Here is a 49,840-nt window from a genome sequence, read left to right as displayed (position 1 = left end):
TTCTTTCCCCATTTACTGTTTTTTCTCTAATTATACACAAAAGTACCCTATAGGTAGACTTTTTTTAAAGTGTCTACTCTATAGGGTACATTTTAATGATGCATTGCGCTCTAGCTTTTACCGAAAATAATCAATGTGTTTTCTTTTATTCTCTTCAGTTAAAAACTTAAAAAATGGCTGTAGATCCATTTTAACCTGTTTTTTCACCGTCTTAATATAGTGATTTTTTTCTTCTTCTTCAATTATCTCACTTTTATCAATACGTTCAACCATGTAGTTTTTACCTACTTGGTGAATTTGTTTTTTTAGAAATCGCGATTCTTTAAAAAGCGCCACACCAGCCGCAGCGATTAGAGCATAGACACTTGGAATCATCATCGTCTCCACGTTTAAACTATTGTCAAATAAGTACATTCCCATACTTAATAAGCCAATCAGCATCAATGGAAAGCCGAACATATAATAGGCAGACACCTTTTTCATTAAAGGACGTATCTTAGCTGATATCACATCCATCTCTTGTTTAATAAAAGGTGGTAATTGCTCAAATTGGGCAGGGTTCATAGAAAGCTCCTTTCTGCTCATGTTGCTATATCAATATATATGATACTGTCATTATATAGTTAACCACTTTTATGGTCAATGAAAAAGCTATTTTTCATTATACAATAAAACGAGGTTACTATGCACGACATCCGTGACAGTAAACCTCGCTGATTGATTCGTTATTAAGAGAAGTATTTACGCGTTTATTTTTCACGTGAACATCTCTTCACATCAAAGAATTTTAGCAAGAAAATCTTGTGCGCGTTCAGATACTGGCTTATCAAAAAAAGCATTGGGTTCCCCAGTCTCAACTAGTCTTCCTTCATCGAGAAACAAAACTTGATCAGCAACTTCTCGCGCAAATCCCATTTCGTGTGTGACAACTAGCATCGTCATGCCTGTATGTGCAAGGTCTTTCATAACATCAAGTACCTCTTTGACCATTTCAGGATCAAGAGCAGATGTTGGCTCGTCAAATAACATTAAGTCTGGTTCCATCGCCAACGCACGAGCTATCGCAACACGTTGCTTTTGACCACCAGATAAGCTATTTGGATAGGCTTTTTCTTTATCTGCTAACCCAACACGGTCTAGTAATTTTCTGCCTTTATCTTCGGCGTCAGCTTTTTTTATTTGCTTCACTTTGATTGGGGCGTATGTTAAATTGTCTAAAACGGTCAAATGCGGAAATAGATGAAAATGTTGAAAAACCATACCAATTTTTTCACGCGCTTTAGTCACATTTACTTTTGGTGCTGTTAGATCTTGTCCAGCTACAAAAATCTTACCTTCAGTCGGTTTTTCTAATAAATTAATGCAGCGTAAAAAAGTTGATTTACCTGACCCAGAGGGGCCAATGATCGAAACAACTTCCCCCGCGTTTATTTCAACTGAGATATCTTTTAAAACTTGATTATCTCCAAACGTCTTCGATAGTTTCTGTACCTTAATCACCAACATTCAACCTCCGTTCTACCCATCTTCCAATTAACGTTAAAACCATAACCATTGACCAGTATAGCACACCTACAAATAATAACGGTTCAAAATTCCTAAATAACTCAGCACCTACGACTTGGGAGCGGCGCATTAAATCTAAATAACCAATCGTCGAAACGATCGCTGATTCTTTGGTTAAAGTAATAAATTCATTCATTAAAGCTGGTAAAATATTCTTTAGTGCTTGTGGTAGAATAATATCAATCATCATCTGTCGATACGGAACACCCAAGGCATGTGCGGCTTCCGTTTGTCCACGATCGACCGCTTGAATACCCGCACGGATAATCTCTGACACATAGGCTGATGAATTCAAACCAAAAGCCATTACCGCAGATAGAAACGGTGATATGTCGTAGGCGGTTAATTGTGGTATCGCAAAGTAGATAATCATCAACTGTAAAATCAGTGGTGTCCCGCGAAAGATAGATGTATAAGCATCTGCAAACCACCTTAACGGTTTAATATTACCAATCTTAAACAAAGCTAAAACGGTTCCGATTAAGAAACCGACTAATATTGACACTAATACAAATTGCAAAGTAACCCATATTCCTTCTATCATAAAAGGAATATAAGGCACGATTTGGGTAAAATCCAAATTCATGCCTTACACCTCATTTCTCTATAAATATTTATCATATGAAAAGCTATTTTTGAAAAGACCGTTGCATTTAGATTACTTTAGTCTTGTTGAGTTAACCATTCTTTTTGTAGGTCCTCAAGCCATCCTGACTCCATTGCTTGTTCTAGAACGTTATTAACATCCTCTACAAGTTCACTACCTTTAGGAAAAGCAACTGCCATACCTGGTGAGGCAGTGGTTGGATCATCAAACCCTGTTAAATCCTGTGCATCAATAAACCCTAGCGCAACTTCTTTATCTAAATAAGCAACATCAATTCGATTAGATAAAAGTTCTTGAATTAACGCTTGTGCTTCGTCTAATGTATGAATCTCAAAATCATAGTCTTCTTGTAAGAGTTCCGCACCTTCTTGTTGGATTGTCCCTAATTGGACGCCGACTGTCTTACCTTCAAGATCTTCAATTGAAGTTACATCAGAATCTTGTTGTGTGACAAACATTTCTCCAGAACGATTATATTCAATAGAAAAGTCAACATTCTCACGACGACTATCTGTTGCTGACATACCTGATAAAACCATATCCGCTCGACCAGCTTGTAATGCACCAATTAAGCCATCAAAGTTCATATCTCGAATCTCTAAATCATATCCTAATTCATCTGCAATATGTTCAGCTAAATCAATGTCGAAGCCAACGATTTCACCTTCAGTATTTCGCGTTTCAAATGGTGGGAAATCAGCAGAAGTCGCCATAATAAGCGTATCACGTTCTTCTAAATCTCCTAACGCTTCTTCATCACCTGTATCTTGTTCTACATCAGGTAATTCATCATTTGATCCACAAGCCATTAAAGCGATCGATAAGATAGCTAACATTACTATAAACCATTGTCTCTTATTTTTCATATTGTTTACTCCCCTTCTTTTTCATTACACGATGTATATTTATACATGATTATGAATTTTAACAAATAATTAGTCATTTGGGAAGGATTAAATAATAAAAATAATATTATTTTTTTCACATTAGGAAAACAACAAATTTTAAAGTTCCAATTATACTAAAAACAAACGGATTAACTAAAAAATGAGGGGATGCGTGTATTACGAATCTGCAACAAATTCTGCTTTAATCTGCTCTAACAATTGGCTATCCATTAAAACGTCATAACCCGTCATAGCTAATGATAACGCACCGTTTACTAATGTCTTTTGTCCGTGCTCGGTCATCGTATGATCAGCGAACGCTTTTGTGTGTGCAACAAGACTTGAATCATTCATCCCAATATAAGGATGAATTGCCGGTGCTACATGACTAACATTTCCCATATCAATCGATCCTAAACTTGATTTAGCAGAAAATACGTTTTCTTCACCGATTGCTGTTAAATTTTTTTGATAGGCGGCCGATAAGGCTTCGTTAGTGATCATATCGTCATAGCTCAATTCATAGTTTCTCGTCGTTAACTTAGCACCTGTCATATCTGCTGCCGAAGCGGCAATACGCTTTACTTTTTCGACAACTTGATTTAAATTTGAGCGTTTTTTTGCTCGAACATAGAATTGCGCAACAGCATAATCAGGTACAACATTAGCCGCCACACCTCCTTCTTTAATGATACCATGAATCCGTACGTCTGACGTGACATGTTGTCGTAATGCATTAATACCATTAAAGAGTTGAATCACACTATCAAGCGCATTAATACCTTGCTCTGGCGCTGCAGCCGCATGGCTTGTTTTACCATGGTAACTAAACTCTAGTGCATCCATAGCTAACGACGTGCCACTAACCGTCGATTCTCCTGCTGGATGCACCATCATGGCCACATCTAATTCATCGAAGAGACCGGCTTCAGCCATCGGCACTTTTGCTCCATTTGTTTCTTCGGCAGGCGTACCAAACACAATAACTTTTCCACCTGTTTGCTCAAGCACCTTACTTAACAAGATACCTGCACCAATGCCCATTGTTGCAATCAGATTATGCCCGCAGCCATGACCAACACCGGGTAAAGCATCATATTCAGCCATATAACCGATGGTAGCGCCTGGCTTACCACTATCATAAACAGCACGAAAAGCCGTCGGACGATCAACAATACCTGTCTCCACTTCAAAATGATGTTGGGTTAAATAGTTTACAAGTAACTTAGCTGATTGATATTCCTGGTCACCTAATTCAGGATTTTCATATAAATAACGACTGATTTCCTTTAAATCAGATTCAATTTCATTTAACGCCTTTGTTAATTGTTCCTTCATTACTTTTCCCTCTCCTTATTCCATCGTGCCCCTACTGGATCAGGACATCGCTTATTAGCTAATCTAGCTCGAAATGCTATAAAACAACCACAATAGCCACAAGTCGTTTCATATTGCAGGTGGGGACACTTTTGACAAATGGCAAGTCGTTTATCAAATACAAAGTCATCCACAAGATGCTCTTCTAATAATAACTGCTCCGCAACCAGTGTTTCAACATCTTCTTTCGACTGTCTAACTGAGCTTGAACAACCTTTACATGTCACATCATCACCTACTTTGACGATAATAGATTCCCCATCTATCTTAGCAAATTTCTTTGAATTAGAATAGTTTGCAATCCAAAAACATTTTTAAAAACGAGCTTAGGTTCATTATTCTTGCCTTGAGATTTTGGCTTCATCGCTTGCTGGTTCTCCAGTAAAATTATATATGTTTCTAACAAAAAAAGACCGATTTGATCTAAGAAAACAGACCAAATCAGTTAGCTCAAATCATGTTCAAATTTTTATCCTTCCCTATATTAAATAATCACATCCTAATCAATGTTTTTCTTTCTCACATTGACAAGGTTGCACGTGACAATGGCTTTTTAGTGGGCAATCACCACAACTGGGGGTTTTTGTTTTTTTAATTAACTTGCGAATTAGCCATAAAGCATAGCAGCTAATCAAAATGACAATAAGTACCTCCATCATGTCTGGTCACCCGATAGATATAGTGATGTTCCCCATTTCTTAAAAGTAATCTTACAAGTCATTAACCAAGCACCTCCAAGTAACGCCCCCAATAAAATAAATTGATTAATAGAAGGAGGCCAACTTGTTTGTGATAGAATGAATGCCAGAAAACTTAATGCCACACCACAAGCGGTAATTGGCAGGCCAATAAAGATTGGACAAGCTTCGAGAAGGTTGAATCGAGCTAGACGAACAGCACCACTTGCTATATAACTTATGATTCCAATTAAACCTAATAAATTAGCATTAGTAAAATAGAGTTCAAAAATTAACAAGCACGGTGCAACACCAAATGTAACAAGATCCCCTAAGGAATCCAGCTGCTTTCCAAAAGCCGAACTAACTGCCCACTTTCTAGCTAAAAAACCATCACCATAATCACACACACTAGCTAAGAAAATACAAAAAACAGCTAACAACCAGGCGTCTACTAACACAAAAGAAATAGCCACAACTCCCAATGTTAGGTTACATAGTGTGAGGAAATTCGGGATTTTTTGTTTAAATACCATTTAACCATCCTCCTTCCAAGTAGATACAACAAACTGATCACGAGTTGAAGCCAGTACGTGATAAACCGAAATAACAAGGCAATAGCGATTGAAATCGTATAGCTTATCTCAAAAGATCGAAGTAATAGAACGAGCGTCGATTCAAAAGAACCCATACCACCAGGCAATAACGGCAACATACCTACCGCATAACTGATGAATGTTACCCCTATAACGACACTTATCGATAATTTGATTTGGTAGATGTCTAATAAAAGAGATAGTTTGTAAGGAAATATAAACCATATCGCAACGGATAGTAGTACTTGTTCAATCATAAAGTATGGATGAGCAATAAGTCTGCGAAAATGTTGACACAATTGATCAATAAAAGGTTTTATTTTATTTTTGATTTTTTTGATAATTATTACCATAGCGACTAGAACGAACAACAGTCCTGTGAAATAAAGGAGGCCGTTATGATTCGTCACAGAAGATAAAATATCTATATTGACAGTAAAACAACTGTAAGCAGCAATAAATCCAAAAACAGTCATACTAATAGATTTTTGGATAAGTACGAGACTTGTCGCCTTTTCTTTTGTGATCGTCGTATTTTTGTTCAGCCAAACTACTTTTGTTAATTCACTTCCTGCTTTCATTGAAGGTGTTAAAAAATCAACACAATTCCCTAACATATTAACAGTTAAAAGCTGCCATTGACTTATTTTTAGTTCTATTTGCTTTGATAGCCTAGCCCATTGAATATGAATAAGGAACATTGTTAAAAATTGCAAACCGATAAGCTGAAGCCATTGCTGAACAGACAAAAGATCCAAGGGAACTTGTAAGTCTTGCTTTTTTATAACTAGCCAAAAAGCACTGATTATGATTAACAGAAAAAATAGTTTTTTAACGATGATCATAACATGGGTACCTCAAAGGGTACATGCTGTTTTTGATTGTCTCTTACGTATGATAAATTAGCTGTTCGAATAATGATTCGTGTTTGTTCACAGGCTGTTTTACTTATCCCTGCTATGACTTCTTCCTGTGGCTCAACCTGTCTTGCAACATGAATAACCGAATACGGTCGATAGCAAAACGTCTCTCCATTCGTATGAATAAATTGGATTGAATCTTCGATACCTAGTCTCTTAACGAATGACTGAGCTAAGCGAATCATCAGTGAATCATGATCAACCACCGTCACTTTCGTGTTGGTTTGTTGTGCGATTAAAATAGCAGTACAAGGAATCGCCCCGCCACCAACACATAATACGTGATCTTTTTCACATATGCTTGCATAGTTAATTTCACGCATTACTTTTCGATAATAATATACTTTAAAAATAAACCAACCAATCCCTGTTTTTGCTGTTAAATACTCTATTTTTTTAGTTAAATAACATCGCATCTTAACGTCCTTCTTTCCCTTTATGGCAACCATTGACCTATTTGATGAACTAATCCGCCAATAAAGATAGCGAATAGTGTTGTACCGATTAATAGATAACTTGCAATTTTAAGTCGAAATTCCTTTACGATGACAATAAATACAGATAGACAAGGAATGTAAAATAATGCAACGACAGCACCTGTTATCAATTGTAATGTTGTTAGTTGCATATCGAGTAAAGGCATGACCGCAAGCTCCCTACGAATAATACCTAATATAAGTGTTAAACTTGCTTCCTTTGGTAAGCCAAGCCAATGAACAATGACAGGCTCTAAAGCATGACCTAGCCAATTAATTAAACCCGTTTCGACAATTAGAGCAGCTAATAAAATGCCCAGCATCATCGGGATCTCTGCTTCGACTAAAAAATGTTTTAATCGAAAAGCTATTTTTTTGAAAATGGCAGAACGATCAGGTAGTAATAACGGCGGAACTTCTATAATAACAGGCTCTTTATCACCAGGAATAATGTGGTTAAGCAGGCTTCCAGCTATGCAAATAACTAGAATCGATAAACCAAAAACAAACCCCAAAGCCAACATCGATTGATCACCTAACAATGCAATAAAAGCCCCTGTTTGAGCAGTACAAGGTACACCGATAGAAATTAATGATGTCACAATAAGCCTTTGCTTATAACTCGTTGCTGCCCTTGTTCCTAAAATCGCAGGAACCGCACAACCATAACCCATAATAAATGGCACAATATTCTGACCAGGTAAACCGATTTTATTTAATATACCTTCGACTAAAATCGCAAGCCGAGGTAAATAACCACTATCTTCAAGAAATGACAATACGAAATAAAACAATAAAACATATGGGAAAATGAGTGCAAATGGCCATTCTATCCCTTTTACTAATATGCCAAATTCCCCAACTAACAAGCGATGAATAACACCTTGATCTACAACTAAATCCACTATGTTCGTTATAAATGGTATAATCCAGTCATTGATGATAGGGAGTAATATTAATGTCCTTAACCCCTTGCCACCACCAACTACTATAGCAAGTGCAATCAACAAAATAAAAACAGCAATAATAAGTCCAGGAAAGGGTTTTATTAATAAATCTCCAACCCGATCTAAATAAGCCGGTGTATGGGGCGTATAGTTCTCCACCTCTTGAATCATGTCATCAATCGTTTGATCAGATTGATCTCCTAGTTTTTTATCTTTCTGGCTGGTCTCATAACTTAGATGGGGGATCGTTTTTTTGATTTCTTCAATACCTATGTTCTTTGTGGCAACGGTTGGAATGACTGGTGCCCCTAATAAGCGACTTAATTTCTCTTCTTCAATTGTTATCCCTTGACGTTTGGCGACATCTACTAAATTAAGTAGATAAATAATAGGTTTTTGATACTTTTGAATATCAAATGCTAGCTGAAGGTCTCGAGATAAATGCGATGCATCAAGTACACAAATGATTAAACCATCATTAGTTAAAGCGCGAGCCGTTACAGATTCCGCTTCTGAATTCGCATCAAGTGAATATATACCTGGCAGATCAATAACTTGCCAAGTTTCTGCTCCCAAGCGTAATTTGCCAGACATAATATCGATCGTTGTACCACTATAATTAGCAGAAATGACATGATGGCCTGTTAGCTTAGAGAAAACAACACTTTTTCCTACATTAGGACTACCTACTAAATATATAGTATGGCTTAGCCCTTCTATAACGGTATTATTATGGTTATGACAAACCAAAGCTGACCACTTCCTCCACCATAATTTGCTTTGCAATATCATAACCAATCGCCACTTTACGGCGATTGATTTGTAATAAAACAGGACCTTTAAAGGGTTGTTTTGCCAAGACTTTTATAATTGAACCAGAGGTAATGCTAAAAATACCTAAAGTTTGATCATAGGGTAGATTAATAATTCTAAAGCTTTTACCCCGTTTACAATTTAGTAATTTCACACGTCTAACTCCTTTCTAGATTATCTGTTTTGATAATGATAATGATTATCAATATCGATTATAGCAGAATAAACTCGAAATTGTGTGAACATTTAGTGAATAAATTCACAAATGATCCTATCTTAATAACGTAAAACGAACCTTCAATTAGTGGACGTTTTTCAAATGGTTATCTGTGATAAAAAAACAAGTACGTTTCCCTGTAGAATTAAAACCCATCCAGGAGGGAAACGCACTTGAATGTTTGTGAAAACGGAATAAAGTTGGCGGCAAAAACGCTCACCAACAACATTTCCTACGTTTAGCCACCCCCTAAAAAATGTATTATTTTCATTTATGACTAAGCACAAAGGGAGATAATTTTAGATCCAACATCTTAAAAATAGGCATATCAATAGAACCTAGTAAAACCCTTTTAGAAATTTATCTAGGTGTGCATAATTAAGGTGTATTGATTAGCTTTGTGGCAAGTTACCATAATCATATTGTTGTGAACTAGAGAATGAATACCTTTAAATATCTTCTTCATGCAGGCGACCACCGCAAGCTTCTCACGTTCGACAAAGAACGATAAAAAAGCCCCCATCAGGCGTGTAGAAAGACAACATGTCTACACGCTACTTGATTGGAGGCAACTTCATTAACTCAAGCTTTCTCTTATATTAACCCAACCATTTTTAATCCATGCAGCAGACCATCTTCTGAAACATCTTTAGTAACATGCTTGGCAACTGCCTTAATTTCTTCTTCACCATTCCCCATTGCTACACTATTAACTACTGTTTGTAACATTTCCAAATCATTCAAACCATCACCAAATGCATAGACGTTCTCATCTGCTATTTGCAACGCCTTAACAGCATGTTCAATTCCTTTTGCCTTTGACCCACCTTTAGGCAGAATATCAACAGACAATGGATGCCAACGAACAAATTCAAAAGTCGGGTATTTTTCTTGATAAGCCTTCTCTTCACCTTCCGCACAGAAAAACAACGATTGATACAGTGCGCGATCTTTATAATAATAAGGATCGTGAGTAGGAAAATAATCAATCTTTAACGATTCAATACTCTCATTAATATAGGCATGATCTGGTACATTCGCTTTCATATCTTGCTCATCCATAAAAACAATGGGATGATTATTTTTTAATCCTTCTGCAGTCAATGCTAATAATGCCTTCTGATCTAGAGGATTGGTGAAGACAACTTCATCCTCAACGACCACGTAAGAACCGTTATAACTCACAAATGTATGAATATCTAATTCTTGTCTCAATGACTCGTACATAAATGGTGCTCTACCAGTGGCGATGGCAACAATGTGACCAGCCTCTTTCACTTGTTTGACCGCCTGTTTTGTCGAGCTTGGTAATTTTTTATCATGATCAAGTAAGGTTCCATCAATGTCAAAAAAAACAATGGATTGTTGACTCACAAGCTTTGCCCCCTTTTATATCTTTATGTCTCTGCTAGTATAGCACAATTCATACCTTTATGTTTTTTAACAAAATAAATTTTAACACTTCTTAACACAAATAAGCCTGCTTTTTAGTTGTGCTAGCGATAATAAAGATAGAAAGGGGGTGATTACATGAACAGCTTTGAAACGATAAATTCTCGACTTCAACTCATTTTTGAAGTGAATACGAGCGAGCCTACAAATGGAGATAGCATGACAAAAACAAAGTCGTTTAATAATGTGAGTCCAGATGCGACAAACGAACAATTATTAGGCATTGCTCACGCCTTTGCTTCTTTACAATCACACACATTAGAGGCAGTACGTCGTAATGATGTTGTTTTACTATCTGACTAGTGCGCTAGTCAATCAATGAAAGGAGGTGTTAATTTTGCAAACGTTAGAGCTTAAATTTTTGAATCAAGAGAACCGTGTCACAACCTTTACACTTGAAGATCCAATTGACCCAATTGATCCTGAGCAAGTTAGACAGGTAATGGATCAAATTTTAGCATCAGATGTTTTCTTTACCACTGGTGGCGCTTTAAAAGAAAAATATAGCGCACGCATTGTCGAACGCTATGTTGAAGATATCGAATGGTAATGAGTCAAGGATAGGACATAAAACGAACCTTCAATCAGCAGGTGGAGGACCTACAGGATGTAGGTTATGCAGACGTGGGCCTACAGGATGTAGGTCATGCAGACGTTGCCACAGGACGTGGCGACCTTAGTCTGTAATCCTTCTTAAAGACGTGGCGGTCTTAGTCTGTCATCCTTCTTAAAGATGTGGTGGTTTTAGTCTACGATCTTACCCACCCACTAATGGTTCGTTGAGTGAATCAAGACATTAGCGGCCGTATCACCCACCTCAATCGATTTGCTCTACTATTCTATTTTGAGAGAGGTGGTTTACGAACGGTTATCTTTGAAGCAGGAGTGAATCCGAACAAACTAGGCAAAATACAGAGACGCCTCTAAAATCAAGGTTGCTTTTCTCGATGCACGGGGACTGACGATGTCCACCGTATCCTTTAGGACCAACAGGCGCTGAATTGCGGACATAACGTAACGACTTTAATCTGATATCCCCCTGTGTGTGTAACAAAACTGCACACAGGGGGTATGTCTAACTGAGCAATGGTCTGTAAGTTTGGTCCTTTACCCAGTAAGAAGACAATACCTTTTCGAAGATGCCTCCTTTGTGTTTGTGATTGAAAGCAAAAGCTTATATGTACGCAAATATTCAAATTGCAGCTTTCTAATTAATCTTTAGTCCCTCTTATTCTGAATGAAAGGAGCAAAACAATGGCAGAACAATGGTTAACTTTATTAACAGAACTTGGCTTTCCGATTGCTGTCACCTTCTATTTATTACATCGCATTGAAACAAAGCTGAATACTTTAATTGAATCAATCGTTGCCCTACCAGATCAGTTGAAGTAACCGAATAAAACGAAACTTGCATCAGCCCCCCCCACTGATTGTTAGCTGAGTGAATCAGGACATTAGCGACCGTTAGCGCCCACCCATTATAGAATGACCTCTGCTCTCTATTTTGAGTGGGCGGTTTACGAACAGTTATCTGTAATACATTAAGTTTTCACTTTATTGAGAAATTAACTACACCTCAAAATGGAAAGCAGACTGGGTCAAAAATAAAAGAATTAAGAGCAAATGCGAATGATTCGTTTATTTAATGAATGGATCCCGACCTCTACCTTTAAAAAAATTATGAACATCAATTAACTGTCTGAATTATCAATTTTTTATTGCCGGACAAAGAAAAGCAAGCTATAATGTACGGTAACATGAAGATAAGATCATAAACAATGGGGGGATCGTGACAAATGCCAATTAACATACCGAAAGCATTACCTGCACGTTCCATATTAGAGAAAGAAAACATTTTTTTAATGGAAGCAGAACGGGCCACTACTCAAGACATTCGACCTTTGAAAATATTGGTACTCAATTTAATGCCTGAAAAAGAGCGAACAGAAACACAAATTTTACGTTTATTAAGTAACTCACCACTGCAAGTACACGTCGATTTTATTCACACGGAAAGTTATCAATCTAAAAATGTACCCAAATCCCATTTAGAACAATTCTACCTTACTTTTTCTGATGTGAAACATGACCGCTATGATGGGATGATTGTAACCGGAGCACCTGTCGAAAAGTTTGATTTTGAACACGTCGATTATTGGGAAGAATTAACTGAAATTATGGACTGGTCAATGGAACATGTTACCTCGACTATTCACATTTGTTGGGGAGCACAAGCTGCCTTGTATCATCATTATGGAATTAGAAAATCGACACGTGCCAATAAAATAAGCGGTATTTTTACACATCAATTAATTGACCCCACTCACAAACTGGTCCGAGGAATTGATGATGAATTTATCGCGCCACATTCTCGTCACACCGATATAGATTATCAAGCGATTGAATCTGAGCCAGATCTGCTCATCCTTGATCACTCTGAACAAGCGGGACCATTTTTGATTGTTTCTCGAGATGAAAAGCATGTTATGATTACGGGACATATTGAATATGATGCAGATACATTGGCGCAAGAATATCAACGTGACTTAACCAAAGGACATGATATTCATATGCCTACCGACTATTTCCCGGAAGATGACAGCAGTAAAACTCCAAAAAATCGTTGGCGATCAGAAGGCTATTTACTTTTTTCTAATTGGCTAAACTACTTTGTATATCAGGAAACACCCTTTAAATGGACAAAGACATAAAAAACAGGATGTATTTCCTCCTCAATACATCCTTTATCCCCTCCTATTTCATCTTATTCAATGAAAATACCCTCTTTCTTTTTATATCTAACCAAAGCTCAGTCTATATTGAACCTTCAATCAGTGGGGTTGATTTACGGACGATTATCTGTGATAAAACGTTCATAAAATTGTTCGTTTTTTCACATTGATGTTATTCACTGTTTACTATAAACTGATAGAAGCGTTATTATCATTATTTAACTAATAGACTAGCAAAATGGATTGAGGATAAAGAATGCGAGGTTACTATGATTGAAGTTCAAAATCTTTCCGTAAAGTACCAACAAAATACGATCCTAAATAATATTGACTTAACCGTCAAGCCAAAAGAGACATTGGCGATCATTGGTCCTTCGGGATGTGGCAAAAGTACATTATTGTATTGTTTAGCCGGGTTACTAAAGCCTTATCAAGGTAACATACATATTAAAGGAGAAATAATTAATAAACCAAGAAAAGAAACAGGTGTGATCTTGCAAGAATATGGATTATTCCCTTGGAAAACCGTTTATCAAAATGCAGCCCTAGGCTTAACTTTGCGTCACGAGAATAAAAGTAAGATAAAAGAACGTGTAAATGATGTATTAGAGCAGTTACATATTAAAGAGCAGTGTCATCGCTATCCGATTCAGCTGAGTGGGGGACAACAGCAACGCGTAGCCATTGCACGTGCATTAGCGACAAATCCCGATCTCTTACTTATGGATGAACCGTTCTCTTCACTAGATACGATTGTAAGAGAAGAATTACAGGGTGTTATTCTAGACCTTTATCAGAAGCGTTCACTTTCTGTTATCTTCGTCACACATAATATTGAAGAAGCGGTATTTCTAGGAAAACGTATTATGATAATGACACCAAAGTCTGGTAGGATTAAATCTATTCTTGAAAATCCTTGTTTTGGTGATCACCATATTAGAAACGAAGTCGCCTTTCATCAAATGTGTGTCCGGGTTCGTGAGGAATTGGAGGCAGAGCAACATGATCAATCAACTTGTTAATAAATACCGCACTTTATATGCGATGCTAATGGTATGTTTGATTTGGTTATTGCTACACTATCTCCTTCAAATCGCCATCATTCCCAACCCGATTGAAGCATTGCTTACTTTCTTTAAATTATTGAGTGGTGAGTTAATGATTCATTTAGGCGCCAGTTTGTTGCGTATTCTGATATCGATCTTTATCTCAATTAGTATCGGTGTGAGCATTGGACTCTGGTTAGGTTTACATTATCGTTATGATCAATTTTTTGGCCCTGTTATTTATCTGTTATTTCCTGTTCCTAAAATAGCCTTTTTACCTGTGCTTATGATTTTATTTGGCCTAGGAAATAGCTCAAAAATAATACTGGTAACCATTATCATTGTCTTTCAAATTCTTGTTACCATTCGGGACAGTGTGAAAGGACTAAGTTACCATCTCTTTCTATCTATTCAATCTTTAGGCGCCAACAAATGGCAAATCTATCGACACCTCGTTTTACCTGCCATTTTACCGAAACTTTATACAGCGTTACGAATTAGTGTCGGAACAAGTATTTCAGTATTGTTCTTTGCTGAAAATTATGCAACCACTTATGGTATCGGCTATTTTATTATGGATGCATGGGTCCGAATTAATTATTTGCAAATGTATGCAGGTATTATCGCTATTAGTTTATTAGGTCTTTTTATCTTTAAAGCAATTGATTTCCTTGAAAACCGCACGTGTCAATGGGCGATACTTGAAAAAGGTAAAAATAATTCTTACTTTTAATGGTGTAACTTGATCGCATTCGGCTTTTTATCCGAAGTAATAGAAAAGCTTTTCACCTTGAAATGAATCAGATGAAAAGCTTTATATTATTTCACTCGATAAACTCTCGCTTCATATGGCCTTAACTTAATCATGCATTGCTCTGGATCGTGGACTTGATAATTTGCTAACACTAATGATTCAATTGTCAATTGTCTAGTTAAATCGAGAACCGTCATTTTGTCAAACATATTAACAATGACCGCATATTTTATTCCTTGATAACTTCTTGTATAAGCATAAACGTAATCATGATCTGCTGCAATTAAATCATAAGTTCCATATATTAAAGCTTCTGTTGATTTTCTCAGCTCAATCATTTGACGGTAATAATGATAAATAGAGTCTGGATCATTAATACTTTGCTCGACATTAATATCTGGATAATTAGGGTTAACCTTTAACCAAGGTGTCCCTGTTGTAAAGCCAGCCTCAGGTTCACTCGTCCACTGCATAGGTGTTCTAGAATTATCACGCCCATTTTTCCAGATTATTTGCATCACTTCTTCATGAGATTTACCTGCTTCTATTTCATGTTTATACAAATTTTTAATCGCGACATCATTATAATCATCGATCGAATCAAACTTTACATTGGTCATCCCAATCTCTTGGCCTTGATAAATAAATGGTGTCCCTTGCATGAAAAAGTAAAGTGTTGCTAATGCTTTAGCAGATGTCTTTCTAAGCTGGTTATCATTGCCCCAAGTCGAAACAGACCGTGCTTGATCATGATTCTCAAAAAATAAAGCATTCCAACCTTTATTTTCCAAACCCTTCTGCCATTTTGTTAATGCTTCTTTCAATGCAGGTAAATCAACACCACCATCAACACTCTTCCCCCATAAGCCTAAATGATCAAATTGGAAAATCATATTAAAATAACCGTTCGTTTCTCCGACCCATTGTTCTGCATCTTCAACTCTAACACCATTTGCTTCACCAACGGTCATAACATCATAGTTTTTAATGGTACGATCAACAAATTCAGACAATAAATTGTCGATACCTGGACGGTTCATATGTCCAGCAAAAGACGCCACATACTCCTTATTATTAGGGTTAGGCAAGTCTGGAAAACCTTCAACTTTTTTAATATGTGAAATAGCATCCACCCTAAAACCATCAATCCCTTTATCTAACCACCAATTTACCATTTGATATAATTGCTCTCTCACTTCTTTATTTTCCCAATTTAGGTCTGGTTGTTTTTTTGAAAAAACGTGCAAATAATATTCACCTGTTTTCTCATCATATTGCCAAGCTGAACCGCTAAAAATGGATTCCCAATTATTCGGTTCTTTTCCGGCTTTCCCGGGATGCCAAATATAATAATCTCGATAGCGATTATCCTTTGAAGAACGCGATTCGATAAACCAAGGATGTTCATCAGATGTATGATTTATAACAAGATCCATAATCAGTTTCATCCCTCGTTTATGCGTTTCTGCTAATAAAAGATCAAAATCATCCATTGTACCGAAGTCTGCCATGATTGCTTGATAATCACTAATATCATAACCATTATCGTCATTAGGTGATTGATAAATAGGACTAACCCAAAGGACATCAACACCTAATCCTTGTAAATAGTCTAATTTATCAATTATGCCCTGAAGATCACCAATTCCATCTCCATTTGAATCTTTAAAGCTACGCGGATAAATTTGATAAGCTACTGCCTCTTTCCACCATTTTCTGCTATTCATGCTTGTTTCCCCCAATTTCTTAATTCTCTATTAAATATGCAATCGCTTGGTAAGGTTTAAAAATTAAGCGATTATCTTTTTGCAAAGGATCATCTGCAAGGTTTCTAATTAATATATTTGCCTTCTGTAAATCAAATGACCTTGGTAGTTCAAACGTTATGTTCTGGTTAGAAAAATCACATACAACAATTAAGGTTTGGTTAGCTAGCGTTCGTTAGCTAATAAAAGATCGTAACTTGCTCAACAGTAATATTAGGCATTTCACCAACGGTTATCGTGTCGTAATTTTTTAATACATGATTATGCATTTCTTGTAAGTAATCATGTATTTTAGGCTCATTAAAATAATAAGGAGCTCCATCGCCAAACCCTGTCGGTAGTGTCTCACCATCCGGGTAGAAATCATATTAATAACATCCATTCGGAACCCAGCTACACCTTTTTCTAACCAAATAATATCAATCCCTAAATCCTTCAGATGATAGCTTTTCTGTAATACCATTTATATCACCAATACCATCTCCATCACTATCTTTAAAACTTCTCGGATAGACCTGATAAACAACACCATTTCTCCACCAATTAGCCAATGCCATCCCTTCCTTTCTATTATCTATAAAGATCTACTAAATGATTGATATACAGTAAAAACGATTGCATAATATAAAGCAAACCTTTAATCAGTAGTGGTTTCGTCTTTCTCACACTGATGGTTAGTTGAGTGAATCAGGACATTAGCGTCCGTTAGCCCCCACCTATATAGATGAGCTCTGCTCTCTATTTGAAGTGGGTGGTTTACGGACAGTTATCTGTGATTAATCTTAATTAATAAACAATCAAAATATGGCTACCATCAGTATAGTTAAGCGATTTCATTTTGCATAAAAAAATAAGCGATACAACGAAAGCAATCGATTGCACTTATTCAATCAAAGAATAGCACAGCTTTACACGCGACGCAACCATTTTTATGTAGATTTACTCCTTCACTTGTGATTAGGTTGCTGATTATTAGGGAATAGTGTAAAAAACAAAAAACGATTTTAAATGGGAGGATATATATGAAAGAACATATATATGACGTGATTGGCATAGGGCTTGGACCTTATAATATCGGACTAGCTGCTCTAATAGAAGAGCAAGCAGATATTGAGGGGATCTTCTTTGAACAAACGCCTCGATTCAAATGGCACCCGGGCATGTTGATTGATGGTACAGACCTGCAAGTTTCGTTTCTAGCTGATCTCGTTACTTTTGCTAATCCTAGAAGTCAATTTACATATCTAAATTATTTACACGATAAACAACGCTTATTTACTTTCTTTTTTTACCATAACTTTGAAATACCTCGTCAAGAATATGATGCTTATATTAAATGGGTGGTCGAACAACTTCAGGATTGTCATTTTGGCTCCCGTGTTATTGACGTCAAGCTAGAAGATCAGCTTTATCATGTTTATGTCAAACATAACCAAAACAATATTGCTTGTTATAAGGGCAAGCATATTGTACTCGGTACAGGGTCAAAACCAAATACCGTATTTGATTTAACTGAATTTCCGAATGAAGATATCCACCATTCAAGCCAATACCTTTTCCACAAAGATCAAACGCTGAAGGGAAAGGTGATAACGCTTATTGGTTCAGGTCAAAGTGCCTCAGAGATTTTTTTAGATTTACTCAAATATCAAAAACAATTTGACTTCAAAATTCATTGGTATACAAGGAGTCCTGGTTATTTCCAACTTGATCATTCAAAACTTGGACAAGAAATTTTTTCTCCAGATTATGTTGATTACTTTCATCAATTAAATTTGGCATCACGTCTAAATGGACTAGAAAAATTAAAACCACTACGAAACGGTGTACAACAACAAACCCTTCACCAAATTTATCATGAACTTTATCACCGAACAATAGATGGTGAAGATCGTTCAATTAAGTTACAGCCTTTGACAGCAATTAAAGCCATTAGAGCTATGGAAGGAAAATATGAAGTGACTTATGAGCAATGGCAACAATCGCAATCCTTTAAGGAATTAACAGACAAACTCATTTTGGCAACTGGCTATCAGCCCAACATTCCCGACTGGTTTTACAATCGCTTTGCCGATAAAATGGTTTGGGAAGATGATAAACATGTTAAGGTAACTAGTGATTATCAGCTTATTTTTAAAGACCAGCAAAACAATCGATTTTTCATACAAACCGGCCTTGAACATTCACATGGTAGTAGTGCAACAAACCTGGGCTTAACTGTTGATCGTAATGTTCAAATTATAAATACAGTTGCTGGTAGAGAAGTCTATCAAAGACAAACTGGTGGTATTTTTACTTCATTTCATTGAAACAATAGGAAAGGATCCAATGCGAATAATCAAGAACATCAATGATTCCGTATAAAACGAAACTTCCATCAGTGGACGGAGGGCTACAGGATGTAGGTCATGCAGACGTTGCCACAGGACGTGGCGATCTTAGCCTGTAGTCCTTTTTAAAAATGTGGCGGTCTTAGTCTGTCATCCTTCTTAAAGATGTGGCGATTTTAGTCTACGATCTTCTTCATCCACTGATGGAAGTTGAGTGAATCAGGACATATCGCCCACCTCAATTGATTTGCTCTACTCGCTATTTTGAGGGGGATTTTACGGACGGTTATCTGGGATAAATCATTTCCCTTTTTTAATCGACCTTTTTCATTTGCTTACTTCTAAGTTGACCACAGGCTGCATCAATATCAGAACCTTGCTCGACCCTAACACCACAATTAATCCCTGCATTTAATAATGTTTCATAGAATGAAACGATGGCATCCTTTTCACTTCGCTCATATTGGTTATGCTCTTCTACAGGATTGTAAGGAATTAAATTCACATATGCCAAATGGCGCTTGTTTCTCAATAATTTAGCTAGCTGAACCGCTTCTTGTTTATGATCATTAACATCTTTTAATAAGATGTATTCAAAGGTAATACGACGGTTTGTTGTTTCTAAATAATAGTCAATCGCTTCCATTAACTTGTCAATTGGGAAAGCTTTATTAATTTTCATAATTTTTGTGCGTAATTCGTCATTCGGTGCATGTAAAGAAACAGCCAAATTAACTTGTAATTGTTCATCCGCGAAGTCACGAATTTTATGAGCTAATCCACTTGTCGACACGGTAATATGACGTGCGCCGATGGACAGTCCCTTTTGATCATTCACAATACGTAAAAACGCCATCGTATGATCATAGTTGTCAAATGGTTCGCCTATCCCCATCACTACAATATGACTCACTCGCTCATTTTTTCCTTGTTGATCTAAATGATGTTGAACTTTCATAATCTGTTCGGTGATTTCACCACTGGTTAAATCACGATTCTTCTTTAACAGTCCACTGGCACAAAATGTACAACCAATATTACAGCCAACTTGTGTGGTGACACAGACTGATAAGCCATATGAAAACCGCATTAAAACCGTTTCAATTAAATTGCCATCAGAAAGTTTAAATAAGAATTTAATCGTACCATCTTTAGATTCTTGCTTAATTGTTTCTTCAAGTGTTTCAATGGTAAAATGATCATCAAGTAGTTGCCTTGTTTCTTTATTTAAATTGGTCATTTGGTTAAAGTCCCGCACACGCTTCACATATAGCCAGTCCCAAACCTGCTTGGCGCGAAATTTTTTAAGTCCACGACTAAGGAACCAATCGGTTAATTCTAATTGCGTTAATCCATAAATCGATTGCTTAAGTACCATAACATAACTCCTCACTTTTTCATACAACATTGATACTGTTACTATACTATCTTTATTTGTAATGAGAAGCAATAGCTATCCTTCAATAATTAAATCAAAATGAATATGTTTAATTTTAAAGAAATAAACCCATTTTAACCGGTAAGGGGTTGCATTAAAAAAACTAACCTGTTATAATGGTTTTAGCTATTTTGTTCGACAAAACACTTCAAGTAACTAGCAACGTGAAAGTTTTCGTTTTGATGCTTGAGCAAGAATAGTAATACATTGTGTGGTACGCCCACACTAGGAGGAAAAGTAATATGGCACAAGGAACAGTAAAATGGTTTAACGCAGACAAAGGTTTTGGATTTATCGAAGTTGAAGGACAAGACGATGTATTCGTACACTTCTCAGCTATCCAAGGCGACGGCTTTAAAACACTTGAAGAAGGTCAAAGCGTAACGTTCGACATCGAAGAAGGTAACCGCGGACCACAAGCAGCTAACGTTGAAAAAAACTAATAAACGCTGATAACAAAGAGAACGATTAACATCGTTCTCTTTTTCTATTTATTAACTTTAATACATGGAATGATCACTGTGTTTTAGGCTAGTCGATAGAGAATATAATATGAATGAGCAAAGTTGCAGAATTACATCTACTTAATTATCTTCAAAGGGATAACGCAGTCCCCATTGATCACGCACTTGATCCATTAGCTGTAAAATCGCAAATGATTCATCAAGTGGCATCAGATCACTTTCTAGCTTCCCCTCCTGTAGCAAGCGCCCAACCTCCTCAGCCTCAAATTGATAGCCTGAAACGGTTCTGTCATCCTGAAATGTTTTTACTGTGCCTTCTCCATGTAAAGTTGCTTTTTTCGCATTTAAGAAACTAGGTATTTGAATATAGCCATGTGTTCCATGGATGGTAGCTTCATTTGTCAAGCCTAATCGAATCGCACCATTTAAGCTTGCCACTTTTCCTTCAGGATAGGACAAGAGAATTGAAAAATGTTCATCTACACCGGTTTCACCAATATCGGCAGTGCTCATAATCTTTTCAGGATGAGGCCCAAGCACCATTGAAGCAAAGGATATTGGATAGATACCAGTATCAAGTAGGGCACCGCCTCCTAACTTCGGATTTAGTAAACGCCATTCTGGATCCCACAGAGTTTTAAAGCCAAAGTCAGCTTTAACTAAGCGCACATCACCAATTTCACCTGTTTCAATCCAAGCTCGAACTTTTCTTATAACTGGCAAAAAACGGGTCCACATGCCTTCCATTAGAAATAGATGGTTAGTGCGAGCAAACTGAATTAATTCTTCTAACTCCCTCGCATTTACCGTAAATGGCTTTTCGCATAAGACGGCCTTACCAGCACGCAAGCATGTTAAAACATTTTCTTTATGAAAAGGATGAGGTGTAGCTACATAAATGACATCCACATTAGGATCTTCTGCCAATGCTTCATATGAGCTATGCGCTTTTGGAATATCAAATTTTTTAGCGAATTTTTCAGCTGAAGCTAATGTCCTCGAGCCAACTGCATAGGCCTCTCCATTCTTAGCATGAGCCAAGTCTTTAGCAAATGATTCAGCTATGCCCCCTGTTGCCAAAATACCCCACTTTAATTTTCTTCCCATCAAATCTCTCCTTTTTTGTTTGCGTTTACATCTAATTACACTTTACTATTACCTTTCTAAAAAAGCATCTAAAAATATCGCAACCACTTTTTCATATAAAAGCCAACAGTCATTCAAACTGTTGGCACGCTCATACAATCAGCATTTATAACTTTGACTACAAATCACATGCATTTTTCTTAAAAAAATGTTCAAATTATTTTAACGGTAACCATTTTAAGACTTCTTGGATATGGTAATCCCAATATCCCCATTCATGTGTGCCCGGATCAAATACCGTTTTAATATTTACAGATAATTGATCAGTCAATTCCTTAAATGCTAAGTTTTCTTCAAATAAAAAGTCTTCCGTGCCGCAAGCTTGATAAAGCTCTGGTTTCGGTCCCGTCATTTGATTCAGCTCGCGTACCAAATGAAAAATATCATGCATCGTTCCATGAATATCTTCGCCCCCGAATACATTATACAAAGTCTGGGCCATCGGATCGTTATTGGCACTATTTTGAGGGTGTTTCGCCAAATCAAGCACACCAGAAAGTGACGCGGCAGCTGCAAACTGCTCCGGCTTATTTAATGCCCATTTAAAAGCACCATATCCACCCATCGATAATCCAGCAACAAAGTTATCTTCTCTGCGATCAGACAATGGGAAAAAAGAGCGAGCCACTTGCGGTAACTCTTCCGTTAGAAATGTCCAATATTTTTTTCCGTAAACCATATCTGTATAAAAACTATGATCAACATCTGGCATCACAACCGCAAGTCCTAATTCAGCCACATAGCGTTCAATTGATGTCCGGCGAGACCAGATCGAATGATCATCACTAAAACCATGTAATAAGTATAAAGTTGGGTGCAAGGTATTCGCACGCTTATGATTTTGCATTCCAAATTGTGTATGTGTTTGTTCAGGTAAAAAGACTGTCATTGACGTGTTTAATGTTAACGCTTCCGAGAAAAAATCACATGTTATTTTGGCCATTTTGTATCCTCCATTCATTTTATCCTCTTTATCTATCACTAAGATATGTAAACGATTAGTCATCAATCACTTATTTCATGGTCAACATTATCAGTTACCTCTTCTGTAGGTTCTGATTCCTCATCTTTTTCTTCATCATCTTCTTGATCACTTTTATTATTACCACTGTCTGATTCTGGCTTATCTAATTGATCATCATCTCCATGATCGTCTTGTTCGGTGAGCTTATTACCGTTGCTCCTATCATCTTCTTTCAATATCTGATTGTTGTTAGGAGAGTCGTCACGTTGACTTATTACTGGTGCGGTTTGCGTTTGTGCTGCATCTAGTTCTACATCTGTTTCTTCCTCAACTTCTAAGACGTGTAAACCTTCTTCTTCTTCGATTCCATCATCTTCTTCATTTACAAACAGATCATCAGCAACATATTTATCAAGGGCGTTGCGGCTTACTGATTTTGAAGTATTCACTGCTAGCATATGTCCTTGAATGTTACCTTCAGCCCTTGATGTTTGTTTTCCACTCTGATTGCTTAACATAAGTGGCACCATTATACCCACGAAAAGCATCATAGCAAGGGTAACAGTGATTATTTGCTGTTTCTTCATTTGCACACCTCGTTCATTTTCAGTTACTACTACTTTAGCATACTAACTAGCCCTTTTGGAGGTATTTCTCAATTTTAATAGAAAAGTACTCCCTAGCAAAGAGAGTACTCTTCTTCATTCTACAATAAAGCTAAGATCGCGATAATCACAATAATTGGTGTGAATATCAAGAACCAAAAGAAGAGTAATGCTAAAGCAGCAACAATAGCCATTTCTCTCCCTCCCCTCAGAGGTATTATGAAGCCTCACATCAATAATCTATGTTAGTAAGAAAATCTGGTCTAGTTGATTTCCATAGTTTCTTACAAAACCAATGATTGTCTCTCATTAAAGCGTTGAAGTTTATAATAACGGGATATTTGACTGATACGAAAAACGAACCGAACCATATAGTAGCAGTAAAGGTGAAGAAAGGAGTGTGTCATATTGAAGGAGTCTGTTTTAGCCTTTGAACGAGATGAATCGGGGAAATTTAGAAGCGTCAAAAATAAAAAAAAACCAGCTCCACGTGCTGAAGTTTGGGTCGACCAATTATTCAATGAGTGGAAGCAAAGAGGGATTAACAGAGACTCTGTCCATCTTTTAGAAGGGATAGCTGTGGTTGTTAAAAACCCTAAATATCGTAGCCAACTCATCGACGTTTTCCAAAAGATTAAGTGTGCATTGCCATCATTACCTGATAACTGGTCAAAGTTATTTTTAACTCAGGGGGTGAAGTCATTGACAGAGGAAAACAATAATCATCAATTTAATAACATCTTCAACCAACTAAAAGAAAATCCGGAGCTTTTAGAAGAATCAATGGATTTATTTAAAAATCTTGTGAAAGATGATCAATTTAGTGACGTATTAAAACAGTTACTTAATGATCGCAAATAACATAGCGCCCCCCGAAGCATCCATACCAACTTTGGGGGATAGCTACTTATAAAATGATATTAACTAATAACCATATAAAAAGAAAACTTAATAGCATGGTCACATTTGAGGTCGTTCCAATAAATCGCTTATCATACCCAAATTCAACGCCATAAGGGATTAACGAAAGAGGGATAGGTAGCACGGCACCTATTAACAAAGTTGCTCTAATCATCTCTGCAACGGGTAACCAGAAATAGAGCGATAGACCAGCTAGTAAACCAAAACCATATCTAACCATAATAAATTTGTTAATCAAGCGAAAATATTGTCGATTAAAATTAAAATTAACATAAATACCAAGTAAGAGTAATGATAAAGGCATATTAGCAGACGAAATAATATCAGCCGTCTCAATCAATAGACTTGGTAATTGAATAGAAAGGATATTAAGTATAAATATAGCTAAATAAGTCATTAACGGTATTGAATTTGACAACTTTTTCAGGGCAATTCCTATCGTTAATCGGTTTTGATCATCTGAATAATAACTCCCTAATAAATAAGCTAAACCAAAGACAATAAAAGCATTCCCTACATCAAACATGCCAAAATGACGTATCCCCTCTGCACCCCATATCCCTTCAACAAGCGGGTATGCAAATAAGCCAACATTATAACCCGGTATCATCATCACGAGCATGCCTTTAATAGATTTCGATTCTTTGCCAAAAAAAATAATCCCTAATAGGGTTAATACAAAACCAAATATGAGTCCAGTGATAATAATAATGACCAAAGATAATTCAAATATTAAATCATGAAACGAAACAATGATTAATGCGGGTAAAGTCAAATTAAAGATTAAGCGTGATATTGCTTCACCATCCGATGGTTTAAGCCAACCCATACGCTTTAAAAAGTAACCTAGCGTAATGATAATAATGGAAAAAATAAATTGTTGATTGAATCCAGACAAGCATGCCATCCCCTTCATTCTATAGTTTGTTTATCACAGATAACCATTCTTAAAACACCCACCTCAAAATAGAGAGCAGAGACCATCCATTTAGCCAGACTTGGCTTGTCTGCGCTTATGCTTCCACATAATATAGCGATAGCGAATCGTACAGCCAATACAATACCCCATTAAAGCTACACCAGCTGCTCCAATAACCATGATGCCAAATATATAGCCAATCATATTTAAATCAAGCCAAAAGCCTAATAGGCTTAAACCCAGACAAACTGTGGCAATGGATTGATTAAATAATTGTTGCGCTTTATCTTCTAGTCGATAAGCAGTTGCGTCTTTACTCAATAACGGCTGCGTTAATCGAATAAGTGGATTTTGTTTAATAAATAATGTAATCACACCAATTAAAAATGGTAATAATAAAATATAAGGCGTTGTCAACAATCCTAAAAGCGTTGTTATTACTAAAAAAGCTTGATTAACCTGTACGAGTGGTTTAGGAATCATGAAAACTTCACTTCCCTTCTTTTTTATATTATACATAAACCGAGTCTCTGTATTAAAAAATTTGCTTTGTTTTTTCTCCAAATGGCTGAACGAATGTCTAAATCGCTTGTGCGCACGTCGTACATTAACCATAGGAATTCTTAACATAAAAACAATACTTCATTTATTGCTGATATGGAAAATCTCAGTTATGCTGTATGAGGGGCAACCTAATTTATGAAAGTAATCAAGTATGAGATAGGAGCGTTTTTTATGATTAAAATGATAGCAACAGATTTAGACGGTACTTTACTTTCTTCAGTTGGTGAGGTAAGTGAGCAAAATGCACAAGCTATAAAAGCAGCACAGAAAGCTGGCATAGAAGTGGTAATAGCTACAGGACGGTCTTATTACTCAGCATACCGCCCCATTAACAAAGCTGGGTTAAAATGTCCGATCATTTGTTTGAATGGTGCCAATATCTATACAGTAGATGGTCAAATGACCCGCAATATAAAAATGGAGAAAGCAGTGACGCAAAAAATATTACATACAGTTAAAAAAGAAAATGCTTACTTTGAGCTATATACAAATAAAGGGGTCTATTCCATGGATCGCTCTAACTTTATGGATGTATTAGTTAATATTATGCTTTCTGCACATCCAGAAGCTACCGAAGAAGAAATTAAAAAAAGAGCCGAACAACGTTTCCAGGAAGAAAATTTTATATTTACAAAAGACTTTCAAACAGTGCTCGATGATGAAGAAGTTGATATTTACAAGGCATTAGCTTTCTCCCTAGAAGCTGATGGTCTTGAGCGGATAAAAGCCCCATTTCTTAAAAGTAATGATGTGACCGTAACGTCTTCTGGTTTTGATAACGCTGAATTTAATCATCCTAACGCCCAAAAAGGCATCGCCTTAACGCTACTTGCTGAAGATCGGGGGCTTGAGCTAAGTGAAGTGATGGCGATCGGGGACAATTATAACGATGTATCAATGTTAGAAATCGTTGGTCGCAGTGTCGCGATGGGCAATGCTGAGGCTGGTGTTAAAAAAAGGTGTCATTACACAACGACAAGTAACGACCAAGATGGTGTAGCTAAAGCGATTAAAGAAATATTATAATTGATTGTGTAAATCCTTTAGATGGTGAACGCTAAAGGTGTATAAATAGCTTTTCTATATATCTCTTTCACCAAGCGTAAACCACTTTCTTTACAACAGACTTTTAATTCATCAAAAGAAGGCTTTTGCCCTAACATGATTTCATAACAGGCATATGCTAAAGTAAATCGAGGTTAAGGTGGTGAAAAGATATGTATGGATGCGGATGTAGCTATCCACAGCCTACTCCTGGCTTTGGTGGCGGATTTGCTTTGATTGTCGTACTTTTTATCTTACTCATAATTGTTGGCGCATCATTCTATTAAAAGCGTAAACTGGTCAGTGCAACTGACCAGTTTTATTTATATATTAGAAAAAGTATAAGGGTTTAGCAAGGAAATGGGAGGCACCGGAATAATAATTTCAAAGTAGCAAATATTAGATGAGCCCATTCCTTTTAAGTGGCAAACAATGCATTTTCGATTATATAAAAGAGAGAATTTTCTGTTTTTTTCTTCAAATGAGTAAAATGAATCGCTTTTTTTATGTTTTTTTGCTATTATGAAAAAAAGAGAGAGATTGACATGGAAGGGGATAACCTCATGTATAGTGTATTAATTGTTGATGACTCTTCTTTCATGCGCACATGGTTGAAGCGACTCATTCAACAAAATGGTTATCTAGTAGCTGCTGAAGCTGAGAATGGTTATGAAGCGATTTTAGAATATCGTAAAATCAGCCCCGATATTGTTTTATTGGATATTCATATGCCAGAACTTATGGGTGTCGAGGTTTTAAGACGTATATTAGCGATTGATCCACAAGCTAATGTAATCATGTGTTCTGCCACCGGAACTACTTTTCTAATAGAAGAGTGTTTACAGATCGGTGCTAAAGATTTCGTAAAAAAACCTCATTTTGAAAACTTACTTACGATTATGGAAACTACACTAAATACATAAAACCCGGTTAAATAACCGGGTTTTATGGTATTATCCTAAGTATGCTTCTAACATCCACATGTTCTTTTCAATTTCGGTTTTATAACCGATAAACATGTCCTCAGTAATATCATCCCCTGCCTCACCTGCAAGCTTAATGCCTTCTGCAAGATCTTTAACAAGGATGCCAAAATCTTCAAGTACACTTTTCACCATATCCGCTTGCTTCACTTCTTTAGTATAAGGTGTTTCAGAAATAGAGGAATTATCAATAAATTCTTGCAATGTTGAGAACGGCTCTCCCCCAATGGTTAATAGTCGTTCTGCAAATTCATCAAAGTGTTCATTAATTTCATCATACAACTCCTCAAACTTCTCATGAAGGATAAAGAAATTTGGTCCCTTTACAAACCAATGGTGTTGGTGTAGTTTGGTGAATAGTACACCATGTGTAGCGACTAATTTGCTTAAATGGTCTTGTAATGCTTTGTTTGCTGTCATTTTAAAACCTCCGTAAATTGTAATTAATTTTTTCTTTATACGCTATTTCTTGTTCCCTTTATTGAACAAAATTAAACATTATTTCAAATTAACCTAGATATGCTGAAATGCTGATGCAACTTTGTAAAAAGCTTACCGTATGTAGCAATTAATTCATTCAGTTGATTTTGTAGTAATTGTTTGTTGTTCATCATTCCTCCTTTATCATTATTTATCTTTATTATTAATTTATAATAATTATAATATAACAAAAAATATAAGTCAACTACATAACAATATATTTTTTCATTCTCTACTAAAAAGGTTATATATAGCCATTTTCATATATTTTCGGATGAATACAATCCTCTTAGAAATAAAACGAATCTTCGTTCAGTTAGTGTTTGACGTACACTTATCTCTGTAAATCACTATCTTTTCTTAGTATATACATTATAATTATTATTATCAAATAGTTTAAGGGAAGCCTTCATGCTTGAAACAGCAATTTCCTTTGCCAAGGTCTCAATGACGTATTTTTTAGTCAAACTGAAAACACTGCATGTGATCAACTTTTCTTTTGAAGAATACGTACCCGATTGAGGTAAATTTGTTCATGAGTAGCGGGAAATGACTCGCGCTTGCCTTTCACTCCATTTCACGTAGTGCTTGTACCATTTGATCATAATTTAAAGCACCGAACACCCTTTGCTGAATGATACCATTTGAATCAATCATAAAAGTAGTAGGAACAGGTCGAATCGCATAAAGAGACGACACTTCGCCTTCTTTATCTAGAGGAATATTAAAATTCAAACCATAATCCTGAACAAACGATTCAACATCATTTTCACTTGATTCAGTTGGCGTAAGATTAACAGCTAGGATTTCCACCTCGTGACTTTGATAAAATTTTTCCATATCAGGCATTTCAGCACGACAAGGTGGGCACCATGTTGCCCAAAAGTTTAACATCACAGCTTTTCCTTGATAATCAGCAAGCGTAATTGTTTCTCCGGTTAAAGTCTCTAATTCAAACGGTGGTGCTTGGTCACCAATATTTATACCGACACTGCCACCCTCTTCCTCTTCCAATTGCTGAATTTCTGTGCCTTTGGTAACTGAAAATGAGTCTGTAGATACAGGATCGTCAGTATCTGTGATATAATCATATACTGCCCAGCCAAACATAATCAAAATAGCAGCTAATAATAGTATTTTCTTCAAATTTTGTCCTCCCTTAACCTAAATTAGAAAACCATGTATCTTGTATCATACGCAAAATATAATTTGAGAAACGGGCTAACTGACCGGTAAATAATAATAAACCAAAAATAATGATTAGTCCTCCACCTAATTTCATTATCTGTTCACTATACTTCACGATCGATTTTACATAACCCAAAAAAAAGGTTAAAAATAAAAAAGGCAGTGCAAAACCTATGAGATATACACTTGTGTACAGTGCACCTTGCGCTGGACTTGTTGTCGCTAAAATTAAAATCGAGGCAAAAATTGGCCCAATACAAGGTGTCCAACCTGCTGAGAAGCCAACACCTACCAAAAAACTACCAAACATACCGACTGGCTTCGTTTTAATTTGAAATCGCTTTGTTTTCATCAATGTCGAAAAACGAAACCATCCCCCAACGACTAAGCCAATAATCATTAAAGAAAGCCCTGCTATTCGCTGAATCAAAACTGCTGACGCCCCTGTTAATAGCTGCTGTAGCCACTCTCCAAACACCGTAGCCCCCAAACCTAAGCTGAAAAAGATCATCGATACGCCTAGCAGAAAAGAAATGGCATGAATGAACAGTCTCACTTTAAGTTTAAGATTACTCTTTCCCTGCAAATCTTTAACGCTTACACCTGTAATATATGATAGATATCCAGGAAAAATAGGAAGTGTACACGGTGATAAAAAAGATAACACACCTGCACTAAAAGCTAACCAAATCGTGATATCTGCTGCACTTTCCATAAAACACCTTAACCTTTCAATATTTTTTCCTTGCTTCGGCTTTTATAGGCATTATATAAGTGAAGGAATCCAATTATACCTATAATAAAATAGTATTGATACGAAAGATAAAAACCAAACAATTGAACCTGACTAGATAAACTTAAGACAACATGTCCTAATCCCCATGTCCCAACAATTAATGGATTGAGTATATGATAATAATTTCTATCTTGATAGAAAATAATTATAAGTAAGGTAACAAAGTGAAAGGTTAATTGATATATAGAGACTTCTCTATCTAATAATATTAACAAACTAAATAGATAGACAAAGTTGGCTGAAAAAAATAAGCGTATAAACCCTTCAATAACAAGATCAAATGAAAATAAATCAACTCGAATTTTTCTGTATGCATATAATCCACTTATTAAAGTAGCCAAATAGAATCCATTAGCATTACTAGGGTGGGCAAGTACAGCTAACGGATCCGATAAAAATAATTCGATATGTAGGAGCGCTTTTGCAGCAATTAAAATTAAAATAAAGAAGCTGATTAAGTCAACAAACAAATACAGATATACTCGCCTTAATGCTTTAGATAATGTCGTTGTGAGCAAGAAAAAGACAAGTCCAATAGCAAGGCTTATAATTAAAAAAATATCCGAACTTCTTATGACAAATGGTCCTAGTAAAATCGCTTGTTGCACATTAACACATCCTTAGTTTCAATTATCCCCTATTATCACCCTTTTATCGTTTACTCTTGTGGAACCCCCGGCATAGCCTGGGGTTTTCAAAGACCATAAAAACACCTCCGCAGTTAGATTTTTGATCTAACTGCGGGGTGCACATCAATCCGTAGGTGTTTTTGTTCTTCATCCATTGATTGCAGGTTCGTTGAGTGAATCAGGACATTAGCATCCATTAATAGACATACCCCCGCTTTCTATTTTGAGGGGGTTTTACGGACGGTTATCTTTGATAAAGCAATCCTAACAACAATCTTGCTCAACTAACTTACAACTCACCATTGTTATTTCTGACATATTGCAATACCCAACGGATAATAAGATTGAGTCGCAAAACTTTCAGGCGCGATTAGTGCACCTTTTTGCACAAAATAGGAGACAGATTGATAATCATAACAATCAAACAGTTGATGAAACTCTTCTGGTGTAATTTGATGGACATGAAACGGAGAACCGCATGGCTTTCCCCTTCCCATCCCAAAAGGTGTTGAGATAATCAGTTTTCCGCCTGGTTTTAATAATTTAAACACATTATCTAAATACCCTTGCTCGTCTTCTATATGTTCATACGTTTCAAAACTAACGATCGTATCAAATTGACCAAATTGATCAATAAGTGTTGGATCAGTCACATCAGCCTGATGAAATGAAGATTTAGGGTGATAATACGTTTTCTTTGCATAGTCTATGGCTGATTGGTCAATATCAATGCCAATAATTGCATCTATTTGTTGCTTTTTCTTTTTCGCAATAATATGTGTACCAAAGCCCGAACCACTAGCAAAATCAAGCACAACACCAGCCTCAATAAAATTAAGAGCAAAGTGATAACGTGCGATATGTTCAATTAATAATTCATTGGTTATTTTCATTTGCTCTGGAATAACACGCTCTCCAGTGTCTTCTAACATTTTTATTCACCGCTTTAATTTTTTTATCCTACAAAAGTATAACTTATTTATTGTATAATTGAAAATGTCAAAAAAACAAGAAAGGTTGATAATCATGTCAAATGTACAACAACACCCCGATTATCATGATGAGCACAAACGACTTCTCTATACGATTGATTATATTGATTCCATCCTTTCGATTGCTAATGATCAACAGCAACAATATCAAATCAATATGAAAGAAGCCTTCATTAACTTAGACTACTTAGATAGTAGTTTAAGCTATATAAATATATTAACGAATGCTCGATTGCTTGATATGATCAAAAATGACTTGAGTAGCTTAATAAAGATTAAAGATAAGCCTTATTTTGGTCGGATAGACTTTGTTCGAGATCAATCAAATACTACACAAACCTATTACATTGGAAAAGTCTCCTTATATCGAAAAGATACGCAAGAACCGATCATTGTAGATTGGAGATCACCAGTTGCTAACCTTTACTATGATGGAAGGTTAGGTAAAGTATCCTACTCCACAGGTCAAACTACTTATGAGGGAAATTTAACTAAAAAAAGACAATATATTATCGATCATGGTAAATTAGATGAGATCCGAGATATTGATATGACAACGCGAGATGAACTGTTACAAAAATCTTTAGCTGAAACATCTGATCAGCGATTAAATGAAATTGTTGCTACTATTCAAGCTGAACAAAACAATGTTATTCGCGCTAATTTGGAAAAACCAATGATTGTTCAAGGAGTGGCCGGCAGTGGTAAAACAACTATAGCTTTACATCGCCTATCTTTTTACATCTATCAGTATGCTGAACAATTCGATCCGAAACAATTAATGATTTTAGCACCGAGTAAAATGTTCATCGATTACATCAGTGATAGCTTACCTGAACTAGGTGTTGATCGAATTGATCAATCAACATTTATTGACTATTCATTAGCATGCCTTAATAAGAAGATCAAGATGACCAATCCAAACCAACAATTGCAAACACTTATTACGGGTAAGCAAGATCAACAAGAGCAACTCTATTTTGTTTCAAAATTTAAAGGGTCACTCGAATTCGAAAAAATTATTATGCGCTATCTTAAGTATATTCGCAACCATTTTCTCCCTAACGAATCATTTAAGTTAGCTGGATTTACCATTATGTCTTCTAAAAAGATGTTAAAATTATTCATCCAAGATTACCGTTACCTTCCCTTTCAAAAAAGAAAAGAAAAAGTAACACAATTGTTGCGTAAACTATTTAAGAATAAGAAAAAAGAACTACTCAATCATATTGAAGAGCAATTTGAAGATAACTATGATAAGCTTACATTCAAAATTAAAGATCCAGTACTTCGGCAACAAAAAGTAAGCGCGTTACTTGCTAATAAAGAAGCGCTTATTAAACAAATGGAGCAATCGACCATCTCCGAAGTAACAAAATTCATGAAGAAAGCACCTAAAAAAACAGTTTTAGATTATTACCAAGCATTATTTAGTGATCGAGATTTTTTCAAAACATTTGTAGAAGATGAATTAACTGAGCAACAATTAGACTGGTTATTTAAACATGCAGAAGAAACGTTTTTAAAAAAGAACTATCAAATCGAAGATCTCGCCCCTTTGTTAACGATGCAAGTGCAAATTGAAGGTATTGATCCAACTTTGAAAAAGAAGTATGTCGTTATTGATGAAGGTCAAGATTACAGTCTTTTTCAAATCCGATCACTCGTTCGTGTTACGGGTACGCGCCTGTTTACCATTCTTGGTGATTTAGCCCAAGGCATCCATAGTTATCGCGGTATTGATGATTGGCAATCCATCATTCAACATGCATTACCTAAAGCTAATTACTTAACTTTACAAAAAAGCTATCGTACGACGATTGAAATCATGCAATTAGCTAATCAAATGATCTCACATAGTCAGCGGTCGTTCCCACTGGCTGACCCTGTCATCAGATACGGTGGTTTACCTGAATTTCACATAATTAAAGATAACAAACAGTTGATCAAACAGATCTTAGCAACACTAGAACTAAACAAACAACGGAACTTAATAAAAACAGCGATTATTTGTAAATCTTTGTTAACTTGTGAAAAAATATTAAACCAACTGAACAAGGTAAATGTAAACTGCCAGTTGCTATCAGATAATGATCATATCACAAGTGATATCGTCGTTGTTCCTGTTCACCTCGCCAAAGGATTAGAGTTTGATGCAGTAATACTAGCTGAACTAGACGATTGTTATACAAATACAAATCAAGATCAAAAACTTCTTTACGTTGCGATAACACGAGCTATGCATAAACTAGACTTTATAGCAAGTGAACTTCAAACCTTTCAGCTATATGATGAAGGGATTGGAACCTATTTTACTTTAAAGTAATAAAATGATTTAAGCATCAAATTTAATTGATATTAAGAATCGTGCTAATTAGTAAGGTGCTATCATAATCTTTTTTGACAGCACCTTTTTTATTGCGTGTTTTGTTATTTCACTTGGTCAAGAACACCGGTCAATGCCCGCTCAACGTCTTCAGCCAACCGTTCTAATTGAGGATCTCCAATCATTTGTGCTTGAGCGGTTGGTCTTGGCATACCGACCTTTGTTACGCCTTTAACCTGGTAGATTACCAACTTGCATGGTAAGAAATAAAGGGCGAGCGGATTATCATCAATTAATCTCTTGGCTTGCTTCGGGTTACACACTTCCAAAATAAGTCCTTCCTCGTCATGATCAATCTCCTTTTTAACTAAAGTTGCTTTCAAATCCAATTCCCATAACACGCCGAAATTAATCGTTGGCAACGCATTCGATAAGTCTTGATATATTTGTTCAACTGTCTTTTTCGATGTTACAGTATAATCATACATCTTATTACACCCTTTCTTTTTCAATCCCCATTTTTATTCAACCGGTCCGTTCCACATCAACATACCACCTTCAACATTTGTTGCATCATAACCGTGTTCATTTAAGAAAGCTACAGCATTCAAGCTTCTAGCACCTGATCTGCAAACAACATAATAATGTTGCTCTTTATTTAGTGTATTAACCTGTTGAGGCAGCTGACCAAGTGGTATATTAATTGCACCAGGAATGGTTCCCTCTGCCACCTCAAACGGTTCTCGCACATCAATAACATGTAAAAGGTTATTTGATAAGATCACTTTTTCTAATTCTATTCCATTGGTTACTTTCATTATAATTGACTCCTTTTTTATATGATAATAGTGAGCGAAATTAACTACTCCCACCACTTTCAACATAGCAGGTTAGTTGAAAAGGGCGGCTTATTTCAGTGAGAAGTTAAAACTTTATCACAGATAACCATCCGTAAAACACCCACCTCAAAAAAGAGAACAGAGGTAAATCTATTAAGGTGGATGATAACAGAAGCTACACTCATCTAACCATCAGTGGGTGAATAAGATCGTAGACTAAAATCGCCACATTTTTAAAAAGGACTACAGACTAAGATCGCCACGTCCTGTGGCAACGTCTGCATGACCTACATCCTGTAGCCCTCCGCTCACTGATTGACAGTTCGTCTATACGGTTCATTTTATACCCTTGCAGGTATTTAAGTCAACTTATTTGTTTACAAACTCGAATTGTTTTAATTCTTTATGAGATGTTTTTGATTGGGATTTATTATGGAGAAGAAAACCAGAAGAACATTTTACTGTGATAAACGTATAGCTTAGATTTGCTTTTCTCTTAAGAACATGCTTAAATAGCTCTTATTCGAAAGGAGAAGATACGATGACATCATTTATTACTTTAGATACCATTAAAGCGGTTGATCAGTTTATTAATGGTGAACGATTAACTTTTCTTTATCTTTCTAAATCAAATTGTAGTGTATGTATAAGTCTGTTGCCTCAAATCGAAAATGTGTTGCAACGTTATCCAATGATTAAATCGGCATATATCAACATTGAACAGATGCCTCAACTCGCAAGTCGTTTTCAAATATTCACCGTCCCCGTGTTATTATTGTTTATTGACGGAAAAGAATATTTACGCAAAGCACGTATTGTTGGAGTTGATGCATTTAATGATAAAATTAAACGCATAGTGAAACACTTCCCTCAATGACCTAAAGTGAGCTAAATAAACATTTTTCTACGTATTAAGATGCTTATAAAAATAGTTGTACACACACGATTAAGGAATGTCAATTAAATCATGGGGAGATACCATACCTAGTAGCCTTTGATCTGCTTTTCCCTCTTCCGTAATAAGTAAAGCATCTAACCGTTGATGCTTTTTTATGTTATCTATAAATATCGCTTCTGCTTGATAGATATCCATTGTTTTTGGAACAAAACGATAATGACTAACCTTCTTCACATCTTTGGCAATTTCCATTATCTTCGTAGTCGGCCATTGTCCGGCATCACCATTCATCTGTTGAGCAATCCAATGCAAAAGTGTCTTATCTGTCAATAAGCCGATAAATTGGTTGTTTTGATAAACTGGAAACTGAGAATACTCAGTCTCTTTAACCATAGCAAGCACCTCACTTAGTTCTAAATCAGCTTGTACAACTTTTAACGCTTTTTCAAATGTTGGAATAATTTGTTTTGGTGCTGTAATTTGTTCAGCAATCCATTCAATCGCTTGAACCGTATCGATATACGGATCAGCAATAGCATAATTAACTTCTGTACGCTCATGTACAATAGCGTTGCGTAATTCGGAATATTCAAGTAGATCCTGATGATAGCGATTAATGACAGCACTTGTTTTCTTTAATTGATGAACTGCACGATGAAAAGGTATATAACGGTCTTCATTCAAAATTTTGCTAAGATGTTTTTCTATTTTATTAAATGCAATCAAAAAGCGCTCAGCATTTTGCATTAAGGTCACTCCTCGCTAGTTTAGCTTAATCGGTTAAACTGGTTTCCAAATCTGAACAAGCACCTTGCATTTTAGTAGTCGACAAGCGTTATATGTATTAAAACCTTAAAAATATTAAAGAACTATGATGTACTTCTGAAATATCACACATATTATTTTTCTGTTTCATTTTTATTATGATAAGGCATTTAATCATTAGTATAACATGGCACGAGCAAAAAATTCATAAGGTGAATTAAATCATCTCATCTATAACGCCCCCTGATTGCAGGTTCGTTGAGTGAATCTCGACATTAGCGTCCGTTATCACCCACCTCAATCGTTTTGCACTACGCTCTATTTTGAGGGGAGTTACGACCGGTTATCTGTGATAAACCCATTATTACCTAGTTATCTGTGAATAATTGAGCTATAATTGAAAGGATAAAAGATAAAAAGGATGTGTTTTTCTTGCGTTATCCACCAAGTCAAAGGATTGCCCCTTCTGCAATTAAAGTTTGGAAGATACATGGACTTATTTATTCCATTATTTTAATGTTAATCACCATAGGTCTATTTATTACAGCGGCCATGCTTAAGTGGAATTATTGGTTTAGCGGTATAAGTCTTATCTTTACCATCGTTATTGTATTACTAAGCATTATTTTAATTCCTTCACTGCGCTGGCGAAGGTGGCGTTATCAACTTTATGATCAGGAGATTTACATACAACATGGGATCATTATTGTGAAACGAACACTTGTACCGATGGTTCGGGTTCAGCATGTGGATACCAAACAAGGACCAATTTTAAAAAAGTTTAATCTGGCTAACTTAGAGATAACGACGGCAGCAACCACTCATGAAATCCCAGCTTTAAGTGAAGCAGAAGCTGAGCAATTGCGTGATCAAATATCAATATTGGCTAGGGTGGAACAAGATGACATTTGAACCTAGACGTCTTCATATTGCTGCCATTATTTTTATATTTTTCAAAACAATGAAAGAAACGATTTTATTACTATTTTCACTTATTATTATTTTTGGTCGAGAACAATTTTTCACTTACTTATTGATTGCAACTATTGCAATCGCATGTTCGATCATCATATATAGCTGGTTAAATTGGTTAAGATTTACTTATTCGCTTAATCAAAATGAGTTGAAGATTGAGCGTGGGATTATCATTCGCAAAAAACGAACCATTTCTAAGCATCGCATCCAGTCCATTCATTTAAGTCAAAATATTATTCACCGACTGCTTGGGTTAACAGAGTTACAAATTGAAACAGCAGGTAGTGATATTAATGTCGATGCTAAGTTGACTGCTATTTCCATTGAGGAAGCACACGCACTTAGAAATCAACTAAAGTTTGATCAGCAAGATCAAAGCGGAACAGAAACTACTAACACTTATGACTATGATTATATCCTTGAACAACAAGTGCCAAAATATGAAGCCAGTTACAAGCGATTATTTGCTTTCGGCTCCACGTCTGGTGGCTTCGGTGTCATTATAAGTATTTTACTTTTTGGCATTTCAGAAGCTGAACTATTTATCCCAGATGACATTTATCAATCAACAACAGCTTGGCTTTTAACCCAAGCATTGGGAACCTTAATCGCACTGTCAATGATTCTATTTATATTAATGTGGCTTTTAGGTGTACTAGGTTCGATTATCAAATACGGAGACTTTACTGTCGTTCGATATGAAAAAGAACTCTATATAACAAGAGGACTCTGGGAAAAAAAACAACTGTCGATCCCACTTAATCGTATTCAAGCAGTTGGCATTAAACAAAATATCATAAGGCTACCTTTTCAATTAGCTACCGTTTACCTGGAAGTTGCAGGAGGAGAAGTCGATCAAAGTGAAAATATGCGAACGATTATCTTTCCACTTATTAAAAAATCTGAAATTCAGGCATTTCTAACCACGATGCTACCTGAGTATCAATACACTATGCCAGATCTACACCCTGTGTCTAGGCGGTTATTTTATTATCAATGGTGTCAACTGTTAGTAGGATTATCTGTAACGCTTGCCGTTACTCTATTATTTGCTCGACCGTTCTGGTGGATTAACGGTCTGTTATTACTAATGGGTAGTATCTACTTTTACTTGAATTACCGGATGGCAGGCGCTCATTTAACCAAACAGCAATTAACGATCCAATCGATGTTACTCCTATCTCGAGAGACCGTATTTTTAAAACGAGATCGTATTCAAGCGCTTGAATTGAAACAAAGTCTGCTTCAGAAAAGACTTGATATAGCAACTATCCGAGCTTCAATCTTAAATAACTTTATAGGAAGGCACTATACAGTTAGCGGCATTAAACAATCGATTCACAGCGACATTACCGAGTGGTATTCATACCGGGGTGATTATTCACTGAATCAAGTTGGCATCGATTTAAATACCGAAAAAAAATAATAAACTAGCATGTGAAGCCAAATCACAACAACGCATGTCATTACGATTTGGCTTCACATTTTCTTTTATTTGATCACATATACGTTAGAGCAAAAGTCTCAATTATTACCCTTCTTCATGTGAAATTTAGTATCTAAATGTATACATGATGATTCATTAACAATACCGTTTACTATCGTATCAATCTAAATGTATCTGTTGTTACCTAACCTAAATTAAGAAACAATCATTCTTATATATGAAACGATAAGCTATATCGATAAAGATAAAATAATCCTTTGATAAAGGGAAGCTTAAGGTTCGAATCCGTTCACGTGTTTCAATATCTGCATAAATCTCTGACAACATCGCGCGATTCCACAGTCGCATGTGCATCATGTTTGTTAAATAATAAGGACGAAAAGCCCAGTTTGCCCCTATATAATCACTTTCAAAAAACCATTGATTAGATCTTTTATGATAGTTTGCTGATATCTGCTCACCATTACTGTCACAAATATAAATGCGGAAGCTTTCATTATGAAAGACTTCGCCTACTTTTTCTAAAAATGGATTAACTTCGTTTAATTGCCACCATACATTTACAAGCTCTATTAACTGTTTTTCCCAATCAAGTATCCAGTTTAGACGTGTCTCAACTAACTGTTTTTGACGCTTTACAAAGCTAGCTGTTTTTTGTGAGATATCGACCGCAATCGTTGAATGATCTAGATTACCACTATGTATATCGGACAAATAAAAGCCTTGATAATAACGACCACCATGTTTCCATGCATAGTAGTGTAGGAAATCATCTTCAATATTATCAAATAATAGTGCCGCGCCAATCCGTTCAGCCAATTGTTCAAAGGAATAGATAATATCATCATAGCCCTTTGAATCATAGCTACCTATAATACGTGTATTCATTTTTAACACATTAGGCTCTAGTTGTCTGATCCGATCTAAATTAGCTGTTCTAGCACCTAATTGATCAATTGCTATTTGAATACCACAGCTTTTGTAATAAAGTAAAAGGTGATACAGCTGGTCATAATAGATGTCTAAATCTTGTTCTTTTATTTGTACAATGATTCTTTGCAATGGAAAACCCGCTTCATCAAAAGCATTTAATCGCTCAAGTAATGGTTCTCCATCATCAATTAACCATTCTTCTGCCGTCCAATTAATCATTAAGAACAGCGAAGGATAGTGAGAGAGTTGAGATAATGCTTGCGTTAATACATGTTGATTCACTTCTAATTTGTATTCCGCAGGCACTTCCTCATCATTAAAAAAAGAAGCTAAACTGATGAGTCGATTTCCCTCAACTCGTCTTGCAAACAGTTCATAGCCAGCAATTTCATGGGTCACTGCACTGACAAAAGGTTGATAAGCAGGTACAATATCATTCAGTTTATCCATTAGCTCCATTGAGTCCATTTAAAATCCCCCAAAACAATCTTTTACTCGGTTTGCATATTGATTTTTTTGAAATAAAAATAAAGGAGTACATTGAGTACCACACCTATAAATAAAATAAAAAGGACTGATATCGTCATCATATTAAACCCGTACTCGATCATACTAAATATTAAGAAAAAAATAATTAACAACAATTGAAAACTAGCCATGTATATAAAACGATGATACTTTTTGAACATGTTTTGGCACTCCTTAATCTATTACTTATATCTATTATAGCATGATTATTAATATTTTATCTATTAATACTATGAAAAAACGCTATTGAAAAATTGAAAAGAGCGCTTTTACAGTTTCATTTGTCAACTATAATCATCCAACTTGACAATTGTTATATAATAATAAAGGTAGTAGGTTTTAGTTAATAATACCTAGGCAGGAAATTCTAAATCTGTCTCTATTACCGAAAGGAGTAGCATTATGTCATCTATAGCTATTCTCGCTGCTGCCATTTTCTTTTTCTTGGCCGCCACGACCAGTCTTTTTATGTTTATAAAGGGATATGGAAAGAGCTATTTGATTATTACATTGATCACACTTATACTTGTTTACTTAATTTTCGGTTTATCAGAATTAAGCACGGATGCATTAACATTTTATTTTTAAACTGATGAACTTTAAAACTTTGCTTGCTCATATCAATAAAATATAATAGCTACCTCCCAACGTTAGCGGTTGTCTAACGTTGGGAGGTAGCTTTTCACGCAAATAAAATGAATTTTTTTGACTTGATCAACATCAAATAACAAATAATGAAATCATTAAACCAATAACACCAATAGCACTAATGATATACACTGTTTTAATCGGCATCTTCCCGCCATCTTTCATTGCCTTTCCAAACATGAAAAAGACAACCGGGTGAACAAGAAATGGCATAGAAAAGATAAATGGAATCAGATTAGCCGACTCTGCGCCAAACATCCCCTCTTGAATAGCTGCAAATAAACCAAAGTGTGAAATTGCAGATGCTTGCGCCATACCAGAATAATCAAAAGCAATCGTACTTAATGTTAATAAAAGCAAACCACCAAATACAGCTACAAGTTGCCAGCCAAACGAAAATTGCATCAGTGCTTTAATCTCTTTGGCATCATCATGATTAGCAATTCGCAAATGTTTTAAAGCCAAAATGGTGAAAGCAAGTCCAACCGCAACAATTAATAGTGATGGCCAAATCCATAGCGCTCCATTTTCTGCACTTATCGCTAATACTGAAAAAACAAAAACATGACCAAAAAACGGAATATTAATCATAATCGGTGCTCGACTCGCCGCCTCGGCTCCTAAATCGCCTGCAGTACAAGCACCTGTCAGTCCCGAATGTGACAGTGCACCAGCCATTCCAGGCGCTAAATTTCTAACATGATTTGTTTTAGCAAAAAACATTAAAACGGCAATACCACCAAACATAAAGAACAATTGACCAAAGAAACCATAAGAAAGGACAGCACCCATACCTTCAATGGTAAAAGCCTCTCCGATTCTTGATCCTCCAACCATAAAATTACCTGCTAAAACAACAGGAATCCCAGCAAATAATAGCGCTTTAATGGTTGGTCCAAATGACCACCGATAAAGAATAGCGCCTGCCAAAGCAGAGACAATCATTGCAAAGAAAATTTGTGGTAGTGCAATCAAGGGTTCAATCGTTTCAGCTATCAAATAAGCTGCATACAAAACAAATATAATACCAACAATTTCTAAAATCCCTTTTCTAATATATAAGGACTTATTGGTAATCGTCGCGCGATTATCGATAAAAATAATGGACCCAACAATACCTATATAGGCAATTAAAGGATAGACATCACTTAATGAACTTGTACTGGTTCCTATTAATGTTCTTGTGGCACCCTCTATGCCAATTAACAAAAAGAATGCACGAATAATCATGACAATTTGAGTCCGCGTTGTTCCTAATACTGCTTCTTGCGATGACGGGATCACCATTTCTTCATTTTTCAGGGGCTTATTCGAGAAAATCTTTCTTAGCTCTTGCCCACCAACAAAGAACGATACGATTAACGCAATAATCGTTGATGATGCCACCATATTAACCATCGGAAATGCAGTTATTCCTGGTTCTGCAACCCCCGTATGCACGAGAATATACCCCATTGACAAACCAAAGATAACAATAATTAAAATAGGTGAATAACGCGTACCAGCAACAACTGTCCGTGCAATAAGCACCATCGGAATAATTAAAAATAAAGTAATCCAAAATTGATTCAATAAATTTAAACTAGCAAATTGCTCAACCAATAATTCCATTTCATACCTCCATGACAATAATGTAAATGCTTGCATAAATAGCTTACGTGATTTAGTTTACTTTGTAAACTAAAAACTTAATAAAATACTTCTTTAATCAGTGGGCGATTTACGGACGGTTTGTCTGATGATGCCAATCACTCAAGTTTTATTATATAGCTATTGCAGAACTTTATTACTCAACTTTCGCACACTGAAAATAGTCATTCAACCTTCTCATACGTTTAGCACGTTATTTCGTTCCGAAAAGCATGGATTCGCTTTTCGCGTGGATGCCTCATAGCCGTCAAGCTAAGCAGTAAGATTTAAAACAACAGAAAAATACGGTACCCTAACAGAAAAGAAATATTTATTTGGAGGGGTTTACGATGCATTTCACGAAGAAAATGGAGCCATTTATTCAAGCTGTTCATCAGGTGTTATCTGTTTCTGAGGTACGTCAATGGGCGCGTGAAACAGGTTTTGTTCAACGTGAAAATAAATTAATGCCAGAGGATTTCTTAAGTATCTGTGCCTTTTTACAAAAAACAGTAGGCGCTGAAGGATTGAGCAAGCTTTGTGCAACAATCACGCGATTATCTGGTACGGATATTTCGAAACAAGCCTTACATCAACGTTCCAATGAGAAAGGTGTTGCCTTTTTGAAGGGTATTTTTCTTCAGTTAGCTGAACGGCAGGAGCTTGCACCAATGTGTATCGACCTTGCGAAAAGCGCCATTGAAGATGAGAAAGGACAGCCATTGCATGATATCTCTTCACTTCGTGCACTGATGAAGAATATTTATCAAAATGTATACCGACATGGAAGGAAAGATCTTCGCTATCAGCATAAGAGTCCTTTTGACATCTTAAATCTTACTTATGAACGAACTTTCAAAGCAGTATAGATGAATATTTGGGTTTTGCCAAAGCTTATTGTTTTTTAACTTTGTTGATTGGAGAGGAAGGCATTCGACTCCTGCGGGAAAAGCGAAGACGATGAGACCCCACAGTGAGCGTTCTGTGCGAACGAGGAGGCTCAGCGCGAGCCCGCGGAAAGCGAATGCCTGGATCGCAAATCAACAGCCACTTTTAACAGCGTAATATTTTTAAAAAAGCAACAAAGTGGTTTTACTAATCATGTACCGAATTGGAAAATAATATAATTTCGTGTAAAAATTATACGCTCTAGACTTGCTTTTTCTGTAATTGATCCTTAGCTTGACGGCTATGGGGGATGTCTCACCCCTTGCTTATCTCCACTTAGACGGGTGATTCATACTGAATGCGATTTCTCCATTTTGCGTGCGATCGCGGATTCATGCGGTTTCCTGAGTAAGCCCAACCGCACGAAATAAAGCACTATTTAGCAGGTGAGTGTGTAGACTCCGGTGGGAGTAGCTCAAGCCACGCCCACGGAAAGCGGAACATAGCTCATCGGCGAGTCTAAGTTGAGTTTATTAGTTAAATAATTAATAACGATAGCACAATCAGCATAAACTCTATAATGAATACCTCTCAAAATACAATAACTATTACACCATTGATTTATACCATATATTTAACCCCGGTTCTATGCTTACTTATGATGGATTTAGGATTAACACAAGCTTTTTGGGTATTCGCAAACAATAAATGCAATATCAGGAGGTTCATTATGTATTACAGACCTATTGTTTCCTCTTATCCTCCGTCTATGTTTAGATATTATCCCTCTTATTCAGTACTCAATCAATATCGAGAGTATCCAGCAGTTGATACAAGTATGTTTCAGCAGTCAATATCGACATTGAAAGCGATTTCCAATGAACCAATTATGATTTTAGATAAGTTATCTGATCAGACTTTTAGTCATCAATTAATAACAGCAGCACAAGCAGATAAATCTGACGATGTTAACCGTCTGCTTCAATCAATCGGAACAACCAGTGATGTAACAGCAAGCTATAACCCAACAGGCATTTCAATAACCATCAGAAGTGATCAAAGTGTATCATGTTGTCATTTTATCATCTATCTGAGATGGGGACGATAAGTCCTCCTCTCAGATCGTCGTACGAATCTCTGATACATAACTGTTTTACTGGAATAAAACGAACCTTCAATCAGTGGGATTTTCGTTCTTCTCCCACTGAGGGTTAGTTGAGTGAATCAGGGCATTAGTGTCCATTATCATCCACCTAAATAGATTTAACGCTATTCTCTATTTTGAGGTGGGTGTTTTACGGACGGTTATCTGTGATAAATTAAATAATGTTTTAACAAAATACCTCTTTTCTGTAGCAGTGCAAATTATTATTACATCCGTCATTCGTTTAGCCTTGGACTGACGACCGCATTAGCCCTCGGAAAAGCTTTTTTTACAATAGTTGGCTCGCTATTCCCTTTTCCCCACTGATTAAACGCATTAAAGTAAAGGGGAACCCCCTTTGTATTAGAAAAATTTAAACTTGTCATCGCTTGAATATGAATATGAGGTTGCGTTGAGTTACCTGAATTCCCGCAATTTGCAATATGTTCGCCTTCTGATACATGATCTCCCTCTTTTACTAAAAGCGAATCCAACTGTAAATGGACGATTGCGATATATACATCTGAATGATTTGGTGAAATAATTATATAGTTGCCAGCAATTGCAGCAGGACCTTTGCGAATTCTTTCATTTTGCTTGGCTGCATAAGGTATTAATGTAAGCAGTGAGCGACGCGCTTCATGATCTGGTTCTCCATTATGAATACTAACTATTTTTCCTGAAACAGGTGAAACAACAGGCTTCCCAAATGCATAGAAAATTTCAGGCGATTCTGTCCCAATAAAAGTTCGCCAACTTACTTCAGGGCTTGTGCGATTCTGTTCATCGACAGCCATAAAGTCGATAGCATATCCTACACCAAACATGTCTGTGCCATGACTTGGTATTTGTTTTGCAGGAGTTGATCCTACTAACCATCTCCCCGTAAAAGGAAGAGATCCTGTTACTCCCAAAACATTATTATTTGATGTATCACTTGACTCATAATCATACATATCGAACACCATCTCTATAATAGCAACATTAAAATTGCCTAGATTTTTTTGGTTACACGCTCACCTTTAGCAAACCAAAGTGAATTCACTGTCGACACACTACAAACTAATATTCGCCAAACATAGTCATCAGTTTTGACAGCGATTCCAAATAACAAAGAAATATTCAGGATTATTATGGAAAATAATCATAAAATAAACCTTTAATTAGTAGGCGTTTTACTGGATGGTTAGCTGTAATAAATAAAAGTAGCTTTCAATCTTGCACTATTTTCTGTGATACTTGAAATCCATTCACTGCTTAATTCCACATAATTTATTTAAATGACCAGCCTACTTTTCAGCATCCGTTTGGTATCCCGTCTCATCAACAAATGTTAAAAATTCCTGATTGGGAACCGTATATGCGTCAATATAAAAGCTATCAACTCTAGATTTATATTGATTTGTTTTTAGCTACTAAAACATCATATCTCTGTAAAAACGGCTCGGAAATGCATTTATTGTAAAAGGTCACCATTGGGCCTAATGATACGGCAATCAATAATGTACCCACGCCAACAACCGCACCAAAAAGAGAACCGATAACTACAGCTAATATATCAACCGCTAATCTTGCTTTTGTAAAAGAAATACTTTCATTTAACATTTTCATAATGATCAATGGTAGTGCATCATAGGGCGCCACCCCTAATTGAGCAGTTATATAGAGGGATAAACCAAAGCTTGCGATCATGATCCCTATCAAAAGTAAAAGCAACTTGACGGTGATAGACGGTTGACCAACATTTAATTGGTTATAACTGTATACGATAAAATCAGCAATAAAGCCAATAGCAACCATATTTACAATCGTTCCCAATCCAATTAAATGTCTACCATAGACAATAATAATAATAAACAATAGAGCATTAAACAACAGCTGGTAAAAACCTAATGAAAGACCGAGTGTTGCACTAATCCCCAAATTCATCGTAGCAAACGGATCTGTACCTAGCTCAGCTATAATGAATATCCCTACCGCTAAGCCTAATAAGAGATTACCGATTAACATCATAAATAGTTTAGCTTGTATTTTGTTCATTTAATTTTTCCCTTCGTCATGAGATATCTTTTAAACATCAGTTACAACATTCATTATAACTGATTTAGAAAAATAATGTCCAAAAGTAGGAGATTGGCATAATAATTAATAGCGCCGGTAGCATGTTAGCAATAGGGAAAAGCTTTATCACAGATAACCGTCCGTAAAACATCCACTTCAAAATAGAGAAAGCCATAGATAACGTGCGTTTTGTTTTAGCCAGTTTGGTATTTTATCACGCATATAGCTCCTATTAGTTGGTCCTATTGGCATTTTAACCGCTCCCTTCTGATTTTTTTCTCTCTTACACCTTTACCTCAATCATAAAAAACATGCTAAGTGAGCCTTAGCATGTTTTCCTGTCTATTATAATTGTTCCCCGTTTGTTTCGATGACTTTCTTATACCAGTCAAACGATTTTTTCTTATAACGTTTACCTGTACCATTACCCTCGTTATCACGATCAACGTAGATAAAACCGTAACGTTTCTTCATTTCGCCAGTCCCTGCACTAACAAGATCAATACAACCCCATGACGTATAGCCGAGTAATTCAACACCATCATCAACGGCTTCGATCATTTGTTTTAGATGTTCGCGCATATAGTCAATCCGATAATCATCTTCTACCGTACCATCTTTTAATTCATCAACTGCCCCAAGACCATTCTCTACAATAAATAATGGTTTCTGATAGCGATCATACATATTATTCATCGTCACACGTAAGCCAACAGGATCAATTTGCCAGCCCCATTCAGATGCTTCTAAATGTGGATTCTTTAATGACTTAAACGCATTTCCTGCTGTATCATCCTTATATTTTTCTGGGTCAGCACTCGTTAATCGTGATGAATAGTAAGAGAATGAAATAAAGTCAACTGTGTATTGCTTTAATAATTCTCCATCTCCTTGTTCCATTTCAAGGTCCACACCAAGTTCCTTAAACATTCGGTTTGTATAAGAAGGATATTCACCACGTGATTGAACATCAATGAAGAAGTACTGTTTGCGATTATCATGAACGGCTTTCATCATATCTTCTGGATGACAAGAATACGGATATACCTCACCAGCTGCTAACATACAGCCAATCATGAAATCCTCACCATTAATTTCTTTTGCTGCTTTTGTCGCCAAACTTGACGCAACCAATTGATGGTGTGCTGCTTGGAATTTCACTTGATCTGCATTCTCATCTTCACCAATCATTAAACCACCACCGAAAAATGGGATGTGCAGTAACATATTAATTTCATTAAAAGTCAACCAATATTTCACTTTATCTTTATAGCGCTCAAGTACCACCTTAGCATAACGCTCATAAAATCCAATTAGCTTACGATTTCGCCAACCACCATATTCTGTTGTTAGATATAGAGGTGTATCAAAATGATTTAGTGTAACTAATGGTTCAATACCATATTTTTGGCACTCAGCAAATAAATCATCATAAAACTTTAGCCCCGCTTCGTTTGGTTCTGTCTCATCACCTTTTGGAAAAATACGTGGCCATGAAATAGACGTACGAAAAACTTTGAAGCCCATTTCTGCAAAAAGCTTAATATCTTCTTTGTACGTATGATAAAAATCAATCGCTTCATGACTTGGATAGTGATCATAAGTTGTATTTAGGGCTTTATTAGGGTTTGCTAATGCATCCCAGCGTTGTTTCCCAGATGGCAATACGTCTACTAACGCCATTCCCTTTCCATCTTCTTTATATGCACCTTCAGCTTGATTGGCTGCGATCGCACCGCCCCATAAAAAATCTTTTTGTAATGGCATATTAGATTCCTCCTAAGTAATTTATCTTCTCTATTTTTAGTATAGGTAACTTGTTTACTAATGAAAAGGATAACAAATGAAATTGTTGTCACAATTAAATGTAACATGTTACATTTAATAACTTTAATATATTTACCTAAAAAGGTACTCATGGACAGTGATGATAGATCTAAATAGGTTTCATACAAAGCTCTATCCTCATAAGTATAATATTGCACAAAACCGAATGATTTTTATAAAATAATATCATTCGGTTTTGCTTACTGTATTTACTTTTCGCTAATAATTGCGTTAAATTTATTGTTTAGCAGCTTCTTGTTCGTCAGCATATGCTTGCTTATCGATCACACGGAAGAACGGATAGTATATTAAAGCTGTGACAACAATCATCAAAATTTGCACGATGAGGATAACAAAACCACCTTGCAAAATAGCGTTAAAGAAAGCTGGTGTACCTAGTGGCAAGTGTGCCCCTGCCAATTTCGTAATCATTCCTGATGCCATTAAGAAGTAAGGAATAATGACAGCAGTTAAAGGTGCTAGTACAAATGGAATCGCCAAATATGGGTTTAAGACGATTGGCAAACCAAAGATCAGTGGTTCATTAATTCCGAAAATGGTACCAGGTAACGAAATCTTACCCAATGTTCGATATCGCTTACTTTTTGCCATAAAGGTCATAATTATCGCTAAACC

General features: G+C 36.1%; 55 protein-coding genes and 1 pseudogene (1 of these 56 running past the window's edge). 19 read left to right on the top strand and 37 right to left on the bottom strand.

Features of this window, described 5'->3' with window-relative positions; genetic code table 11:
* Positions 1 to 117 precede the first annotated feature (117 nt).
* From JOE23_RS03060 to JOE23_RS03000, 12 genes are all read right to left on the bottom strand, one after another.
* On the bottom strand, positions 118 to 564 hold the full coding sequence (locus tag JOE23_RS03060; protein ID WP_204435812.1) for a DUF5392 family protein: 447 nt from the start codon (positions 562 to 564) through the stop codon (positions 118 to 120).
* A 213-nt stretch (positions 565 to 777) separates the two neighbouring features.
* Positions 778 to 1,500: an ATP-binding cassette domain-containing protein gene (locus JOE23_RS03055; RefSeq protein ID WP_204435811.1), complete on the bottom strand. Its 723-nt coding sequence runs from the start codon at positions 1,498 to 1,500 to the stop codon at positions 778 to 780.
* Positions 1,493 to 2,152 (bottom strand): amino acid ABC transporter permease, encoded by a 660-nt coding sequence (locus JOE23_RS03050; protein WP_204435810.1) that lies wholly within the window; start codon positions 2,150 to 2,152, stop codon positions 1,493 to 1,495. The genes JOE23_RS03055 and JOE23_RS03050 overlap by 8 nt, the downstream gene beginning before the upstream one ends.
* Before the next feature lie 77 nt (positions 2,153 to 2,229).
* Positions 2,230 to 3,039, bottom strand: a complete 810-nt coding sequence (locus JOE23_RS03045; RefSeq protein WP_204435809.1) for a transporter substrate-binding domain-containing protein — start codon at positions 3,037 to 3,039, stop codon at positions 2,230 to 2,232.
* 198 nt (positions 3,040 to 3,237) lie between these two features.
* Positions 3,238 to 4,398, bottom strand: coding sequence for a M20 family metallopeptidase (locus JOE23_RS03040; protein ID WP_204435808.1), 1,161 nt, complete (start codon positions 4,396 to 4,398; stop codon positions 3,238 to 3,240).
* Entirely contained in the window at positions 4,398 to 4,664 is a 267-nt protein-coding gene (locus JOE23_RS03035; protein WP_204435807.1) for a DUF6171 family protein, read from the bottom strand. The genes JOE23_RS03040 and JOE23_RS03035 overlap by 1 nt, the downstream gene beginning before the upstream one ends.
* Before the next feature lie 428 nt (positions 4,665 to 5,092).
* Positions 5,093 to 5,650 carry a CDP-alcohol phosphatidyltransferase family protein gene (locus JOE23_RS03025; protein WP_204435805.1) on the bottom strand — a complete coding sequence of 186 codons (558 nt, stop codon included), beginning with the start codon at positions 5,648 to 5,650 and terminating at the stop codon, positions 5,093 to 5,095.
* Positions 5,602 to 6,555: a lysylphosphatidylglycerol synthase transmembrane domain-containing protein gene (locus JOE23_RS03020; RefSeq protein WP_204435804.1), complete on the bottom strand. Its 954-nt coding sequence runs from the start codon at positions 6,553 to 6,555 to the stop codon at positions 5,602 to 5,604. The genes JOE23_RS03025 and JOE23_RS03020 overlap by 49 nt, the downstream gene beginning before the upstream one ends.
* The gene (locus JOE23_RS03015; protein WP_204435803.1) at positions 6,552 to 7,046 is read right to left on the bottom strand and encodes an SAM-dependent methyltransferase; all 495 of its coding nucleotides are present in this window, start codon (positions 7,044 to 7,046) and stop codon (positions 6,552 to 6,554) included. Before JOE23_RS03015 ends, JOE23_RS03020 begins: the two co-directional genes overlap by 4 nt.
* 20 nt (positions 7,047 to 7,066) lie before the next feature.
* Complete coding sequence (locus tag JOE23_RS03010) at positions 7,067 to 8,803, bottom strand: ferrous iron transporter B (RefSeq protein WP_204435802.1); 1,737 nt, start codon at positions 8,801 to 8,803, stop codon at positions 7,067 to 7,069.
* Positions 8,790 to 9,020 carry a FeoA domain-containing protein gene (locus JOE23_RS03005; RefSeq protein ID WP_204435801.1) on the bottom strand — a complete coding sequence of 77 codons (231 nt, stop codon included), beginning with the start codon at positions 9,018 to 9,020 and terminating at the stop codon, positions 8,790 to 8,792. Before JOE23_RS03005 ends, JOE23_RS03010 begins: the two co-directional genes overlap by 14 nt.
* A 657-nt stretch (positions 9,021 to 9,677) precedes the next feature.
* On the bottom strand, positions 9,678 to 10,457 hold the full coding sequence (locus tag JOE23_RS03000; protein ID WP_204435800.1) for a Cof-type HAD-IIB family hydrolase: 780 nt from the start codon (positions 10,455 to 10,457) through the stop codon (positions 9,678 to 9,680).
* Between the two features lie 156 nt (positions 10,458 to 10,613).
* Between JOE23_RS03000 and JOE23_RS02995 the strand changes: the two genes are divergently transcribed.
* The 6 genes from JOE23_RS02995 (at position 10,614) to JOE23_RS02970 (ending at position 15,046) form a co-directional block, all read left to right on the top strand.
* Complete coding sequence (locus tag JOE23_RS02995; protein WP_204435799.1) at positions 10,614 to 10,838, top strand: DUF1659 domain-containing protein; 225 nt, start codon at positions 10,614 to 10,616, stop codon at positions 10,836 to 10,838.
* 34 nt (positions 10,839 to 10,872) lie between these two features.
* Positions 10,873 to 11,085 (top strand): DUF2922 domain-containing protein, encoded by a 213-nt coding sequence (locus tag JOE23_RS02990; RefSeq protein ID WP_204435798.1) that lies wholly within the window; start codon positions 10,873 to 10,875, stop codon positions 11,083 to 11,085.
* 704 nt (positions 11,086 to 11,789) lie between these two features.
* Entirely contained in the window at positions 11,790 to 11,927 is a 138-nt protein-coding gene (locus JOE23_RS02985) for a YvrJ family protein (RefSeq protein ID WP_204435797.1), read from the top strand.
* Between the two features lie 404 nt (positions 11,928 to 12,331).
* The gene (metA, locus tag JOE23_RS02980; protein WP_204435796.1) at positions 12,332 to 13,246 is read left to right on the top strand and encodes a homoserine O-acetyltransferase MetA; all 915 of its coding nucleotides are present in this window, start codon (positions 12,332 to 12,334) and stop codon (positions 13,244 to 13,246) included.
* 290 nt (positions 13,247 to 13,536) lie between these two features.
* Positions 13,537 to 14,289, top strand: a complete 753-nt coding sequence (locus tag JOE23_RS02975; RefSeq protein WP_204435795.1) for an ABC transporter ATP-binding protein — start codon at positions 13,537 to 13,539, stop codon at positions 14,287 to 14,289.
* Positions 14,270 to 15,046, top strand: coding sequence for an ABC transporter permease (locus JOE23_RS02970; protein WP_204435794.1), 777 nt, complete (start codon positions 14,270 to 14,272; stop codon positions 15,044 to 15,046). The genes JOE23_RS02975 and JOE23_RS02970 overlap by 20 nt, the downstream gene beginning before the upstream one ends.
* A gap of 86 nt (positions 15,047 to 15,132) precedes the next feature.
* On the opposite strand, the gene JOE23_RS02965 is transcribed toward JOE23_RS02970, so the two are convergent.
* The 3 genes and pseudogenes from JOE23_RS02965 to JOE23_RS18340 all read right to left on the bottom strand — a co-directional run.
* Entirely contained in the window at positions 15,133 to 16,794 is a 1,662-nt protein-coding gene (locus JOE23_RS02965; protein WP_204435793.1) for a glycoside hydrolase family 13 protein, read from the bottom strand.
* 218 nt (positions 16,795 to 17,012) lie between these two features.
* Positions 17,013 to 17,102, bottom strand: coding sequence for a hypothetical protein (locus JOE23_RS18345; protein ID WP_476692423.1), 90 nt, complete (start codon positions 17,100 to 17,102; stop codon positions 17,013 to 17,015).
* A 137-nt stretch (positions 17,103 to 17,239) separates the two neighbouring features.
* Positions 17,240 to 17,390, bottom strand: a pseudogene (locus tag JOE23_RS18340) (alpha-amylase family glycosyl hydrolase); the annotation flags it as partial.
* A 465-nt stretch (positions 17,391 to 17,855) separates the two neighbouring features.
* Between JOE23_RS18340 and JOE23_RS02955 the strand changes: the two are divergent.
* Positions 17,856 to 19,142 carry a lysine N(6)-hydroxylase/L-ornithine N(5)-oxygenase family protein gene (locus JOE23_RS02955; protein WP_204435792.1) on the top strand — a complete coding sequence of 429 codons (1,287 nt, stop codon included), beginning with the start codon at positions 17,856 to 17,858 and terminating at the stop codon, positions 19,140 to 19,142.
* Positions 19,143 to 19,476: 334 nt separating this feature from the next.
* On the opposite strand, the gene rlmN is transcribed toward JOE23_RS02955, so the two are convergent.
* Positions 19,477 to 20,541, bottom strand: a complete 1,065-nt coding sequence (gene rlmN, locus JOE23_RS02950) for a dual-specificity RNA methyltransferase RlmN (protein WP_204435791.1) — start codon at positions 20,539 to 20,541, stop codon at positions 19,477 to 19,479.
* Between the two features lie 302 nt (positions 20,542 to 20,843).
* Here rlmN and JOE23_RS02945 point away from each other — a divergent pair, with 302 nt between their 5' ends.
* On the top strand, positions 20,844 to 21,044 hold the full coding sequence (locus JOE23_RS02945) for a cold-shock protein (RefSeq protein ID WP_091494684.1): 201 nt from the start codon (positions 20,844 to 20,846) through the stop codon (positions 21,042 to 21,044).
* 141 nt (positions 21,045 to 21,185) lie between these two features.
* Here the strand turns inward: JOE23_RS02945 and JOE23_RS02940 are convergent, their stop codons facing one another.
* The 3 genes from JOE23_RS02940 to JOE23_RS02930 form a co-directional block, all read right to left on the bottom strand.
* Positions 21,186 to 22,172, bottom strand: coding sequence for a Gfo/Idh/MocA family protein (locus JOE23_RS02940; RefSeq protein WP_204435790.1), 987 nt, complete (start codon positions 22,170 to 22,172; stop codon positions 21,186 to 21,188).
* Positions 22,173 to 22,368: 196 nt separating this feature from the next.
* Positions 22,369 to 23,154 (bottom strand): alpha/beta hydrolase, encoded by a 786-nt coding sequence (locus tag JOE23_RS02935; RefSeq protein ID WP_204435789.1) that lies wholly within the window; start codon positions 23,152 to 23,154, stop codon positions 22,369 to 22,371.
* A gap of 62 nt (positions 23,155 to 23,216) precedes the next feature.
* Positions 23,217 to 23,762, bottom strand: a complete 546-nt coding sequence (locus JOE23_RS02930) for a hypothetical protein (protein ID WP_204435788.1) — start codon at positions 23,760 to 23,762, stop codon at positions 23,217 to 23,219.
* 426 nt (positions 23,763 to 24,188) lie between these two features.
* Between JOE23_RS02930 and JOE23_RS02925 the strand changes: the two genes are divergently transcribed.
* A complete protein-coding gene (locus JOE23_RS02925) occupies positions 24,189 to 24,641 on the top strand; it encodes a hypothetical protein (RefSeq protein ID WP_204435787.1) in 453 nt (150 codons plus the stop codon).
* 46 nt (positions 24,642 to 24,687) lie between these two features.
* Here JOE23_RS02925 and JOE23_RS02920 read toward each other — a convergent pair whose 3' ends face one another.
* Positions 24,688 to 25,608 (bottom strand): AEC family transporter, encoded by a 921-nt coding sequence (locus tag JOE23_RS02920; RefSeq protein WP_338021880.1) that lies wholly within the window; start codon positions 25,606 to 25,608, stop codon positions 24,688 to 24,690.
* Between the two features lie 81 nt (positions 25,609 to 25,689).
* Entirely contained in the window at positions 25,690 to 26,139 is a 450-nt protein-coding gene (locus JOE23_RS02915; protein WP_239585208.1) for a DUF4395 domain-containing protein, read from the bottom strand.
* 216 nt (positions 26,140 to 26,355) lie between these two features.
* Between JOE23_RS02915 and JOE23_RS02910 the strand changes: the two genes are divergently transcribed.
* From JOE23_RS02910 to JOE23_RS02900, 3 genes are all read left to right on the top strand, one after another.
* Positions 26,356 to 27,210, top strand: coding sequence for an HAD family hydrolase (locus tag JOE23_RS02910; RefSeq protein ID WP_204435785.1), 855 nt, complete (start codon positions 26,356 to 26,358; stop codon positions 27,208 to 27,210).
* Positions 27,211 to 27,401: 191 nt separating this feature from the next.
* Positions 27,402 to 27,515 (top strand): YjcZ family sporulation protein, encoded by a 114-nt coding sequence (locus tag JOE23_RS02905; RefSeq protein ID WP_204435784.1) that lies wholly within the window; start codon positions 27,402 to 27,404, stop codon positions 27,513 to 27,515.
* 276 nt (positions 27,516 to 27,791) lie between these two features.
* On the top strand, positions 27,792 to 28,151 hold the full coding sequence (locus tag JOE23_RS02900; RefSeq protein WP_204435783.1) for a response regulator: 360 nt from the start codon (positions 27,792 to 27,794) through the stop codon (positions 28,149 to 28,151).
* A gap of 30 nt (positions 28,152 to 28,181) precedes the next feature.
* Here the strand turns inward: JOE23_RS02900 and JOE23_RS02895 are convergent, their stop codons facing one another.
* The 5 genes from JOE23_RS02895 to JOE23_RS02875 all read right to left on the bottom strand — a co-directional run bounded on the left by JOE23_RS02895 (position 28,182) and on the right by JOE23_RS02875 (position 32,236).
* Positions 28,182 to 28,631, bottom strand: coding sequence for a Dps family protein (locus JOE23_RS02895; RefSeq protein WP_204435782.1), 450 nt, complete (start codon positions 28,629 to 28,631; stop codon positions 28,182 to 28,184).
* A 627-nt stretch (positions 28,632 to 29,258) separates the two neighbouring features.
* Positions 29,259 to 29,837, bottom strand: a complete 579-nt coding sequence (locus JOE23_RS02890) for a redoxin domain-containing protein (RefSeq protein WP_204435781.1) — start codon at positions 29,835 to 29,837, stop codon at positions 29,259 to 29,261.
* 13 nt (positions 29,838 to 29,850) lie between these two features.
* Complete coding sequence (locus JOE23_RS02885; RefSeq protein WP_204435780.1) at positions 29,851 to 30,594, bottom strand: cytochrome c biogenesis CcdA family protein; 744 nt, start codon at positions 30,592 to 30,594, stop codon at positions 29,851 to 29,853.
* A gap of 8 nt (positions 30,595 to 30,602) precedes the next feature.
* Positions 30,603 to 31,283 (bottom strand): hypothetical protein, encoded by a 681-nt coding sequence (locus JOE23_RS02880; RefSeq protein ID WP_204435779.1) that lies wholly within the window; start codon positions 31,281 to 31,283, stop codon positions 30,603 to 30,605.
* A gap of 326 nt (positions 31,284 to 31,609) precedes the next feature.
* The gene (locus JOE23_RS02875; protein ID WP_204435778.1) at positions 31,610 to 32,236 is read right to left on the bottom strand and encodes a class I SAM-dependent methyltransferase; all 627 of its coding nucleotides are present in this window, start codon (positions 32,234 to 32,236) and stop codon (positions 31,610 to 31,612) included.
* Positions 32,237 to 32,330: 94 nt separating this feature from the next.
* Between JOE23_RS02875 and helD the strand changes: the two genes are divergently transcribed.
* Positions 32,331 to 34,622 (top strand): RNA polymerase recycling motor HelD, encoded by a 2,292-nt coding sequence (gene helD / locus JOE23_RS02870; protein WP_204435777.1) that lies wholly within the window; start codon positions 32,331 to 32,333, stop codon positions 34,620 to 34,622.
* 104 nt (positions 34,623 to 34,726) lie between these two features.
* Here the strand turns inward: helD and JOE23_RS02865 are convergent, their stop codons facing one another.
* Complete coding sequence (locus JOE23_RS02865) at positions 34,727 to 35,110, bottom strand: DUF302 domain-containing protein (protein WP_204435776.1); 384 nt, start codon at positions 35,108 to 35,110, stop codon at positions 34,727 to 34,729.
* 33 nt (positions 35,111 to 35,143) lie between these two features.
* Positions 35,144 to 35,440, bottom strand: a complete 297-nt coding sequence (locus JOE23_RS02860; protein WP_204435775.1) for a rhodanese-like domain-containing protein — start codon at positions 35,438 to 35,440, stop codon at positions 35,144 to 35,146.
* A gap of 562 nt (positions 35,441 to 36,002) precedes the next feature.
* On the opposite strand from JOE23_RS02860, the gene JOE23_RS02855 reads away from it, so the two are divergent.
* Positions 36,003 to 36,338 (top strand): thioredoxin family protein, encoded by a 336-nt coding sequence (locus JOE23_RS02855; RefSeq protein ID WP_204435774.1) that lies wholly within the window; start codon positions 36,003 to 36,005, stop codon positions 36,336 to 36,338.
* Positions 36,339 to 36,407: 69 nt separating this feature from the next.
* On the opposite strand, the gene JOE23_RS02850 is transcribed toward JOE23_RS02855, so the two are convergent.
* Positions 36,408 to 37,106 (bottom strand): CBS domain-containing protein, encoded by a 699-nt coding sequence (locus JOE23_RS02850; protein WP_204435773.1) that lies wholly within the window; start codon positions 37,104 to 37,106, stop codon positions 36,408 to 36,410.
* A gap of 450 nt (positions 37,107 to 37,556) precedes the next feature.
* On the opposite strand from JOE23_RS02850, the gene JOE23_RS02845 reads away from it, so the two are divergent.
* Both JOE23_RS02845 and JOE23_RS02840 read left to right on the top strand, forming a co-directional pair.
* Positions 37,557 to 38,036, top strand: a complete 480-nt coding sequence (locus JOE23_RS02845) for a PH domain-containing protein (protein ID WP_204435772.1) — start codon at positions 37,557 to 37,559, stop codon at positions 38,034 to 38,036.
* On the top strand, positions 38,026 to 39,525 hold the full coding sequence (locus tag JOE23_RS02840) for a PH domain-containing protein (RefSeq protein ID WP_204435771.1): 1,500 nt from the start codon (positions 38,026 to 38,028) through the stop codon (positions 39,523 to 39,525). The genes JOE23_RS02845 and JOE23_RS02840 overlap by 11 nt, the downstream gene beginning before the upstream one ends.
* A 210-nt stretch (positions 39,526 to 39,735) precedes the next feature.
* Here the strand turns inward: JOE23_RS02840 and JOE23_RS02835 are convergent, their stop codons facing one another.
* Together JOE23_RS02835 and JOE23_RS02830 are read right to left on the bottom strand one after the other, a co-directional pair.
* Positions 39,736 to 40,947 carry an EAL domain-containing protein gene (locus JOE23_RS02835; RefSeq protein WP_204435770.1) on the bottom strand — a complete coding sequence of 404 codons (1,212 nt, stop codon included), beginning with the start codon at positions 40,945 to 40,947 and terminating at the stop codon, positions 39,736 to 39,738.
* Positions 40,948 to 40,970: 23 nt separating this feature from the next.
* Complete coding sequence (locus tag JOE23_RS02830) at positions 40,971 to 41,168, bottom strand: hypothetical protein (RefSeq protein ID WP_204435769.1); 198 nt, start codon at positions 41,166 to 41,168, stop codon at positions 40,971 to 40,973.
* Positions 41,169 to 41,409: 241 nt separating this feature from the next.
* Here JOE23_RS02830 and JOE23_RS02825 point away from each other — a divergent pair, with 241 nt between their 5' ends.
* Positions 41,410 to 41,595: a hypothetical protein gene (locus JOE23_RS02825; protein WP_204435768.1), complete on the top strand. Its 186-nt coding sequence runs from the start codon at positions 41,410 to 41,412 to the stop codon at positions 41,593 to 41,595.
* Positions 41,596 to 41,727: 132 nt separating this feature from the next.
* On the opposite strand, the gene JOE23_RS02820 is transcribed toward JOE23_RS02825, so the two are convergent.
* Positions 41,728 to 43,266 (bottom strand): hypothetical protein, encoded by a 1,539-nt coding sequence (locus JOE23_RS02820; protein ID WP_204435767.1) that lies wholly within the window; start codon positions 43,264 to 43,266, stop codon positions 41,728 to 41,730.
* A 368-nt stretch (positions 43,267 to 43,634) separates the two neighbouring features.
* Between JOE23_RS02820 and JOE23_RS02815 the strand changes: the two genes are divergently transcribed.
* Both JOE23_RS02815 and JOE23_RS02810 read left to right on the top strand, forming a co-directional pair.
* A complete protein-coding gene (locus tag JOE23_RS02815) occupies positions 43,635 to 44,153 on the top strand; it encodes a hypothetical protein (protein WP_204435766.1) in 519 nt (172 codons plus the stop codon).
* 749 nt (positions 44,154 to 44,902) lie between these two features.
* Positions 44,903 to 45,280, top strand: coding sequence for a YuzC family spore coat inner layer protein (locus tag JOE23_RS02810; protein ID WP_204435765.1), 378 nt, complete (start codon positions 44,903 to 44,905; stop codon positions 45,278 to 45,280).
* A 272-nt stretch (positions 45,281 to 45,552) separates the two neighbouring features.
* Here JOE23_RS02810 and JOE23_RS02805 read toward each other — a convergent pair whose 3' ends face one another.
* The 5 genes from JOE23_RS02805 to JOE23_RS02785 form a co-directional block, all read right to left on the bottom strand.
* On the bottom strand, positions 45,553 to 46,272 hold the full coding sequence (locus tag JOE23_RS02805; protein ID WP_204435764.1) for a M23 family metallopeptidase: 720 nt from the start codon (positions 46,270 to 46,272) through the stop codon (positions 45,553 to 45,555).
* A gap of 333 nt (positions 46,273 to 46,605) precedes the next feature.
* Entirely contained in the window at positions 46,606 to 46,686 is an 81-nt protein-coding gene (locus JOE23_RS17815; RefSeq protein ID WP_338021884.1) for a hypothetical protein, read from the bottom strand.
* 22 nt (positions 46,687 to 46,708) lie between these two features.
* Positions 46,709 to 47,356, bottom strand: a complete 648-nt coding sequence (locus tag JOE23_RS02795) for a YczE/YyaS/YitT family protein (RefSeq protein ID WP_204435763.1) — start codon at positions 47,354 to 47,356, stop codon at positions 46,709 to 46,711.
* A 366-nt stretch (positions 47,357 to 47,722) separates the two neighbouring features.
* On the bottom strand, positions 47,723 to 49,144 hold the full coding sequence (locus JOE23_RS02790) for a 6-phospho-beta-glucosidase (RefSeq protein WP_204435762.1): 1,422 nt from the start codon (positions 49,142 to 49,144) through the stop codon (positions 47,723 to 47,725).
* A gap of 297 nt (positions 49,145 to 49,441) precedes the next feature.
* Positions 49,442 to 49,840 carry the final stretch of a PTS sugar transporter subunit IIC gene (locus tag JOE23_RS02785; protein ID WP_204435761.1) on the bottom strand. It continues 870 nt past the right edge of the window, so the window shows 399 of its 1,269 coding nt (coding positions 871-1,269); its start codon lies beyond the right edge, outside the window — the gene reads right to left on this strand; it ends in the stop codon at positions 49,442 to 49,444.

It is taken from the genome of Amphibacillus cookii (assembly GCF_016908375.1).
Classification (GTDB): domain Bacteria; phylum Bacillota; class Bacilli; order Bacillales; family Amphibacillaceae; genus Amphibacillus_C; species Amphibacillus_C cookii.
Note: the sequence above shows the minus strand (reverse complement) of the source record. Positions and strands in the feature narration are given on the sequence as shown.

Excerpts from the sequence above, each read along its gene's own strand:
- JOE23_RS03060 (WP_204435812.1), bottom strand. The coding sequence starts at position 564 with ATGAACCCTGCCCAATTTGAGCAATTACCACCTTTTATTAAACAAGAG.
- JOE23_RS03050 (WP_204435810.1), bottom strand. The coding sequence starts at position 2,152 with ATGAATTTGGATTTTACCCAAATCGTGCCTTATATTCCTTTTATGATA.
- JOE23_RS03045 (WP_204435809.1), bottom strand. The coding sequence starts at position 3,039 with ATGAAAAATAAGAGACAATGGTTTATAGTAATGTTAGCTATCTTATCG.
- JOE23_RS03040 (WP_204435808.1), bottom strand. The coding sequence starts at position 4,398 with ATGAAGGAACAATTAACAAAGGCGTTAAATGAAATTGAATCTGATTTA.
- JOE23_RS03025 (WP_204435805.1), bottom strand. The coding sequence starts at position 5,650 with ATGGTATTTAAACAAAAAATCCCGAATTTCCTCACACTATGTAACCTA.
- JOE23_RS03020 (WP_204435804.1), bottom strand. The coding sequence starts at position 6,555 with ATGATCATCGTTAAAAAACTATTTTTTCTGTTAATCATAATCAGTGCT.
- JOE23_RS03015 (WP_204435803.1), bottom strand. The coding sequence starts at position 7,046 with ATGCGATGTTATTTAACTAAAAAAATAGAGTATTTAACAGCAAAAACA.
- JOE23_RS02995 (WP_204435799.1), top strand. The coding sequence starts at position 10,614 with ATGAACAGCTTTGAAACGATAAATTCTCGACTTCAACTCATTTTTGAA.
- JOE23_RS02985 (WP_204435797.1), top strand. The coding sequence starts at position 11,790 with ATGGCAGAACAATGGTTAACTTTATTAACAGAACTTGGCTTTCCGATT.
- metA (WP_204435796.1), top strand. The coding sequence starts at position 12,332 with ATGCCAATTAACATACCGAAAGCATTACCTGCACGTTCCATATTAGAG.
- JOE23_RS02975 (WP_204435795.1), top strand. The coding sequence starts at position 13,537 with ATGATTGAAGTTCAAAATCTTTCCGTAAAGTACCAACAAAATACGATC.
- JOE23_RS02970 (WP_204435794.1), top strand. The coding sequence starts at position 14,270 with ATGATCAATCAACTTGTTAATAAATACCGCACTTTATATGCGATGCTA.
- JOE23_RS02965 (WP_204435793.1), bottom strand. The coding sequence starts at position 16,794 with ATGAATAGCAGAAAATGGTGGAAAGAGGCAGTAGCTTATCAAATTTAT.
- JOE23_RS18345 (WP_476692423.1), bottom strand. The coding sequence starts at position 17,102 with ATGCATAATCATGTATTAAAAAATTACGACACGATAACCGTTGGTGAA.
- JOE23_RS02955 (WP_204435792.1), top strand. The coding sequence starts at position 17,856 with ATGAAAGAACATATATATGACGTGATTGGCATAGGGCTTGGACCTTAT.
- rlmN (WP_204435791.1), bottom strand. The coding sequence starts at position 20,541 with ATGGTACTTAAGCAATCGATTTATGGATTAACGCAATTAGAATTAACC.
- JOE23_RS02945 (WP_091494684.1), top strand. The coding sequence starts at position 20,844 with ATGGCACAAGGAACAGTAAAATGGTTTAACGCAGACAAAGGTTTTGGA.
- JOE23_RS02940 (WP_204435790.1), bottom strand. The coding sequence starts at position 22,172 with ATGGGAAGAAAATTAAAGTGGGGTATTTTGGCAACAGGGGGCATAGCT.
- JOE23_RS02935 (WP_204435789.1), bottom strand. The coding sequence starts at position 23,154 with ATGGCCAAAATAACATGTGATTTTTTCTCGGAAGCGTTAACATTAAAC.
- JOE23_RS02930 (WP_204435788.1), bottom strand. The coding sequence starts at position 23,762 with ATGAAGAAACAGCAAATAATCACTGTTACCCTTGCTATGATGCTTTTC.
- JOE23_RS02920 (WP_338021880.1), bottom strand. The coding sequence starts at position 25,608 with ATGGCATGCTTGTCTGGATTCAATCAACAATTTATTTTTTCCATTATT.
- JOE23_RS02915 (WP_239585208.1), bottom strand. The coding sequence starts at position 26,139 with ATGTATAATATAAAAAAGAAGGGAAGTGAAGTTTTCATGATTCCTAAA.
- JOE23_RS02910 (WP_204435785.1), top strand. The coding sequence starts at position 26,356 with ATGATTAAAATGATAGCAACAGATTTAGACGGTACTTTACTTTCTTCA.
- JOE23_RS02905 (WP_204435784.1), top strand. The coding sequence starts at position 27,402 with ATGTATGGATGCGGATGTAGCTATCCACAGCCTACTCCTGGCTTTGGT.
- JOE23_RS02900 (WP_204435783.1), top strand. The coding sequence starts at position 27,792 with ATGTATAGTGTATTAATTGTTGATGACTCTTCTTTCATGCGCACATGG.
- JOE23_RS02895 (WP_204435782.1), bottom strand. The coding sequence starts at position 28,631 with ATGACAGCAAACAAAGCATTACAAGACCATTTAAGCAAATTAGTCGCT.
- JOE23_RS02885 (WP_204435780.1), bottom strand. The coding sequence starts at position 30,594 with ATGGAAAGTGCAGCAGATATCACGATTTGGTTAGCTTTTAGTGCAGGT.
- JOE23_RS02875 (WP_204435778.1), bottom strand. The coding sequence starts at position 32,236 with ATGTTAGAAGACACTGGAGAGCGTGTTATTCCAGAGCAAATGAAAATA.
- helD (WP_204435777.1), top strand. The coding sequence starts at position 32,331 with ATGTCAAATGTACAACAACACCCCGATTATCATGATGAGCACAAACGA.
- JOE23_RS02865 (WP_204435776.1), bottom strand. The coding sequence starts at position 35,110 with ATGTATGATTATACTGTAACATCGAAAAAGACAGTTGAACAAATATAT.
- JOE23_RS02860 (WP_204435775.1), bottom strand. The coding sequence starts at position 35,440 with ATGAAAGTAACCAATGGAATAGAATTAGAAAAAGTGATCTTATCAAAT.
- JOE23_RS02855 (WP_204435774.1), top strand. The coding sequence starts at position 36,003 with ATGACATCATTTATTACTTTAGATACCATTAAAGCGGTTGATCAGTTT.
- JOE23_RS02850 (WP_204435773.1), bottom strand. The coding sequence starts at position 37,106 with ATGCAAAATGCTGAGCGCTTTTTGATTGCATTTAATAAAATAGAAAAA.
- JOE23_RS02840 (WP_204435771.1), top strand. The coding sequence starts at position 38,026 with ATGACATTTGAACCTAGACGTCTTCATATTGCTGCCATTATTTTTATA.
- JOE23_RS02835 (WP_204435770.1), bottom strand. The coding sequence starts at position 40,947 with ATGGACTCAATGGAGCTAATGGATAAACTGAATGATATTGTACCTGCT.
- JOE23_RS02830 (WP_204435769.1), bottom strand. The coding sequence starts at position 41,168 with ATGTTCAAAAAGTATCATCGTTTTATATACATGGCTAGTTTTCAATTG.
- JOE23_RS02825 (WP_204435768.1), top strand. The coding sequence starts at position 41,410 with ATGTCATCTATAGCTATTCTCGCTGCTGCCATTTTCTTTTTCTTGGCC.
- JOE23_RS02820 (WP_204435767.1), bottom strand. The coding sequence starts at position 43,266 with ATGGAATTATTGGTTGAGCAATTTGCTAGTTTAAATTTATTGAATCAA.
- JOE23_RS02815 (WP_204435766.1), top strand. The coding sequence starts at position 43,635 with ATGCATTTCACGAAGAAAATGGAGCCATTTATTCAAGCTGTTCATCAG.
- JOE23_RS02810 (WP_204435765.1), top strand. The coding sequence starts at position 44,903 with ATGTATTACAGACCTATTGTTTCCTCTTATCCTCCGTCTATGTTTAGA.
- JOE23_RS02805 (WP_204435764.1), bottom strand. The coding sequence starts at position 46,272 with ATGTATGATTATGAGTCAAGTGATACATCAAATAATAATGTTTTGGGA.
- JOE23_RS02795 (WP_204435763.1), bottom strand. The coding sequence starts at position 47,356 with ATGAACAAAATACAAGCTAAACTATTTATGATGTTAATCGGTAATCTC.
- JOE23_RS02790 (WP_204435762.1), bottom strand. The coding sequence starts at position 49,144 with ATGCCATTACAAAAAGATTTTTTATGGGGCGGTGCGATCGCAGCCAAT.